Raw genomic sequence first — 57,671 nt, 5'->3', positions numbered from 1 at the left:
CGGTTGGCGCAAACCGAAAGGCTCGCCACTCTGGGTGAACTGATGGCCGGGGTCGCGCATGAAGTGAGAAACCCGCTGACCGCAATCCGTGGCTACGTCCAGATCATCCGCCAGCAAACCTCCCTGCCGGAACATCAGGAGTATTTATCTGTTGTGCTTAACGAAATTGATTCCATCAATAAAGTTATTCAACAGCTGTTAGATTTTTCACGTCCGCGACAAAGCCAGTGGCAGCAGATTCAGCTCAATGCGTTGATTGAAGAGACGCTAATCCTGGTGCAAACCGCCGGCCTTCAGGCACGGATTGGTTTTACCACGGAATTAGATCCTAGCCTGCCGCCGATCGTCGCCGATCGCGAACTCCTCAAGCAGGTGATCCTCAACATTTTAATCAATGCAGTACAGGCGATCGCTGCGCGAGGCGAAATTCGCATTCGCACCTGGCAATACTCGGCCTCACAACAGGCCGTGATGATTGAAGATAATGGCAATGGTATCGATCTCGCCATTCAGAAGAAAATATTCGATCCCTTTTTTACGACGAAAGCATCAGGCACTGGTCTTGGACTGGCGCTGAGCCAGCGCATTATCAATGCGCATCAGGGGGATATCCACGTAACCAGCCAGCCTGGCTGTGGGGCGATATTCACTCTGATTTTACCTCTTAACCCGCTGGGAAATCCGTCAGAATGAAAACGACATACCGTATTCTCATCGTTGATGATGAAGAAAATGTTCGCCGTATGCTTGCCACCGCATTTTCCCTGCAAGGGCATGAAACGCATTGCGCCAGCGACGGGAAAGCCGCGCTGAGCCTGTTTAGCGAAACACAGCCAGACGTCGTGCTGATGGATATTCGTATGCCGGAGATGGACGGCATCGACGCGCTGAAAGTGATGCGCGCCCAGCAACCCCGTATCCCCGTCATTCTGATGACCGCGTATGCCGAAGTCGAAACCGCCGTAGAAGCGCTACGTAGCGGCGCATTTGATTACGTGATTAAGCCCTTTGATCTCGACGAGCTTAGCATGGTGATTCAACGCGCATTGCAACTGCAGGAGATGAAACAGGAAATCCGCAATCTACACAAAGCGTTGAGCACCAGCTGGCAGTGGGGGCATATTCTGACCAACAGTCCGCGTATGATGGATATCTGTAAAGACACGGCGAAAATCGCCCTCTCACAGGCCAATGTCCTGATAAGCGGTGAAAGCGGCACAGGAAAAGAGCTGATCGCCCGCGCCATTCACTACAACAGCAAACGCGCCAATGGCCCATTTATCAAAGTTAACTGCGCGGCTCTGCCGGAGTCGCTGCTGGAAAGCGAGCTATTTGGTCACGAAAAAGGCGCTTTTACCGGGGCACAGACGTTGCGTCAGGGGTTATTCGAGCGCGCTCATCAGGGAACGCTGTTGCTTGATGAAATTGGTGAGATGCCGCTGGTGTTACAAGCCAAACTGCTGCGTATTTTGCAGGAGAGAGAGTTTGAACGCATCGGCGGGCACCAGACCATTCGCGTTGATATTCGTATCGTCGCCGCTACCAACCGCTGCCTGCAAACCATGGTGAAGGAAGGAACGTTTCGCGAAGACCTGTTTTACCGGCTCAACGTTATCCATTTAACTTTGCCTCCCTTGCGCGAGCGTCGTGAAGACATTGCCTTACTCGCCAACCACTTTTTACAAAAATTCAGCGCTGAAAATCAGCGCGATATTATCGAGATCGACCCGACGGCAATGTCGATGCTCGCCGCCTGGTCCTGGCCGGGTAACATTCGTGAACTGTCAAACGTCATCGAACGTGCCGTCATTATGAATACTGGCGCGATAATTTTTGCCGACGATCTCCCCGACGCTTTCCGCAACCCGGTGAGCGCCACGACAGAGACAAAACCGACTCACTCCGGGGAGCGCAATCTGAAAGAAGAGATTAAGCGTGAGGAAAAACGCATTATCCTCGAAGTCCTCGACAGTCAGGACGGCAACCGCACCCGCACGGCGTTGATGCTGGGGATTAGCCGACGCGCCCTGATGTATAAATTACAAGAGTACGGCATCGACCCTTCGGGTTCCTGATACGCAAATTTGCTATGCAGAATTTTGCACACTGCGCAAAATTCTGCATAGCCCCTCGCTTTACCTCCCCGTTAGAAATATAGAAATACATTAATAAATTCAAGCGATTAAAGATTAATACGTCTTTTAAAGCATCCTGGCATTCTGCTTGCACTTCCCTGAGCGTACCCAAAATGGAGTATGCAAAAGGGAAACATAATGAAAACAAAACTGATTACCTTACAAGACGCTACAGGCTTCTTTCGTGACGGCATGACCATCATGGTCGGTGGTTTTATGGGGGTAGGCACACCGCCTCGCCTGGTTGAAGCCCTGCTGGAATCCGGCGTCAGAGATCTGACGCTGATTGCTAACGATACTGCATTTGTCGATACCGGTATCGGGCCACTGATCGTCAATGGACGGGTGAGCAAAGTCATTGCCTCGCACATTGGCACCAACCCGGAAACCGGTCGTCGCATGATTGCCGGCGAGATGGACGTACAGTTGGTTCCGCAAGGTACCCTGATCGAGCAAATTCGCTGCGGCGGCGCGGGTCTTGGTGGTTTTCTGACGCCTACCGGCGTTGGCACCATCGTGGAAGATGGTAAGCAGACCATCACGCTCGAGGGCAAAACCTGGTTGCTTGAACGCCCATTGCGCGCCGATTTAGCGCTTATTCGCGCCCATCGCTCTGACATGCTTGGAAACCTCACCTACCAGCTCAGCGCCCGAAACTTTAACCCTCTGATTGCTCTCGCCGCTGACATCACGCTGGTTGAACCGGATGAAATGGTTGAAACAGGCGAGCTGCAGCCTGACCAGATTGTTACCCCCGGCGCCGTTATCGACCATATCGTCATTCCACAGGAGAGCTAATCATGGATGCTAAACAACGTATTGCGCGCCGGGTGGCGCAAGAGCTTCGCGATGGCGATATCGTCAACTTAGGTATTGGCCTGCCAACCATGGTAGCCAACTACTTGCCTGCAGATATTCACATTACGCTGCAATCTGAGAATGGTTTTCTGGGACTGGGCCCGGTGACCACCGCGCATCCTGACCTGGTAAACGCGGGCGGCCAACCGTGCGGTATTTTGCCAGGCGCGGCGATGTTTGATAGCGCCATGTCGTTCGCGTTGATTCGCGGCGGTCACGTTGATGCCTGTGTATTGGGTGGGTTACAGGTCGATGAGCAGGCAAACCTTGCCAACTGGGTGGTTCCCGGCAAGATGGTGCCCGGCATGGGGGGCGCTATGGATCTGGTGACCGGTGCACGGAAAGTCATTATTGCCATGGAGCATTGCGCGAAAGACGGCTCAGCAAAAATCCTGCGGCAATGCACCATGCCGCTCACCGCGCAGCATGCTGTGCACATGCTGGTCACTGAACTTGCCGTATTCCGCTTTATTGACGGCAAAATGTGGCTGACTGAAATTGTCGAAGGATGTGATATCGCCACGCTGCGTGAAAAAACCGAAGCGCAGTTTGCTATTGCCGACGATCTGCTCATCCTGCGAGGTGACGCATGATTGGCCGCATCGCTCGCTTTATGACACGGGTGGTCAGTCGCTGGCTGCCCGACCCGCTGATTTTTGCCATGTTGTTAACATTGCTGACCTTCGGTATCGCGCTATGGTTAACGCCACAGACGCCTATCAGCATGGTGAAATTCTGGGGTGACGGTTTCTGGAACCTGCTGGCGTTTGGTATGCAGATGGCGCTAATCATCGTGACCGGCCATGCGTTAGCCAGTTCCGGGCCGGTGAAAAGCCTGCTGCGTACGGCGGCATCCGCTGCCAAAACCCCCGCCCAGGGCGTAATGCTGGTCACTTTTTTTGGTTCGGTTGCCTGCGTTATCAACTGGGGATTCGGTCTGGTGGTTGGGGCGATGTTCGCCCGCGAAGTCGCTCGTCGGGTACCGGGTTCCGATTATCCGTTACTGATTGCCTGCGCCTACATCGGCTTCCTGACCTGGGGCGGTGGTTTTTCCGGCTCAATGCCTTTGTTGGCGGCAACGCCTGGCAACCCGGTCGAGCACATAGCGGGATTAATTCCCGTCGCGGATACCCTGTTCACCGGCTTCAATATCTTCATCACCGTGGCGCTGATTGTGGTAATGCCGTTCATCACGCGCATGATGACGCCAAAACCTGCAGATGTGGTGAGCATCGATCCGAAACTATTACTGGAAGAAGCTGATTTTCAGAAGAAGCTGCCGCCAGACGCGCCGCCGTCGGAAAAACTGGAAGAAAGCCGCATTCTGGCACTGATCATCGGTGCATTAGGTATTGCCTATCTGGGCATCTACTTTGCTGAGAAAGGTTTCAACATCACCATCAATACCGTCAACCTGATGTTTATGATTGCCGGTCTGCTGCTGCATAAAACACCGATGGCCTATATGCGCGCCGTCAGCGCTGCCGCACGTAGCACCGCCGGGATTCTGGTGCAATTCCCCTTCTACGCCGGTATTCAGTTGATGATGGAGCACTCCGGTCTCGGTGGGCTTATTACCGAATTTTTCATTAACGTCGCCAACAAAGATACCTTCCCGCTGATGACCTTCTTCAGTTCAGCGCTGATTAACTTTGCCGTGCCGTCCGGCGGCGGCCATTGGGTTATTCAGGGACCGTTCGTCATGCCTGCGGCGCAGGCGCTGGGTGCCGATCTTGGCAAATCAGTGATGGCCATCGCCTACGGGGAGCAGTGGATGAACATGGCACAACCATTCTGGGCGCTACCGGCTCTGGCCATCGCCGGGCTGGGCGTGCGCGACATTATGGGGTACTGCATCACCGCCCTGCTCTTCTCCGGCGTCATTTTTGTTATTGGATTGACCCTGTTCTGACGGCAACAACTTCTTAAAAGGAACTGAAAAATGAAAAACTGTGTCATCGTCAGCGCGGCACGTACCGCAATCGGCAGTTTTAACGGCGCACTGGCAACAACGGGTGCCGTCGAGCTTGGAGCCACCGTCATTAGAGCCGCCCTTGAGCGTGCTCACCTTGACCCTCAACGCGTGGACGAGGTGATTATGGGCAACGTGTTGCAGTCAGGACTCGGACAAAATCCGGCGCGTCAGGCATTGTTAAAAAGCGGCCTGTCCGACACCGTTTGCGGCTTTACCGTCAACAAAGTGTGCGGCTCGGGCCTGAAAAGCGTAGCGCTTGCTGCCCTCGCAATTAAGGCAGGACAAGCTCAGGCGATCGTGGCGGGAGGGATGGAAAACATGAGCCAGGCCCCCTACCTGTTAGACGCAAAGGCCCGCTGGGGATATCGTCTTGGTGATGGGCAATTGTCAGACGTTATTCTGCGCGACGGCCTGATCTGCGCCGAGCATGGGTACCACATGGGGATCACCGCAGAAAATGTCGCCAAAGAGTACGGCATCAGCCGCGAAATGCAGGATGAACTGGCACTGCAGTCACAACGTAAAGCCGTGGCTGCCATCACATCCGGCGCATTCGAGGCTGAAATCGTGCCCGTCAGCGTGTCGTCCCGTAAAAAAACCATCATCTTTGAGCGCGACGAGTTCCCCAAAGCTGACTCAACGGCGGAAGGGCTCGCCGCCTTACGCCCGGCCTTTGATAAAACAGGAACCGTCACCGCAGGCAACGCTTCGGGGATCAACGACGGTGCGGCGGCATTAGTGGTAATGGAAGAGTCTGCGGCACTGGCGGCAGGGCTGAAACCGCTGGCGCGGATCAAAGCCTGGGCCAGCGGCGGCGTGGCACCGGCGATGATGGGGATGGGGCCGGTTCCAGCCACGCAAAAAGCGCTACAGCTGAGCGGGCTGCAGCTGTCCGATATCGATCTTATCGAAGCCAACGAGGCATTTGCCGCGCAGTTTCTTGCCGTCGGCAAAACGCTGGGGTTCGATCCGCAAAAGGTTAACGTCAACGGCGGGGCCATTGCGCTGGGGCATCCTATTGGCGCCAGCGGCGCACGAATTCTGGTTACGCTGCTGCATGCGCTACAGGCACGCGATCAAACGCTTGGGCTTGCCACGCTGTGCATTGGCGGCGGTCAGGGAATCGCAATGATTGTGGAACGCATGAATTAAAAAAAGGGCCGGATTTCTCCGGCCCTTTTCATAACATCTCAATTACTCGTCAGCGTCATCCGCTGCATCATCATCGGTTTCTGCTTCAGGCGCGATATCCTCGTCGCCCTCAGCGGCACTTCCGTCGATGGAGTCGAGTTCTTCATCATCAACCGGCTCAGCAACGCGTTGCAGACCCACGACGTTTTCATCTTCCGCAGTACGGATGAGGATCACACCCTGGGTGTTACGCCCTACTACGCTGATTTCCGACACGCGAGTACGCACCAGCGTACCTGCATCGGTGATCATCATGATCTGGTCGGTATCTTCAACCTGTACCGCGCCAACAACAGAGCCGTTGCGCTCGGTCACTTTGATGGAGATAACGCCCTGAGTCGCACGAGACTTGGTCGGATACTCTTCTGCCGCGGTACGCTTACCGTAGCCGTTTTGCGTCACGGTCAGGATAGCGCCTTCGCCGCGCGGAATAATCAGAGAAACGACTTTGTCTTCGCCTGCCAGCTTGATACCGCGTACGCCGGTCGCGGTACGACCCATCGCACGAACGGCATCTTCTTTAAAGCGCACTACTTTACCCGCGGCAGAGAACAGCATGACTTCGTCACTACCGGACGTCAGGTCAACGCCAATCAGCTCGTCGCCTTCGTTCAGGTTAACCGCAATGATACCGGCGGAACGCGGACGGCTGAACTCGGTCAGCGCGGTTTTCTTCACGGTACCGCTGGCGGTCGCCATAAAGACGTTCACACCTTCTTCGTACTCGCGTACCGGCAGAATAGCGGTGATACGTTCGTTCGCTTCCAATGGCAGCAGGTTGACGATTGGACGTCCACGCGCGCCACGGCTGGCTTCCGGCAACTGATAAACCTTCATCCAGTACAAACGACCACGGCTGGAGAAGCAGAGGATCGTGTCATGGGTGTTGGCCACCAGCAGGCGGTCAATAAAGTCTTCTTCTTTAATACGTGCTGCTGATTTGCCTTTACCGCCACGACGCTGTGCTTCGTAATCGGTTAACGGCTGATATTTCACGTAGCCCTGATGAGACAAGGTCACGACAACATCTTCCTGGCTAATCAGATCTTCGATATTGATGTCAGCGCTGTTGGCGGTGATTTCGGTACGACGTTCGTCGCCGAACTGCTCGCGAATCAGCTCCATCTCTTCACGGATAACTTCCATCAGACGATCTGCGCTGCCCAGAATATGCAGCAGTTCAGCGATCTGCTCCAGCAGCTCTTTGTATTCGTCGAGCAGTTTTTCATGCTCAAGGCCGGTCAGTTTCTGCAAACGCAGATCCAGGATCGCCTGGGCCTGCTGTTCAGTCAGGTAGTACTGACCGTCACGCACGCCAAATTCCGGCTCCAGCCATTCAGGACGCGCGGCGTCATCACCGGCACGTTCCAGCATGGCGGACACGTTACCCAGCTCCCACGAACGCGCAACCAACGCAGCTTTCGCTTCTGCCGGGGTCGGCGCGCGGCGGATCAGTTCAATGATTGGGTCAATGTTCGCCAGCGCAATCGCCAACGCTTCAAGGATATGCGCACGGTCGCGGGCTTTACGCAGTTCAAAGATAGTACGGCGCGTTACGACTTCACGACGGTGACGTACAAACGCGGCAATAATATCTTTCAGGTTCATGATCTTCGGCTGACCATGGTGCAGCGCAACCATGTTGATACCGAAAGAAACCTGCAGTTGGGTCTGGGAATAAAGGTTGTTCAGAACCACTTCCCCGACCGCATCGCGTTTCACTTCAATCACGATGCGCATACCGTCTTTATCAGACTCGTCACGCAGCGCGCTGATGCCTTCAACGCGTTTGTCTTTTACCAGCTCGGCGATTTTCTCGATCAGGCGCGCTTTGTTCACCTGATATGGAATTTCATGGACGATGATGGTTTCACGGCCGGTTTTGGCGTCGGCTTCGACTTCCGCGCGGGCGCGAATGTACACTTTGCCGCGACCGGTACGGTAGGCTTCTTCGATACCACGACGACCGTTAATGATCGCGGCGGTCGGGAAGTCCGGACCCGGAATATGCTCCATCAGCCCTTCAATGCTGATGTCTTCATCGTCAATGTATGCCAGACAGCCGTTGATCACTTCCGTCAGGTTGTGCGGCGGAATGTTGGTTGCCATACCTACCGCGATACCGGACGAACCGTTCACCAGCAGGTTAGGAATTTTGGTCGGCATGACGTCAGGAATTTGTTCGGTGCCGTCGTAGTTATCGACGAAATCAACCGTTTCTTTTTCCAGGTCAGCCATCAGCTCATGGGCGATTTTCGACATACGGATTTCCGTATAACGCATCGCCGCTGCGGAGTCGCCATCGACAGAACCAAAGTTACCCTGACCATCTACCAGCATGTAACGCAAGGAGAATGGCTGCGCCATACGAACAATGGTGTCGTAAACGGCGATATCACCATGAGGGTGGTATTTACCGATTACGTCACCAACGACACGGGCAGATTTTTTATAGGCTTTATTCCAGTCGTTGCCCAATACGTTCATGGCGTAAAGTACGCGACGGTGAACCGGTTTCAGGCCATCTCGGACGTCTGGCAGCGCACGGCCAACAATGACCGACATCGCATAATCCAGATATGAGCTCTTCAGCTCTTCCTCAATGTTGACCGGTGTAATTTCTCTCGCAAGGTCGCTCATCTAACCGCTATCCCTCTACTGTATCCCGGATTCAAAGGTCGCAAATTATAACACATTCGCACAGATTCAGGTAAATGGATTCCCCCTGACAGAGGCTTTATTCATCCCGTCAGGCTGATATACTCATTTGCATCGCAAATTTAGGAGTAGAAGCCCCAATGAATGCCGAAAAACCCCCGGTAAGTCACAACGTTGACCATGAAGAAATTGCCAAGTTTGAAGCAGTCGCGTCACGCTGGTGGGACCTTGAGGGGGAATTTAAGCCACTGCACCGCATTAACCCGCTGCGTCTGGGCTACATCACGGAGCGCTCAGGCGGCCTGTTTGGTAAAAAGGTACTCGACGTCGGCTGCGGCGGCGGCATTCTGGCGGAAAGTATGGCGCGCGAAGGCGCAACCGTCACGGGCCTGGATATGGGCTTTGAACCGTTACAGGTAGCAAAACTGCATGCGCTGGAGAGCGGTATCCAGGTCGAGTACGTCCAGGAAACCGTCGAAGAGCACGCGGAAAAACATGCGCACCAGTATGACGTGGTGACCTGTATGGAAATGCTGGAGCACGTGCCGGACCCGCAGTCGGTGGTCAGCGCCTGCGCCAGGCTGGTCAAACCGGGCGGCGAAGTGTTTTTCTCCACGCTTAACCGCAACGGCAAATCCTGGCTGATGGCCGTGGTCGGAGCGGAATATATTTTGCGCATGGTGCCGAAAGGCACGCATGATGTGAAAAAATTTATTAAGCCTGCAGAGTTATTACAGTGGGTAGATCAGACCGTGCTGAAAGAGCGTCATATGACCGGCCTGCACTACAACCCGATCACCAACAGCTTTAAACTCGGTCCGGGCGTAGATGTGAACTATATGGTCCATACCACTGCCAGCGTTGATTAACCGCTTCCTGTAGGCCGGATAAGGCGTCCAACGCTGCTATTCGGCATGCTGACAGGAACAGGGCCTGATGGCGCTTCGCTTATCAGGCCTACAATTCCTGTGCCAGATCATAAGAACTTTCTTCGCCTTAGATGAAGAAATCAGCACTCGATCAAATTTTCTATTTTTTTTCTCAATTATTGACATCCCCGCCAGGCCTTATAAGACGCGCACTTAGCGATTCTTACCCTTTTGCAACCTCAATTTAACGTCAAAATCAACTCTTGTGCTGAAAAGAATCCCTACTAGAATACTCACCATATAGCGTCTATTTTATCAAACAACCCCTACATATAGTATTTATCCACAGACTTAGTCACAACATGACTCTGTGGATAATATGGGGGATATTTTTTCTTTCACGGACAGGTAAAAAACCACATGAATCAGAGTCTGCTGGTGACAAAGCGTGATGGTAGTACAGAGCGCATCAATCTCGACAAAATCCACCGAGTTCTGGATTGGGCGGCAGAAGGACTGAATAACGTATCGATTTCTCAGGTCGAGCTGCGCTCTCATATTCAGTTTTATGACGGTATCAAAACGTCCGATATCCATGAGACGATCATCAAAGCAGCCGCCGACCTGATCTCCCGCGAGGCACCGGATTATCAGTACCTGGCTGCCCGCCTGGCCATTTTCCACCTGCGTAAAAAAGCCTACGGCGAGTTTGAACCGCCTGCACTTTACGACCATGTCGTGAAAATGGTTGAAATGGGCAAATACGACAATCATCTGCTGGAAGACTACACGGAAGAAGAGTTCAAGCAGATGGACTCGTTCATCGTACACGACCGTGATATGACCTTCTCCTATGCTGCGGTGAAGCAGTTAGAAGGTAAATATCTGGTGCAAAACCGTGTCACCGGTGAGATTTATGAAAGCGCGCAGTTCCTCTACATTCTGGTAGCGGCCTGCCTGTTCTCTAACTATCCACGTGAAACGCGTCTGCAATATGTAAAACGTTTCTACGATGCCGTTTCAACGTTCAAAATTTCTCTGCCGACGCCAATTATGTCCGGCGTGCGTACCCCAACCCGTCAGTTCAGCTCCTGCGTACTGATCGAGTGCGGCGACAGCCTGGATTCCATCAACGCCACCTCCAGCGCTATCGTGAAATACGTTTCTCAGCGCGCCGGTATCGGTATCAACGCCGGCCGCATCCGTGCGCTGGGTAGCCCGATTCGTGGCGGTGAAGCGTTCCACACTGGCTGTATTCCGTTCTACAAGCACTTCCAGACCGCGGTGAAATCCTGCTCGCAAGGCGGCGTGCGCGGCGGTGCGGCCACCCTGTTCTACCCGATGTGGCATCTGGAAGTCGAAAGCCTGCTGGTGCTGAAAAACAACCGCGGCGTTGAAGGCAACCGCGTGCGTCATATGGACTACGGCGTGCAGATCAACAAGCTGATGTATACCCGTCTGCTGAAAGGCGGCGACATCACCCTGTTCAGCCCGTCCGACGTCCCGGGCCTGTATGATGCGTTCTTCGCCGACCAGGACGAGTTCGAACGTCTGTACACCCAATATGAAAACGACGACAGCATCCGTAAACAGCGCGTGAAAGCGGTTGAACTTTTCTCCCTGATGATGCAGGAACGTGCCTCTACAGGCCGTATCTACATTCAGAACGTTGACCACTGCAACACCCACAGCCCGTTTGATCCGGTTGTTGCGCCGGTGCGCCAGTCCAACCTGTGTCTGGAAATCGCCCTGCCGACCAAACCACTGACCGACGTGAACGACGAAAACGGCGAAATTGCGCTGTGTACGCTATCCGCATTTAACCTGGGTGCTATCAACAGTCTGGACGAGCTGGAAGAGCTGGCCGTACTGGCGGTACGCGCGCTGGATGCGCTGCTGGATTATCAGGATTACCCAATCCCGGCCGCCAAACGCGGCGCAATGGGCCGTCGTACGCTGGGTATTGGCGTCATCAACTACGCCTACTGGCTGGCGAAAAACGGTAAGCGTTATTCTGACGGTAGCGCCAATAACCTGACCCACCAAACCTTCGAAGCCATTCAGTATTACCTGCTGAAAGCCTCTAACGAGCTGGCAAAAGAGCAAGGCGCGTGCCCGTGGTTTAACGAAACCACTTACTCCCAGGGTATTTTGCCGATCGATACCTATAAAAAAGACCTTGATGCTATCTCTGACGAGCCGCTGCATCTGGACTGGGAGCAGCTTCGCGAGTCCATCAAGACTCACGGCCTGCGTAACTCCACGCTCTCTGCGCTGATGCCGTCGGAAACCTCTTCGCAGATCTCTAATGCGACCAACGGTATTGAACCACCGCGCGGCTACGTGAGCATCAAAGCGTCTAAAGATGGGATTCTGCGTCAGGTCGTGCCGGACTACGAACACTTGCACGACGCCTACGAACTGCTGTGGGAAATGCCGAGCAACGACGGTTATCTGCAACTGGTAGGTATCATGCAGAAGTTTATCGATCAGTCGATTTCCGCCAACACCAACTATGATCCGACGCGTTTCCCATCAGGAAAAGTGCCGATGCAGCAGTTGCTGAAAGACCTGCTCACCGCCTACAAATTTGGCGTCAAAACGCTGTATTATCAGAACACCCGCGATGGCGCGGAAGATACTCAGGACGATCTGGTACCGTCCATTCAGGACGATGGCTGCGAAAGCGGCGCATGTAAGATCTGATGAATATTGCCGGGTGGCGCTACGCTTACCCGGCCTACGATTGCACGGTTTGTAGGCCGGATAAGGTGTTTGTACCACATCCGGCGCTCATCCCACAAAGGATTCACATTAATGGCATACACCACTTTTTCACAGACGAAAAATGATCAGCTTCTGGAACCGATGTTCTTCGGCCAGCCGGTGAACGTCGCCCGCTACGATCAGCAAAAATATGACATCTTCGAAAAACTGATCGAAAAGCAGCTCTCTTTCTTCTGGCGTCCGGAAGAGGTCGATGTTTCCCGCGATCGCATCGACTTCCAGGCGCTGCCGGAGCATGAAAAGCATATCTTCATCAGCAACCTGAAGTATCAGACGCTGCTGGACTCCATTCAGGGACGTAGCCCGAACGTCGCGCTGCTGCCGTTAATCTCGATTCCTGAACTGGAAACCTGGGTCGAAACGTGGGCGTTTTCTGAAACGATCCACTCGCGTTCTTACACCCATATCATCCGTAACATCGTCAACGATCCGGCGGTGGTGTTTGACGATATCGTCACCAACGAGCAGATCCAGAAGCGCGCGGAAGGCATTTCCAGCTACTATGACGAATTGATCGAGATGACCAGCTATTGGCATCTTCTCGGTGAAGGCACCCATAGCGTTAATGGCAAAACGGTTGTCGTGAACCTGCGTGAGCTGAAGAAAAAGCTGTACCTGTGCCTGATGAGCGTGAACGCGCTGGAAGCCATTCGCTTCTACGTCAGCTTCGCCTGCTCCTTCGCCTTCGCCGAACGTGAACTGATGGAAGGCAACGCGAAAATTATTCGTCTGATCGCCCGCGACGAAGCCCTGCATCTGACCGGTACGCAGCACATGCTGAACCTGCTGCGCAGCGGTGTAGACGACCCAGAGATGGCGGAAATCGCAGAAGAGTGTAAGCAAGAGTGCTACGACCTGTTCGTGCAGGCCGCGCTGCAAGAGAAAGAGTGGGCGGACTATCTGTTCCGTGACGGTTCGATGATCGGCCTGAACAAAGATATTCTGTGCCAGTACGTTGAGTACATCACCAACATTCGTATGCAGGCTGTTGGGCTGGATCTGCCGTTCCAGACGCGTTCTAACCCGATCCCATGGATCAACACCTGGCTGGTGTCCGATAACGTACAGGTTGCGCCGCAGGAAGTGGAAGTCAGCTCCTATCTGGTCGGCCAGATCGACTCCGAGGTTGATACCGACGATCTGAGTAACTTCCAGCTCTGATGGGCCGCGTTACTCTGCGCATCTCTGGCACACAGCTGCTGTGCCAGGATGAACACCCCTCCCTGCTTGCCGCACTCGAATCGCACAATGTTGAAGTCGAATACCAGTGTCGTGAGGGTTACTGTGGTTCCTGCCGTACCCGCCTGGTGGCGGGACAGGTGGACTGGATCGCCGAGCCTCTGGCCTTTATTCAGCCGGGCGAAATATTGCCCTGCTGTTGCCGGGCAAAAGGCGATATTGAAATCGAGCTGTAACGGTTAGTGCACTTCGTGTGCGCTAACTAACGGCATCGCCCCGCGGCGCTTCATCTGCGCAATGTACAGCGCCCCGGCTAAAACCACCAGCAGCGCCCCTACCAGATAAATCGCCCGATAGCCCACGCCCTCGACCATCATCCCCATAATGAACGCGCCGATCGCCATTCCCGCATCCATCGCATTGAAGAAAAGCGAATTGGCGATGCCAATTTTATGCGGCTCCACCGAGCTAATAATTTGTGTCTGGAATACCGGCGTGACTGAGCCGTAACCAATGCCGATTAATCCCCCGGCAATAATCATCATGATACTGCCGTTGGTGTAGCCAAGCGCCACCAGTCCGATGGTAAAGGCCAGCAAACACGGATATACCACGTATTTCGGCCCCTTTTTATCACAAATATTGCCGGTAAAGGTTCGACAGATCATCAGACAAATGGCGTAGCACAACAGGAAATTACTGGCGGCGGCCATCAGATCCAACTCGCGCGCATACAGCGCAAGAAAAGCAGAAACACCCGCATAGGAGAAAGTCATGAAAAACGTCACCATCGCGAAAGGCAGCGCGGCGCGATCAAACATTGCCGCAAATCCCAGCTTCGGTTTTGAGCCGTCGGCATGACGGATGACCGGCGGTACGGCGACGATCAATGACAGGATAATACCCAGTACGGCAACCGCGCTACACAGCCAGAATGCGGTGGTAAAAGCTTCCCAGCGTGCCATATTCAGCCCTACCCACGGCCCCACAACCATTGCCAGCCCCATGGCCAACGAGAAAAAACTGATGCCCTCCCCACGTCGGGAGGCCGGTATCAGCCGCGCGGAAATCGTTCCTTTTACCGTGGTAATGACGCCAAACGTCACTCCATGAAGCACCCGAATAAACAGCAGCGATTCAATTGAGTGGCAAACAGGATACAGCGCAGTGACAACCAAAAAGGCCAGAGAAGAGAGCACCAGAATCGTTTTATTCGAATATTTCCCCACCCATTGCCCGGCGAACGGACGCACAACAATTGCGGCGCCTAAAAAGAAGGTGACCAATAAGCCGGCTTTATCTGGCGTGGCGTGCAGGCGATCCGAAATATAGATCGGTAATAACGTGAGCAGGACATAAAACACAAAGAATATAATGAAGCTAATTATCGTGATTGCCCAAAAATCTTTCGTCCACAGTTTTTCTTTCATATTCGACAGCCTGTCCAGACGGCGCACGCAGGCAACGCTCAGCTCAACTGAGCAACGGAGAGGTGCGTCAAAATGTGATTTATACGGTAGACCGCAAGTGTAAACAGATTCATCATATTAGAGAAATTAATCGTTTTAATATTGTTAATTAGAGGGAACTAATGACATTAACCCAGATCCACGCCCTGCTTACCGTGCTTGAATGCGGCGGTTTTACCGAAGCCAGTAAGCGGCTGTATATGACCCAATCCGCTGTAAGCCAGGCCATTTCGGCGCTTGAAGAAGAGTTGGGAGTCGAATGTCTTATCCGCGAGCGCCGTAAAGACATTCAGCTCACCCCGGTTGGAAGGCGGATCGTTCCGCACCTGCGCATGATCGTTGCAGAAACCAACGCGGTGAAAGAGATTGCCGAGCAGGAGCGAAAAAACCCAGCCCGAACCCTGCGCATCGGCTGCTTTCCCAGCGCCTGCGCCTGCATTTTACCGGGCATTATCCACCACTTCGAGCAGCATCATCCGCACATCAAAATCATTCCCTTCGAAGAGAACAGCACGGCGATCGTTGATTCCCTGCGCAGTGGGGACATTGATGCCGGATTTGTGCATTTTCCGGTGAGCGGCATGTACTGCGTACCGGTCTATCGCGATAAATTTACCGTTGTGGTTCCCGAAAGCCATCCTCTGGCAGCCCATACCGCGGTTACGGTTGAACAACTGGTGGGAGAACCGCTGATTATCAGTAAAGGTCGCTATGAATTAAGCATCATGACGCTATTTAAAGAGAAAGGTATCGAGCCGGTTATTAAATACGAATTTAACCATCCGGATACCGCGATGAGTTTTATTCGTCAGGGGCTGGGTATTGCGTTATTACCGGAGTTAACGCTGAAAGCCGTTGGCGGGGAGATACGCTCGGTGGCGCTGGAGCCGACGTTCTATCGACAGATATCGTTACTGGCAAAAGAGCCGCCGGTGGACGGCAGCCCTTTATTTCTCCTGCAGGCTTGTATGGAAACGTTGACAGCAGACGGCCTTATCTAACAGTTTATAACGTTATCCAATAAGGCCTGTGACCGGAGGTGCATCACAGGCCTTGTGCCATTACTCTTTATTCAGGAATTTGACTGCTTTGTCGGGGAAGTCGGTGAACAACCCGTCAACGCCCGCCTTGTTATACAGAATGTCATACAGCTGGTTTACGTCAGTAGTGTAATCCGGTAGCTGATCGGCACGAACAGTATAAGGATGCACCACCATCTTGTTCTGATGCGCGTCCTGAACCATGCCAGTTAACGAGATATTGCCTTTTTTCGACTTCTCATCAACCAGCATGTGGTAGTCCGGCCCAATGCCGTCCGCATACTGCGCCACCTGCTTCATGGCACCCGGTTTAAACATCCAGTCATAGTTGTAATTAACCCAACTACCGTCCGGCTTTTTCTCCTGGGTTTCATTCCAGTCAGTGTACGCAATCAACTGCACCAGATTGAGATCCATCCCCATCTTTGGTTCCAGTTCATTTTTAATGCGCTTTAACTCCGCGACATCAAAACACTGTAGGTAAACCTTGTCTTTTTTGCTGGTATACCCATACTTTTTCAGCACTTCCAGCGTTTTCGCTGCGATGTCTTTCCCTTCCTGGTGATGGAACCACGGCGCCTTCATTTCCGGGTAAATGCCGATGTTTTTACCGGTTGAATGATTCAGTCCCTGAACGAACTCAATCTCTTCTTCGAAAGTGTGCACGCGGAAATCAGATTTACCCATCGGGAAGCGCCCAGGGTAAGTCTGTACCTTTTTGCCATTCTCGATATCAAAGCCTTCGGTAAATTTCAGCGATTTGATCTCGTCCAGCGTAAAGTCGATGGCGTAATAACGTCCATCTTTACGCGCACGATTCGGAAAACGCTCAGCGACATCGGTGACGCGGTCCAGATAGTGGTCATGCAGGACGACCAGATGGTCATCCTTGGTCATTACCAAATCCTGCTCCAGATAATCCGCGCCCTGAGCATAGGCCATCGCTTTCGCGGGCAGCGTATGCTCCGGTAAATAACCGCTTGCCCCACGATGCGCAATCACGATTTTATCGGCGGCGACCGCCGCACTGCTAACGACCATACCAGCCAGCATCAGCGCCACGCTGAGACTTTTCAATGTGGTTTTCATTAATTAGCCCCCGTTACGTTTCAGCTGTACTTCTTCATGGTGACGTTTTTCACCAATCATGACGACCACCAGCAGAATGACCGCCAGCACGCTACCGCCAATCATCACCATAAAGCCGCCGTCCCAACCGAAGAAGTCAACGGTGTAGCCGACAATGGCGCTCGCCGCCACAGAACCGCCGAGATAACCGAACAGTCCGGTAAAGCCTGCCGCCGTGCCCGCCGCTTTTTTCGGCGCCAGTTCCAGCGCGTGCAGACCGATCAACATGACCGGGCCGTAGATCAGGAAGCCGATGATAATCATACAAGCCATATCAACGTTCGGGTTACCTGCCGGGTTCATCCAGTAAACGATGGTCGCGATAGTCACCAGCGTCATAAAGAACACGCCGGTCGCGCCACGGTTGCCACGGAAGACTTTATCCGACATCCAACCACACAGCAGCGTGCCCGGAATACCCGCGTATTCATACAGGAAGTAGGCCCAGGATGATTTATCGAGTGCGAAATGCTTCACTTCTTTCAGGTAGGTTGGTGACCAGTCCAGGATGCCGTAGCGCAGCAGATAAACGAACACGTTGGCGATAGCGATGTACCACAACAGTTTGTTTGGCAGTACGTACTGCATGAAGATCTGCTTGGCGGTCAGCTCTTCTTCAGCTTTCTCGTTGTAATCGTCCGGGTAGTCGTTCTTATACTCTTCGATAGGCGGCAGACCGCAGGACTGCGGCGTATCTCGCATCATCGCAAAGGCGAACAGCGCAACCACAATCGCACCGAAAGCAGGCATATACAGCGCCGCTTTCCAGTCATTGAACCAGGCCATACCGAGCAGGAACAGCAGAGGAGGCAGACCGCCGCCCACGTTGTGCGCGCAGTTCCAGACGGAAACAATGCCGCCACGTTCTTTCTGCGACCACCAGTGCACCATGGTACGGCCACACGGCGGCCACCCCATCCCCTGGAACCATCCGCAGAGGAACAGCAGCACAAACATAATCGCAATGCTCGATGTCGCCCACGGCACAAAGCCCATAAACAACATCACTGCGGCAGCCAGAATCAAACCTGCTGGCAGGAAAACGCGCGGATTCGAGCGATCCGAAACGGACCCCATGATGAATTTCGAAAATCCGTAAGCGATGGAGATACCGGACAAGGCAAAACCCAGATCGCCGCGAGAGAAACCCTGCTCAACCAGATATGGCATCGCCAGGGCAAAGTTCTTACGTACCAGATAGTACGCGGCATAACCAAAGAAAATCCCCAGGAAAATCTGCCAACGCAATCGACGATATGTCGGGTCGATCTCCGTAGCAGGCAAACGCGCCTTATGTGGCGCTGGTTTAAAAATACTCAACATAGCGTAGCCTCCGTGGCCGTCTTTCATTCGAAGTAAACACTGCAGTTCGTCATTACTACCCTACCGCTTCCAGTGTGGCCGCGATGTTAAGGAAAGATACCTAACAAAAATGTGAAACGCAGCACAAATTGTTACAGATTTATGACAAATGTTCATAAAGGCGCACGAAATCACGTTTCATTTTCGAATAATGAGCGATTATGCGCGAAATCAAACAATCCATGTTTTTTATGTGGCTAAATGATAAAAAACGAACTGTGAGGAAAAACAATGAAAACTCGCGACTCGCAAACAAGTGACGTGATTATCATTGGTGGAGGAGCAACAGGTGCAGGGATCGCACGCGACTGTGCGCTGCGCGGGTTGCGCGTCATCTTAGTGGAACGCCACGATATCGCCACGGGCGCGACCGGACGTAACCATGGCCTGCTGCACAGCGGTGCGCGCTACGCCGTCACCGACGCTGAATCTGCCCGTGAGTGCATCAGCGAAAACCAGATTCTGAAACGTATCGCCCGTCATTGCGTTGAGCCGACGGACGGTCTGTTTATTACCCTGCCGGAGGATGAGCTCTCCTTCCAGGCTACCTTCATTCGCGCCTGTGAAGAGGCCGGTATTCGCGCAGAAGCGATTGACCCTCAGCAGGCGCGCATTATCGAACCCTCCGTCAACCCACAGCTGATTGGCGCGGTCAAAGTGCCGGACGGTACGGTCGATCCCTTCCGCTTAACCGCCGCCAACATGCTGGATGCGCGTGAGCATGGCGCGGTTATCTTAACGGCCCATGAAGTGACGGGGCTGATTCGCGAAGGGACAACGGTTTGCGGCGTTAACGTGCGCAATCATCTGACGGGTGAGATGCAGTCCCTGCATGCGCCGGTGGTGGTGAATGCCGCCGGGATCTGGGGCCAGCGCATTGCCGAATATGCCGATCTGAGTATCCGGATGTTCCCGGCCAAAGGATCGCTGCTGATTATGGATCATCGCATAAACCAGCATGTCATTAACCGCTGCCGTAAACCCTCTGACGCCGATATTCTGGTGCCTGGCGATACCATTTCGCTCATTGGTACCACCTCGCAGCACATTGATTACGACGATATCGACAGCAACCGCGTCACCGCAGAAGAGGTCGATATTCTGCTGCGCGAAGGTGAGAAACTGGCGCCGATTATGGCGAAAACACGCATTTTACGCGCCTACTCCGGTGTGCGACCGCTGGTCGCCAGCGACGACGCTCCAAGCGGTCGTAACGTCAGCCGCGGTATTGTGCTGTTCGATCACGCTGAACGTGACGGACTGGATGGGTTTATCACCATTACTGGCGGCAAACTGATGACCTACCGTCTGATGGCGGAATGGGCCACCGATGCCGTTTGCCGTAAGCTGGGCAATTCTCAACCTTGCACCACCGCAGACACCGCGCTGCCCGGCTCGCAGGAATCCACCGAGCACACGCTGAAACGCGTAATTTCGTTGCCCGCGCCGTTGCGCGGTTCGGCGGTCTACCGTCACGGAGATCGCACCCCGGCGTGGCTTAGCGAAGGTCGTCAGCACCGTAGCCTGGTCTGTGAATGTGAAGCGGTCACCGCGGGCGAAGTGCAATACGCCGTCGAGAATTTAACCGTCAACAGTCTGCTGGATTTACGTCGCCGTACCCGCGTTGGTATGGGGACCTGCCAGGGCGAATTGTGCGCCTGCCGCGCCGCAGGTTTGCTGCAACGTTTTAATGTCACCACCGCTGCGCAATCTATTACCCAGCTTTCCGATTTCCTCAACGAGCGCTGGAAAGGCGTGCAGCCTATCGCCTGGGGCGACGCGCTGCGCGAAAGCGAATTCACGCGCTGGGTCTATCAGGGATTGTGCGGTCTGGAAAAGGAGCACCAGGATGAAATTTGATACCGTCATTATCGGCGGCGGCCTGGCAGGACTGCTGTGCGGCCTGCAACTGCAAAAAAGCGGGTTGCGCTGTACGATTGTCACGCGCGGCCAAAGCGCCTTGCATTTTTCCTCCGGCTCACTGGATTTGCTCAGCAACTTGCCCGATGGTCAACCGGTGATGGAGATAGAAGCCGGTCTGAATGCGCTGCGTACTCAGGCGCCCACGCATCCGTATAGCATCATCGGAACACAGAACGTCCTGGATCTTGCCCACCAGGCGCAGGATCTGCTGGAAGAATGCGGAACGCATTTGCAGGGCAAAGTACGCCAGTCACATCAACGCGTAACCCCGTTGGGAACCCTGCGCTCAACCTGGTTAAGTTCCCCAGAAGTTCCGGTGTGGCCACTGTCCGCACAGCGTATCTGCGTTGTCGGTATCAGCGGTTTACTGGATTTTCAGGCGCATCTCGCCGCGGCCTCGCTGCGCCAGCGCAATCTCAGCGTCGAGACGGCGGAAATCGATCTGCCTGAACTGGATGTCCTGCGTGATAACCCAACCGAGTTTCGCGCTGTCAATATTGCGCGCCTGCTGGACAACGAAGATAAATGGTCGCTGCTCTATGATGCTTTACTGCCACTGGCAAAAACCTGCGACATGATTATTATGCCAGCCTGTTTCGGCCTGGCGGATGAGCGCCTTTGGCACTGGCTTAACGAGCGCCTTCCCTGCTCGTTGACGCTGTTACCGACTCTACCGCCTTCTGTACTGGGTATGCGTCTGCACAACAAATTACAGCGCCAGTTTGTGCGCCAGGGCGGTGTCTGGATGCCGGGTGATGAAGTGAAGAAAATCACCTGTCAGGATGGCGTCGTCAATGAAGTCTGGACCCGTAACCATGCCGATATCCCGTTGCGTCCGCGCTTCGCCGTGCTCGCCAGCGGCAGCTTTTTCAGCAGCGGTCTGGTCGCCACGCGCGAGGCCATTCACGAACCGATCCTCGGACTGGATGTACAGCAAACCGCCACCCGCGCCGAGTGGTATCAGCGTGATGTCTTCGATCCGCAACCGTGGCAACAGTTTGGCGTTACAACCGATGCCACTTTGCGCCCGTCGCTGGCGGGGAAAACGGTAGAGAACATGTATGCCATCGGTTCTGTTCTCGGTGGTTTTGACCCTATTGCCGAGGGTTGCGGAGGCGGCGTATGCGCAGTCAGCGCCTTACACGCCGCACATGACATTGCGAAACGTGCAGGAGGACAGCAATGAGCGACACACGTTTTGAAAGTTGTATCAAGTGCACGGTGTGCACCACCGCCTGCCCGGTAAGCCGCGTCAATCCGGGCTACCCTGGCCCAAAACAGGCCGGACCGGACGGCGAGCGTCTGCGTCTGAAAGATGGCGCGTTATACGACGATGCGCTGAAATACTGCATCAACTGTAAGCGCTGCGAAGTGGCATGTCCGTCAGATGTGAAAATTGGCGATATCATCCAGCGTGCGCGCGCCAAATATGACACTACGCGTCCATCGCTGCGTAATTTTGTTTTAAGCCATACGGATTTAATGGGAAGTGTATCCACCCCGTTCGCGCCGATAGTGAATACCGCCACCTCGCTGAAACCGGTACGCCAGTTGCTGGACTACGCGCTGAAAATCGACCATCGCCGTACGCTGCCGAAATACTCCTTTGGTACGTTCCGCCGCTGGTATCGCAGCGTTGCCGCACAGCAGGCGCAGTATCCGGAGCAGGTCGCCTTTTTCCACGGCTGTTTTGTTAATTACAACCATCCGCAACTCGGTAAAGACCTGATCAAAGTCCTGAACGCCATGGGAACCGGCGTACAGCTGCTGAGCAAAGAGAAATGCTGCGGCGTACCGCTGATCGCCAACGGCTTTACCGATAAAGCGCGCAAACAGGCGGTCAGCAACGTGGCCTCGCTCAGGGAAGCAATTGACGGGAAAGGTATTCCGGTGATCGCCACCTCATCAACCTGTACCTTTGCACTCCGCGATGAGTACCCGGAAGTGCTGGACGTCGATAACACTGGCCTGCGCGAACATATTGAACTGGCGACCCGCTGGCTGTGGCGCAAGCTGGATGAAGGCAAAACGTTGCCGCTGAAGACGCTACCGCTGAAAGTGGTCTATCACACGCCTTGCCATATGGAGAAAATGGGCTGGACGCTCTACACGCTGGAGCTGCTGCGCCAAATTCCGGGACTGGAGCTGACGGTGTTAGATTCTCAGTGTTGCGGAATCGCCGGAACATACGGCTTTAAAAAGGAAAACTACCCGACGTCACAATCGATTGGCGCACCGTTATTCCGCCAGATAGAAGAAAGCGGTGCCGATATCGTTGTCACCGACTGTGAAACCTGTAAATGGCAGATAGAGATGTCTACAAGCCTTCGCTGTGAACATCCGATCACCCTGCTTGCCAAAGCATTGGGTTAACTCTGTTGCCCGGTGGCGTTTGTTACCGGGCATTTTTGCGTACTCTGTTCCGCCTATCTGAATACGTTGCAATCGGGCGTATTTATCTCTGATTCACTCACGCAAATAGCCAAATCCCCCAATGCAGCTCTGATTAAAAGTGAGTACCGTCATGCCATCTTCTCCTTCAGGTGACGGACTACCATGGATGAATCAACCACCGCTACACCGCATGATGCCGTTTTTAAGAAGATAATGTCTTACCCTGAGATGGCTCGGGATTTTCTGGATATTCACCTTCCTCCAGCATTACGTGAAATATGCGATTTGCAAACGCTGAAGCTGGAGCCCGGCAGTTTTATCGAACAGGATCTCCGCGCGTTCTATTCCGACGTATTGTGGTCGTTAAAAACCCGCGAAGGCCAGGGTTATATTTATTGTGTTATTGAACATCAGAGTACAGCGGTACAGCATATGGCATTTCGCCTGATGCGTTATGCCATTGCTGCGATGCAGCATCATCTTGATGCTGGAAATAAAACGCTGCCACTGGTCGTTCCCATGTTGTTTTATCACGGCCAGCAAAGTCCCTACCCCTGGTCACTCAACTGGCTGGATGAATTTGACTGTCCGCAGCTGGCGCGACAACTGTATTCAGAGGCTTTCCCGCTGGTGGACATCACCGTAATACCGGACGATGAGATTGCGCAGCATCGGCGCGTCGCGTTGCTTGAATTAATGCAAAAACATATTCGCGATCGTGATTTGATGGGGCTGGTGGACCGTCTGGTCTCGCTTTTAGTTACAAGCACCGCTAATGACAGCCAGCTGCAAACGCTATTAAATTACCTGCTACGATACGGCAATGTTTCTCACGTCAGCGCATTTATCCATGAGGTTGCCGAACGTTCCCCCCATCACAAGGAGAGGTTGATGACGATCGCAGAGAGGCTAAGACAAGAAGGCCACCACCATGGCCTACAAGAAGGGATACAGCAAGGATTAGAACAAGGATTAGAACAGGGAGTGCAGAAAGGTACGCAAGAAGAAGCCTTACGTATCGCTCGCATGATGCTGGAAAATGGAATTGATCATAATTTGGTTCAGTTAATTACCGGGCTATTGCCTGGCGATGTTACAGAGTGAGTCAGGTTGGGAAGGTTTGTAGCCTTCCCAATCAATGTTTAAATCGTCAGCGATTCAACCACTTCTATCCAGCCGTGTTCGCTGGCGATATCCTGGCCGTTTAGCCAACGACGCAGCATATTCAGCGCCATCATCGCGCAAACTTCCTGACGAATCGGCAAACTGTAGCGATTAGCGCTAAGCCTTACGCGCAAGGCATGTGTCCCATCCGGTGTTGCCAGCGCAAAGTTAATATGTTCGCTTTCGAATGCCGATACTGCCAGCGCCAGCCCGGCATAATGTTTGGCGCGTCGCTCGGTAATCCAGTGCGCCGTTTGCGCCAGCGTTTCTTCCTGAGACGGAACCACTTCACTCGCTAGCAGAGGAGCATTAGCGCGAGAGAGCTGGAGTGCAACTAAGCCACCGGTGAACTGTTCGCTCAGCGTCAGACTGTATTGTCGCTCCTGCAACGTGCGGGCGATTTGCGCCGGCAAACCTTCCGTACCTTCGAATATCATATTCTGCCCGGCAACCCGCTTCACTTCAGGCCACAGCGCCAGCATGGCGTCTCGTTGGGAATCAGGCCCGGTCAGCTTCAGCTCAATAATCGGCATCGACGAGCGGTAACCCATTGTCACTCCCGGCGGCAAAGGCAGCGGATCCAGACTCTGCGCCAGATCGCTTTCGGAACGGCCAAAGGTGGTTAATCGCAGGCAGAGAGGTGGTTGAGGCAGAGAAAAACGCTCACGCAAACGCGGCAGAATCTCATGCTCAACCATGACTTTAAATTCCGATGGCACGCCAGGCGTAAAGAACATCAGGCAGCGGTTTAGCTTCACGGCGAACCCGCACGCGGTGCCGACAGGATTATTGATAAATTCAGCGCTGGCAGGAAGCTCAGCCTGTTTGCGGTTGCTCGGCGCCATCACGCGGCCACGGTCGCGGAAATAACGCTCCATCTCGGCCAGCCAGGCTTCATGCAATACCAGCCCCTCGCCTTTTGCCGTTGCCGCCGCCTGCGCGCTTAAATCATCGCTGGTTGGCCCCAGACCGCCATTAACGATCAACACATCGGCGTGTTCGCTACGCTCACGTAGAATAGCAACCAAATCGTCAAGATTGTCCCCTACCGTATTGCGGCGGGTTAACGGTAATCCCTGATTAAAGAAAAAATCAGCCAGCCAGGCGGCATTGGTGTCGACGATTTGTCCGTGCAACACTTCATCCCCGGTGGATAGCATCTCCACGTTTAACATCGTGTTCTCCTGCTTTTATTATGAAAACACTATAGCGCATGGAGGGGGGAAGGCGCGACTAAACGCCGCGCCAGAAATGTCAGAAGCTGGCGTTAACCCCAACGTACGGACCATCAGCAATCGCGTTATCGCGGTTACCATCTTTACCCGCCAGGTTCAGGTAGCGATAACCGGCTTCAATGCTCAGCGGGCGCATAATTGTCAGACGCGCACCGGCATTGGCTTCTTCATAGCTGTCGATACCGCTGGAAAGCGAATCAGGAGAGTAATAGTACTCGCCAAACAGGCGGAAACTATCGCCAATCGGCCACTGCAAACCGCCACCAACTGCCGCCGCGTAGCCTTCATCACCATCATTAGGATTAGTATAAATACCTTTCCCTCCGACGGTTGCCAGCAACGGACCAAGTGGAATATTCAGACCCAGTCCCAGACCGGCTGCATCGCCGTCGTCATCGTTATGCATCCAGTTACCGCTGACCGCCAGTCCGGTAGATTCAGTCCCCATACCAAACCCAAGGTTGGTGTAATCTTCGCCCGCCTGGCCACTAATGCTAATTGCGCTCGCCGACGCGGAAACAAACAGCATTCCGGCAAAACCCAACATTAAACTTTTTTTCATTTTCTATCCTTTCCAGCAAGAATCAAAACATAGCCCCAAAACCGAGGAATTGTACTGCCAGATGACAAGGAATCAATGAGCTAAAAAAGCGATGCAATGGCATATTGTAACCAAATACTACTTACAAGTTTGAGTTAAGGTTAAATTCCAGGGCTATTTGCAGAATCGACATAGCAGGCCCCCGTTTTCAACAAACATCCCCTTCTCCCCTGATAAAGCAGGGTTAAACGTCACGGAAGCGTTTTTTCTGCCGCCAGCAAAAGGTAAGATGGGTACACAATGGAATTCTCAGCATCCCCCTACAAGGACCCAACCTATGCGCCAAAGAACGATTGTTTGTCCATTAATTCAAAATAATGGCTGTTATTTACTGTGCAAAATGGCTGATGACCGTGGCGTTTTCCCCGGCCAGTGGGCGCTTTCTGGCGGCGGTGTTGAAGCGGGCGAACGCATTGAAGAGGCTTTGCGTCGGGAAGTAAGGGAAGAACTGGGCGAACAGCTCGTGTTGTCAGAAATTACCCCCTGGACCTTCAGTGATGATATTCGCACCAAAACCTATGCCGATGGCAGCCAGGAAGAGATTTACATGATTTACCTCATCTTTGATTGTGTCGCGGCGAATCGTGAAGTGAACATTAACGAAGAGTTTCAGGCATTCGCCTGGGTTAAACCGGAAGATCTCGGCACGTACGACTTAAATGTCACCACGCGTAAGACGTTAACCCTGAAAGGATTACTGTAAATTATCATTCTAATAGCGGCATAAAATACCTTCCTGAATTGCGGCATTGCATTGACCTGGCTACAGCAACCAGCAATGCCGTTTACGCCACGCCATTTCTGTAAAATTCATTTAATTTCAAAATAATAAATTAAAAACACCGTTATTTTCCTTTATATCTCGAACCTTAAACTCTTAAGGATAAATTAACCTTCAGTCATTAACCTTTGAAGCCTGATAAATAATTAACGACGCGCCTGTTTATCGCGAAAAATAAAACGTCGGTGCGTTAAATGGCTTGAAGGAATAATGATGTCTGACTTTTTGCCTTTCTCTCGCCCGGCGATGGGAGCTGAAGAACTTGCCGCAGTGAAGGTGGTTCTGGACTCGGGATGGATAACCACCGGCCCGCAAAATCAGCAGTTGGAACAAGCCTTCTGCCAGCTCACGGGAAATCAGCATGCCGTCGCCGTCTGCTCCGCCACAGCTGGAATGCACATCACGCTAATGGCGCTGGGCATCGGTGCGGGCGATGAGGTCATCACGCCATCGATGACGTGGGTTTCTACCCTCAATATGATTGTCCTGCTGGGTGCGACGCCGGTCATGGTCGACGTTGATCGTGATACGCTCATGGTCACGCCAGAGCAGATTGAAGCGGCCATCACACCACGAACCAAAGCGATTGTTCCGGTACATTACGCAGGCGCCCCGGCCGATCTTGACGCGATTTATGCCATTGGCGAGCGCTATGGCATTCCGATCATCGAAGATGCGGCGCACGCCGTAGGGACGTTATATAAGAATCGTCATGTCGGCGCGCACGGCACCGCTATTTTCTCGTTTCACGCCATCAAAAATATTACCTGTGCGGAAGGTGGGCTGATTGTTACCGACGACGGCCAGCTTGCCCAGCGGCTTCGCAGTCTGAAGTTTCACGGCCTGGGCGTTGATGCTTTTGATCGACAAACCTACGGCCGCGCGCCGCAGGCTGAAGTGTTGGCGCCAGGATACAAATACAACCTCACGGATATCAATGCCGCCATCGCGCTGGTCCAGCTGAATAAACTGGAGCAACTGAACTCACGCCGTGCACAAATTGCCCGGGAGTATCAACAGGCGCTGGCCGATACGCCATTTCAACCGTTGAGCCTGCCCCAGTGGTCTCACGTTCATGCCTGGCATCTGTTTATCATTCGTGTTGACGAAGCGCGCTGTGGCCTGAACAGAGATGCCTTAATGGAAGCGCTGAAGGCCAGAAATATCGGCACCGGTCTGCATTTTCGTGCGGCCCATACGCAAAAATATTATCGCGAACGCTTCACCACGCTTTCGCTGCCCAATACAGAGTGGAATAGCGCACGCATCTGCTCGCTGCCGTTGTTCCCCGATATGACCGCCACTGACACCCAGCGAGTTATTACGGCACTTCGCGAGATTGCAGGACAATAACCATGTTTGAAGCAACACCGATCAAAAAAGTCTCGGTGGTCATTCCCGTTTTTAATGAACAGGAAAGCCTGCCAGAGCTAATCAGACGTACCAGCGCCGCCTGCGAAAAATTGGGCAAAGAGTATGAAATCTTGCTGATCGATGACGGCAGCAGCGACCATTCCGCGCAACTGATGATGGACGCGTCTCAGGCGCCGAACAGCCATATTGTTTCTATTCTGCTGAACCGCAATTACGGCCAGCACTCGGCGATTATGGCCGGTTTCAGCCATGTCAGCGGTGACTTGATCATCACGCTGGATGCCGATTTACAAAACCCGCCGGAGGAGATCCCCCGACTGGTCGCCACCGCAGATGAAGGCTTCGATGTGATCGGAACGGTACGCCAGAACCGACAGGACAGTGTATTTCGTAAGACCGCTTCGCGCATGATCAACCACCTGATTCAGCGTACTACCGGTAAAGCAATGGGCGACTACGGCTGCATGCTACGCGCCTATCGTCGCCATATTGTCGATGCCATGCTGCATTGTCAGGAGCGCAGCACCTTTATTCCGATTCTGGCCAACATTTTTGCCCGTCGCGCCACGGAGATCCCGGTACACCATGCAGAGCGTGAATTTGGTGATTCTAAATACAGCTTCATGCGTCTGATCAACCTGATGTATGACCTGGTGACCTGTCTGACCACCACGCCGTTACGTATGTTGAGCCTGCTCGGCAGCGTGATTGCCGCCACGGGCTTTACGTTGTCCGTTCTGCTTGTTGTGTTGCGCCTGACGCTCGGCCCGCAGTGGGCCGCGGAAGGGGTATTCATGCTGTTTGCCGTCCTGTTTACCTTTATCGGCGCACAGTTCATCGGCATGGGTTTACTCGGCGAATATATCGGTCGCATCTATAACGATGTCCGCGCCCGCCCCCGCTATTTTGTTCAACACGTTATCCGCCCACAAACCACGCAGTCAACCGAGGAAAACCGCGCATGAAAGCCGTCGTATTTGCCTATCACGATATGGGATGTCAGGGTGTCCAGGCCTTGTTAGATGCAGGTTATGAAATAGCCGCAATTTTTACCCACACCGACAACCCGGGTGAAAAAGCGTTTTTTGGCTCTGTTTCCCGCCTCGCCGCCAGCGCCGGTATTCCGGTTTACGCCCCGGACGAGGTTAATCATCCTTTGTGGATCGAGCGCATTAGCCAACTGGCACCCGATGTTATCTTCTCGTTCTACTATCGCCATTTACTGAGTGAGGAGATCCTCAGTCTTGCGCCTAAGGGAGCATTTAATCTGCACGGCTCGCTGCTGCCGAAATACCGCGGCCGCGCGCCGCTGAACTGGGTATTGGTCAATGGCGAAACCGAAACCGGCGTCACGCTTCATCGCATGATCAAACGCGCGGATGCGGGCGCTATTATCGCCCAGCAGTCTGTCGCTATCTCTCCGGATGATGTGGCGTTAACGCTGCACCATAAATTGTGCCAGGCTGCGCGTCACCTGCTGGAACAGGCGCTGCCCGCGATTAAAACGGGGGATTACGCAGAACGCCCTCAACAGGAAGCAGAGGCTACCTGTTTTGGCCGCCGCACACCGGAAGATAGCTTCCTTGACTGGAACAAACCCGCCGCGGAGCTGCATAACCAGGTCCGCGCCGTCAGCGATCCGTGGCCGGGCGCATTTAGCTATGTCGGCACGCAAAAGTTCACCGTCTGGTCATCGCGTGTTTGCACAAATAACCTTGCAGCCCAACCGGGCACCGTCATCTCCGTGTCGCCTTTGCTGATCGCCTGTGTCGATGGCGCACTGGAGATCATTACCGGGCAAGCTGGCGATGGTATTGCAATGCAGGGCTCACAGCTGGCGCAGGTTCTGGGCCTCGTACCCGGTTCTCGTCTGAACAGCCAGTCAGTTACCACCAGCAAACGTCGTACTCGCGTGCTGATCCTCGGCGTTAATGGCTTCATTGGTAACCATCTGACCGAGCGCCTGCTGCAAGAAGACAATTACGAAGTATATGGACTCGATATTGGTAGCGACGCCATTGGGCGTTTCCTGCAACATCCGCGTTTCCATTTCGTTGAAGGCGACATCAGTATTCACTCCGAATGGATTGAATATCATGTAAAAAAATGCGACGTCGTATTGCCGCTGGTCGCGATCGCCACGCCAATCGAATATACCCGTAACCCACTGCGCGTGTTTGAGCTTGATTTTGAAGAGAACCTGAAAATCATTCGCTACTGCGTGAAGTACCGTAAGCGCATCATTTTCCCGTCAACATCCGAAGTTTACGGCATGTGTACCGATAAAGTCTTCGATGAGGACAGCTCGAATCTGATCGTCGGTCCGGTGAATAAACCGCGTTGGATCTACTCCGTTTCCAAACAGTTGCTGGACCGCGTGATCTGGGCATACGGCGAAAAAGAGGGATTGCGCTTCACCCTGTTCCGTCCGTTTAACTGGATGGGACCGCGTCTGGACAGTCTGAATGCCGCGCGAATCGGCAGCTCACGCGCCATTACCCAATTGATTCTCAATCTGGTGGAAGGCTCACCGATTAAGCTGATTGAAGGCGGCAAGCAAAAACGCTGCTTTACCGACATTCGCGATGGTATCGAAGCCCTGTACCGCATTATTGAAAATGAAGGCGGACGTTGTGACGGCGAGATTATCAATATCGGTAACCCGGAGAACGAAGCGAGTATTCAGGAACTGGCAGAAATGCTGCTTTCCTGCTTTGAAAAACATCCATTACGTCAGCATTTTCCGCCGTTTGCCGGTTTCCGCGACGTCGAAAGCAGCACCTACTATGGTAAAGGTTATCAGGACGTTGAGCATCGTAAGCCCAATATTCGCAACGCAAAACGTTGCCTGAACTGGGAACCCACCATTGAGATGCAGGAAACGGTAGAAGAGACGCTGGACTTCTTCTTACGCAGTGTGGATATCACGGAACACACATCATGACCAAAGTTGGCTTGCGCATTGATGTCGACACGTTCAGGGGGACGCGCGAAGGCGTGCCCCGCCTGCTGGAGACATTGAACCGACATAACGTTCGGGCAAGTTTTTTCTTTAGCGTGGGACCTGACAACATGGGACGCCATCTCTGGCGTCTTGTGAAGCCACAATTTCTGTGGAAGATGCTGCGCTCAAACGCAGCATCGCTCTACGGATGGGATATTTTGCTGGCGGGTACAGCATGGCCGGGAAAAGAGATCGGCCAGGCCAATGCGGCAATGATTGCGCAAACCGCCCTGCTTCATGAAACCGGTTTGCATGCCTGGGATCACCATGCCTGGCAGGCGCGAAGCGGAAACTGGAATGACAAAGAACTGATTGACGATATTTCACGCGGCATTACCGCCCTTGAAGCTATCATCAATCAGTCCGTTACCTGCTCCGCCGTTGCCGGATGGCGTGCCGACGACCGCGTCGTCCATGCCAAAGAAACGTTCCATCTGCGCTATAACAGCGACTGTCGGGGAACGTCGTTATTCCGTCCTGTGCTGGCATCCGGGAAAACAGGTACGCCGCAAATTCCTGTCACATTACCCACATGGGATGAAGTGGTGGGTCAGGAGGTCCAGGCTGTGGACTTTAACGCTTATATTCTCTCCCACATCCGGATGAGCAGAGGGACGCCGGTGTACACCATTCATGCAGAAGTGGAAGGTATCGCCTTTCAGCAGAATTTTGACGAGCTGCTCACTCGCGCTGCCGACATGGGCATTACGTTTTGCCCGCTCGGGGATCTGCTACCGGACGATATCAGTACGCTGCCAACAGGGCGGATCGTGCGTGGGAAAATTCCCGGCAGAGAGGGATGGCTCGGCTGTCAGCAACCCGTGGATATGACACAATGAAATCGGTACGTAACGCCCTGGCATTTATCGCTTTTATCGCGCTGTATTTTATTTTACCTATTAATAGTCGTCTGCTGTGGCAGCCTGATGAAACGCGCTATGCCGAAATCAGCCGGGAGATGCTGACCTCTGGCGACTGGATCGTTCCGCACTTTTTAGGGCTGCGTTATTTTGAAAAACCGATTGCCGGATACTGGTTGAACAGCATCGGACAATGGCTGTTTGGCGCCAATAATTTTGGCGTCAGAGCGGGCGCTATTTTTGCCACCTTGCTGACTGCGCTACTGGTAGCCTGGCTTACTATGCGAATATGGCAGGATAAGCGTACCGCAGTACTCTCTTCAGTCATCTTTTTAACCTTTTTTTCGGTCTATAGCATCGGTACCTACGCGGTACTTGATCCTATGATCGCACTCTGGCTCATGGCGGGCATGTGCTGCTTTTGGGAGGGGATGCAGGCCACGACCAGAACACGCAAAATCATCGCCTTTCTGCTGTTAGGGCTAACCTGCGGCATGGGCGTGATGACCAAGGGTTTCCTGGCGCTTGCCGTTCCTGTGCTCAGCGTACTGCCGTGGGTTTTCGTGCAAAAACGCTGGAAAGACCTGATCATCTACGGCCTGTTGGCAGTCGTCGGCTGCGTCGTGATTGTGCTGCCGTGGGGAGTTGCGATTGCTCAGCGTGAGCCGGACTTCTGGCATTATTTCTTTTGGGTCGAACACATTCAACGCTTCGCCCAGGATGATGCCCAACATAAAGCCCCTGTCTGGTACTACATTCCCGTGCTTTTGGCTGGCGCGTTACCGTGGCTCGGGCTGCTTCCCGGCGCGCTGCGCACAGGCTGGCGGGAACGCGATGTTTCGCGCAGCACACTATACCTGCTAAGCTGGATTATCATGCCGATCCTGTTTTTCAGCATCGCAAAAGGAAAACTGCCGACCTATATTCTTTCCTGCTTTGCGCCGTTGGCGATATTAACGGCGCGGTTCGGCCTGCAGGCCGCGCAAAAAGGTTCAGCCGCGCTGCGTGTGAATGGCTGGATCAACGTTCTGTTTGGTGTGGCGGGCATTATCGCCACGTTTATTGTTTCCACGCTGGGACCGTTGAAAACGCCTGTCTGGTCGCATATCGAAACCTATAAGGTTTTTTGCGCATGGGGTATTTTTCTCACCTGGACGCTCTTTGGCTGGTATACGTTAAATAACCGCGAGAAGAACTGGCAATTTGCCGCGTTTTGCCCATTAGGACTGGCACTGTTGTTTGGCTTCTCCATTCCTGATCGGGTCATGGAATCTAAACAACCACAGTTTTTTGTCGAGATGACCAAAGAGTCGCTGGAATCCAGCCGCTATATTCTCACCGACAGCGTTGGCGTCGCTGCGGGGCTGGCCTGGAGCCTGAAGCGTGACGACATCATGCTATACGGACAAACAGGCGAGTTGAAATACGGCCTCAACTATCCGGATGCCCACGGGCGCTTTGTCAGTCGGACGGACTTTGTCGACTGGTTAGCCCAACACCGTCAGCAAGGAAATATTACCCTCGTGCTCTCGATTGATAAGAATGAAGATATTAATCAACTAGCCATTCCTCCCGCTGATTATATCGATAATCAGGGGCGACTGGTCCTGATTCAGTATCGACCGAAATGATCTGGATAGTCTTAATTTCCGCCAGCCTGCTCAGCGTATGCGGACAGTTATGCCAGAAGCAGGCAACCCGTCCGGTACCATCAGGCAGGCGAAAACGCCATATTACGCAATGGATTGGGCTGGCCCTGGCAAGCCTCGGCCTGGCTATGCTGCTGTGGCTGGTGGTGTTGCAGAATATCCCTGTTGGCATCGCCTATCCCATGCTGAGCCTGAATTTTGTCTGGGTGACGCTGGCCGCCTGGAAAATCTGGCGCGAACCGGTCGCAACGCGCCACTGGCTGGGTGTGGGGCTGATAATCGCCGGCATATTCATTCTTGGGAGCGCGGTGTAATGGGCATTTTTTGGGGATTATGTAGCGTTATTATCACCTCGGCCGCCCAACTGAGTCTCGGCTTTGCGATGGATAATCTGCCGCCGATGCTGCAACCGTTGAAATTTCTATCCGCCGTATTCGCCCTCAACGCTGGCGCATTTGCTCTTTTTAGTGGGCTGGCGGGATATTTACTGTCGGTAATTTGCTGGCATAAGGCCCTGCATCAGCTCGCCCTGAGCAAGGCTTATGCCCTGCTCAGCCTGAGCTATGTTCTGGTTTGGATCGCATCCATGATTCTGCCCGGCTGGCAGGGCACATTTTCAGTGAAAGCGCTGGCTGGGGTACTGTGCATCATGGCGGGTTTAATGGCGATTTTTCTGCCTGCTGACCAGCATCGGCGCTGAGCTCATTTATCTGCCGACAGTCGTACCAGGCGCTCCCATTCGTCACATATGTACTGTCTGGCATCGATTATTTTAATCACGCGAGATGCATCACGATTAACACAATACTGGGCGTCTTTCAGCGGTGAAAGGAGATCGCCGGGCTTAACCCGTTCGGAAGATTGCGCCTCAGCAAGCATCTTAAGTGAACCACCGCTATCGCAAAGTACGATATAGAGCCTCCCTGCTTTCTTGTGACAGCAAGACTTCTTCACATGCCATTCCATAGCGCACCTTTTGTTAATGAATTTCACATCAGGTTACACTTTTGCTGATAAACAAAACGACAATAGCGACGGAATGGCAAAAATGAGAAATGTAATTAATGTTTTCTTAATGTTAATGATGAAGCACTTACCCAATCCGCCAACGCGCGACGAGAGATTTTAATCCCTCCGGCTTTGAGCTCGGGCGGCAACGTCAGCCAACAAACCGGTTGCTGAAAACGGGCCAGCTTATCCTGAACCCACTCCGCAAGATTGGCATCGCCAGCATCGGTGTCATACTCGACGACCGCCACCGGACGATGACCAAACTCTTTATCTTCTAACGGGACAATAAAGGCCTGCAGAACCTGCGGATGCGCTGCAATCACGCGTTCCACTTCCTCTGGCTGTATGCCTTCCCCGCCGCTAAAAAACAGATTGTCCATGCGACCGATAATGGTTAATTTGCCGTCCTTTAACACCCCACGATCGCGGGTGGCAAACCAGCCTTCCGCGTTAACCAGAGGGGTAAGCTGCCCGTTGCGCCAGTAGCCTTGCGCCATGCTGGCCGCACGCAGCCAGACTTCGTCATCCACGATTCTGACTTCTCTGCCCGCTAAGGCTGAACCGACATCTGCCAGACCATCCGCTTCTTTCGCACAGACGGTGGAAGCGAATTCCGTCAGTCCATAACCGCACCAGCAGCGAATCCCCTGATCGCGCGCCTGCTCCGTCAACTCAACAGGAATAGCCGCGCCGCCCAGCAGCACCGCTTTGAGCGTGATCGGTGTTTTATTGACCAACAAGCGCCACAACTGAGTAGGGACCAGCGAGGCATGGGTGCAGCCGACCAGCATTTGTCCCAGCGGCTGCTTGTCGCGCACGGTCATTCGCGCTCCGGCAAACAACCAGCGCCATAAAATACCCTGGCCGGAGACATGAAACAGCGGCAGTGAAAGCAGCCAGTCATCTTCAGCACCAAACGGCATTAATGACAGCACCCCCTGCGCACTTGCCAGATGCGCCTGACAGGTGTGAACCGCCGCTTTCGGCAATCCGGTGGAACCTGAGGTTAACGTCATTGTGCTCAAGCGCTGAGGCAACCACGCGGCGGCATGTGCGCCAGGTAGCACCTGCATCTGCAACGGATTCAGCCCCGGGAACGCGGTAGCCGCCTCCAGATCCAACGCAAAACGTAGCGTTAAGTCCGGAACCAGCGCGTCAAGCAACGACTGTGGCAACTGCGGGTTCACAGGTAAAACCCGCGCCCCACATTGCAGCAGCGCGAGCCAGGCCAGTAAGGCTCGCGGATGATTCCATGCGCGGAGCAGGACGCCATCGCCCTCTTCCACGCCCTGAGCGGCAAACCCGCAGGCCAGATGATCGACGCGCGTGCAAAGCTCACTCCAGCTTAATACTTCATCGTTGAGGCGCAGGGCTGGCGCCTGCGCACGAACCTGTCGCCAGTCGCGCCAGGGCCAGTCAGTGCCCGCTAAGCTCGCGCTAGCAGGCGTTTCCCATGAGGTCATAGCAGGCGTTCCAGCGCATCAACGGCAATACACGGCAACGCGCTACCCGGCCAGGCGCGTACCTGCTGGCACTGCATCAGACTCAGCGTGTCCAGACCCGGAATGGTCTGCGGCGTCAGCCAGGCGGCAATTCTCGCCAGTTGGGTTAAGCCAAGACTCGACTCAATAGATGAACTGATAACGGCGGTGAGACCAAGCGCATGCGCTGCCGCAACCTGTTCACGCACTTTGTCGAGACTACCGGTCAGCGTCGGTTTGATAACCACAGCCTTGACACCCTCTTCGGCTTCAAAGGTGAAATCCGCTTCGCGCAGACTTTCGTCCCAGGCGATAGCGATGCCGGTTTCACGCGCGAATGCGCGTGAGTCATCGCGCGTTTTACATGGTTCTTCAAGGAAGGCAATGCGTCCACGATACTCTGGATTGACGTATTTCGCGAACTGTTGGGCTTTCAACGGCGTCCAGGCACGGTTGGCGTCAAGTCGCAGATGCAGCTCCGGAATCGCCTCCAGCAGCAGATTGGCTACCATCCCGTCGCGAACCGCTTCATACAGCCCAACCTTGGTCTTGGCGACTTTTTCGCCCGGCATATCCGCCAGTTGCAGCACCAGATCGTCAGGATCGCCCGTACACAGAGGCGCAGCACGATAGTCTGCAGCCTCCGGCAAAGCGTCTGCCAGTTCGGCCAGCGCACAGCTTGCGCCAAAAGCGACAGAAGGCAGTTGTGGTAAAGAAGCATCCCCTTGCAGCCAGCCTTTCACCCAGGCCAGCAGCTCGGTTTGCGCCTCTTCCCAGCTTTCCTGACTGAAGCCTGGCAGCGGGGAGATCTCTCCCCACCCTTCACGCTCGCCGTCACGCAGACAAACATACAACCCATCACGCGTTTTTAACCGCCTGTCGCGCAGAATCACCCCCGCGTCCATGGGGATCTGCCAGCGGTATACCTGCGCGCTACGCATTACGGATTCCGTTTGAATTTGCTGAAGTCAGGCTGACGTTTCTGGTTAAAGGCGTTACGGCCTTCCTGACCTTCTTCCGTCATGTAGAACAGCATGGTGGCGTTACCGGCCAGCTCTTGCAGGCCTGCCTGCCCATCGCAGTCGGCGTTCAGCGCCGCTTTCAGGCAACGCAGCGCCATCGGGCTGTTTTGCAGCATCTCACGGCACCAGCGTACGGTCTCTTTCTCCAGATCCGCCAGCGGAACCACGGTGTTGACCAGGCCCATATCCAGCGCCTGTTGCGCATCGTACTGACGGCACAGGAACCAGATCTCACGCGCTTTTTTCTGACCAACGATACGGGCCATATAAGAGGCACCCCAACCGCCGTCGAAGGAACCCACTTTCGGGCCAGTCTGACCAAAGATGGCGTTTTCTGCCGCAATGGTCAGGTCACACATCATATGCAGTACATGGCCGCCGCCAATGGAGTACCCTGCCACCATCGCCACGACCGGTTTCGGGCAGGTACGAATCTGACGCTGGAAGTCCAGCACGTTCAGGTGATGCACACCGGAGTCATCCTGATATCCGCCGTAGTCGCCACGCACTTTCTGATCGCCACCTGAGCAGAACGCTTTGTCACCCGCACCGGTCAGAATGATCACGCCGATGTTGTCGTCATAGCGGGCATCCGCCAGCGCCTGGATCATCTCTTTTACGGTAACAGGACGGAAAGCATTGCGTACCTGCGGACGATTAATGGTGATTTTGGCGATACCGTCGGTGGATTTCTCGTAGAGAATGTCGGTATAGCCTGCAGAGCAATCGTGCCATTCTACCAGTGCGTAAAGCATTGTTTCATCAGGATAGATCATAAAATGTCCTATAGTCAGCGACGCAGAATCTGAGCCAGACAGTCCACCACGCCAGCGGGGTTGTCCCGATGCGCGTTGTGTCCGGCATTACGAATCACATGGTTTGGTACTGACATTTCCGTCGCCAGCGCGCGGAATTTATCGTCACGTTCACCACATAAATAATAAAACGGAAATGTGCGCGCAGTGAGTCGCGCACGTAAATCAGGTTGTACGGCAAGCGAGGTGGCCTCCAGCATCGCCGCCAGCGTATGCCCATTATTCTGGCTACGCAGATCGACCAGCGTCTCTCTTTGCGCCGCATTCAGCGAGGAAAATACCGGCTGTTGATACCAGTCATTAAATACCTCACGCAGCGGTTCAGCGCGAAAACGCGCGGCCCAGCGGCCATCTGAAAGGCGACGTTGAACGCGCGCCTCCTCGCTTTGCAAACCAGGATGTCCACCTTCAACGACCAGACCGCAAAGTCCGGGCATCTCCTGACAGGCCGCCATCATCGCGACTCTGCCGCCAAGAGAGTAGCCCACCAGCCAGTAGCTAAGTATGTTGTAACTAAGCAAGGTGCTACGCAATAACGCACAAACATCATTGAACCCGCTCACCTTGATGTCGGCGGAACCGCCGTGTCCCGGCAGGTCGATATACAGCCGCGAATAATCCTGAAACGCTTCGCCGACCGTCTGCCATTCCCGACAGTCGCCGGAGAACCCGTGCAGGAAAACCAGCCAGGGTGATCCACTCTGGCTAACGGTCGCCTGGGCGTGCAGGATCATAGATGGCTTACCTGCGCCAGCAGTTGCTGCAGGGTTTGCGCCCCGTCAGTTTCGTTCACCACCAGCTCAATAACCGTTGCCGCAGGAGTACGCCAGGCATTTGTCAACGCGCTCTCCAGTTGCTCCCAGTTTTCTGGGCGCTGATATTTGAGGTTAAACATGGCCGCGGCATGCTCAAAGTGCACGTTCTGCGGCATCAGATAGAACCGTTCACGTTCATTTGCCGGCGTCGGCAGCAGGGAAAATATCTGCCCACCGTTATTATTGACCACTATCAGGACAAACGGCGCGGAAACCTGACGTAATAACGCCAGCGCATTGAGGTCATACAGTGCAGATAAATCACCGACGATAGCCAACGTTGATTTTGCGCTGGCGCGCTGTACGCCCGCCGCCGTTGACAGCAGACCGTCAATGCCGCTCGCGCCGCGGTTGCTATAAACTGGAAAACCAGCCGGAAGCTGCGACAGCGCATCAATCAGGCGCACGACCAGACTGTTACCCACGAACAGTTGCCCTTGTTCGGGCAGATACTCGTGAATACGATGGGCTAATTGCGCTTCACCAAACACGTCGCGACGGGCTTCCACCGCCTGCCATGCCAGTTGCGCCAGGCGCGGGATTTCCACGCACCAGGGTTGGCGTTTTTCCGCCGGGTGTAGATCCAGCCAGTCACCCACCTTCGCCACCAGCCTGCGCCCACGATGATGCGCCGGATCGAGGCGACCTTCGATATTATCGACAATCCAGTATTCCTGCGGATCGCAGTTGGCCTGCCATTGCAGGAGTCGTTTTCCGGTCAGGCTACAGCCAAGCTGCACCACTATCTGCGCCTGCTGTAACTCAGTCACCGCCTTCGCATTCCCCAACCACAGGTCAGCACACGGCAGGGGTTGTCCTGTTTGCGACAAGACATCGCCAATCAGCGGCCAACCGAGCATCTGCGCCCATTGCGCAACTTTCTTGCCCTCTTCCGCGCTCATACGACCCGCGATGACTACGCCGCGCTTTTGTCGCCAGAAAAACCAGTCACGTTGTTTGTCGCTTTCCAGCCGACGCGCTTCACGTAGCCAGGGCTTGTCGTCCTGCCACCAGTCGCCGAGGCGTTGCTGCCAGGCAATACCCGTTTCGTCCATGTCGCCATACAGCGGTTCCGCAAAGGGGCAATTAATATGAACCGCCCCGCTATGCAGCGCGCCCAGGGCATTATCAATGGTGGACACCAGCCAGCTCGCCGGAATGTCCTGCGTCGGGCGCGGTAAAGAGAGCGTTTGCGACGGATGAGAAGCAAACATGCCGGCCTGACGAATCGCCTGATTAGCGCCACAGTCGATAAGTTCTGGCGGCCGGTCAGCCGTAAGTAAAATCAGTTTTTCACCGGTCAGGCCCGCTTCAATCAATGCGGGATACAGGTTCGCCACTGCCGTACCGGACGTGACAATCACGGCGACTGGCTGGCGACTCACTTTTGCCAGACCTAAAGCCAGATGCCCAAGACCACGCTCATCAAAATGGGTATGGTGGATAAAAGCAGGATTTTCCGCTGCTGCCAGCGTCAACGGTGTAGAACGAGAGCCAGGGGCAATGCAGATATGCCTGACGCCGTGGCGAGTGAGTGCTTCCAGTATGACCGCCGCCCAGCGTCGGTTAAATGCGCTTACTGACATGAGATTGTCCGGTATCAATATTGCGACACAGTATAGAGAATCGAATAAATGGATTTTTGATATGAATCGGAAATATACACGAAATCACTATCCTTCCATCTGTAATAAGGTACGTAACCCTGCCGCTTTATTGTCTATTTCTTGCCATTCTTGCTCAGGATCTGAACCACGCACGATCCCCGCGCCGGCATACAGGCGGACCACGTTGGCGTTAATTTTCGCCGAACGTAATGACACGCAGAATTCACTTTGGCGCAGAGAAAGATAACCCGCAGAACCGGCATACCACTCGCGCTCAAAGGGTTCATTTTGCCGGATGAATTCGCGCGCCAGCTCACGCGGAATGCCTGCAACTGCCGCCGTAGGCTGGAGTTGCATCAGGCAGAGCGTATCGTCGGCCTGATTCAGTTCCGTCCAGATACAACGGCGTAGATGCTGCACCTTGCGCAGTCTGAGCACCTGCGGGGGGAGCACATCAAGGGTTTGCGTACAGCCTTGCAGCCGCTGGCAAATATCCTCGACCACCAGCATATTCTCGCGCTGGTTTTTATCATCTTTCATCAACCAGTCGCCTAACTGCCAGGCGCGATGATCCTCGGCGTGATTGGCAACGGTTCCGGCCAGCGCTTCGGTGCGCAACGCCGTGTCGCGCCGCCGATACAAACGTTCAGGGGAAGAGCCAAGAAAAGCGGAGTCGGCAGAGAATGCCATAAAGAAATGGTAGCAGTTAAGGTTCAGGCGACGGCTGGAAGCCATTACCGCAGCGGCATTCACCGACTGTGAAAACTGTAAATCTGTCGCTCGCGCCAGCACAACTTTGTCGAGTTCTTCCCCATTAATGGTGTGCGTGGCAAGCTTTATCAGATCTATCCAACCGGCTTTATCAGGCCAGTGCTGTTCTCCCGCCAAACTCAAACGCAGCGCGGGCAATGGTTTAACATTGGCCAGCGTGGAAATAAATTCAACCGCGCGTGCGGCGTCTTCACGCAGCGAAACATCACTGTAAAGGTGTAACCGTAAGCTCGCCACTCCGGCGCAGCGTCGCCATTCCAGTCGCGGTAACAACAAATTGCCGTGCCGGGGCTCGAACGCATTGAGGCCCCAGATACGCAGGTCAGGTTGATTGTCGTGCTGACGTAAAAACTGCTGAGCGGATGCCAGCGAGGAAAACGTGGCGACAGCCCCCAGCACAGCGGCTTCTTCGTCGCCGTTACGCTGCTGCCAGTAAAACTGGGGCCAGACGGGTTGACTGGCCAGCCATCCTAAAGCGTCAAACGCATCGTTCAGAGGGAAAGGTATGTCGTAAATACGAATTCCAGGTGCTGCCGGTATCTCTTGCGACAAATGACGCATCAGACCTTCCAGCGCAGTAGTGATTGATTGCACGCGGACCTCTCCCTGTTAAAAACCTCTCATTATACGGGGTACTGAACAGAAAAAGCAGTACCCCGAGTTAGGGAGTACGAACAAATGCGATGACGGAGCGGAATTTATCGCCGCGCTAACAATAATCCCATCACTAAACCGACCGTGGCGCCAACGCCAATTCCGCGCCAGGGTTTTTCATGCACATAGTCATCCGCCCGGCAAACGGCCTTTTTCGCGCGGAAATAATAATTGTCAGAAGCATGGCTGACGCGATTTCTCACCTCTTCTAACGCCCGCTCCGCCCGCGCTTTTAACTCAAGATATTTTTGATCGGCCGGATCGCCGGAAGAACGCAACACCTCTTCCAGCGTTTCGCTCAAGAGTTCCAGATCATCATCGATACGTGATTCATAAGATTGAAAAGACATTGTATTCTCCCTTTCTATTGACGTATCCGCTAACTATAGACAACCTGGACCGTTTGCGCCTGTTTAAGCCTGATGTGCCTCTCGCGCCATTCCGATGTGTGGAATCCCGTCTTCGTCATAAATATCCGTCACCGGCATAAAACCAAAGCGCGCATAAAACGGTTGCAGATGCGCCTGCGCGCCCAGATACAGCGCCTTGTGCGGCCAGTGTTGCGCACAGGACGCCAGCGTCTGGGTCATCAACTGTTGCCCCAGTTTTGCGCCGCGTAGCGCTTCGCTGACTATCACCCGGCCAATGACCACCGGCTCCAGATCGTCATCGCTTTTCAGAATCCTCGCATACGCCACCAGCTCATCATTGTGCCAGCCCAGAATGTGCCGATTTTCGCCAACCAGATCGTCGCCATCTACATCCTGATATGGACACTGTTGTTCAACAACAAACACCGCGCAGCGAAGCTGAAGAATGGCATACAGTTCTTGTGTACTCAGCTTTGCATGGTGGAGATCTTGCCAGTGAATCATTGTCTGCCCCTTTGTTGTGATAACCTGAACACCCTGCCTTAGCGATGGCGAAAAGTGTAACGCAAAGATGGAATTACTATTTTTAGGCACGTCAGCGGGAGTTCCTACCCGCTCACGCAATGTAACGGCAATTTTACTCAATCTGCAACACCCGACTCAGCCGGGGCTGTGGCTTTTCGATTGTGGCGAAGGAACACAGCATCAAATGCTCGCCACACCGTTCAATCCGGGAAAACTCGACCGTATCTTTATCAGCCACCTGCATGGCGACCACCTGTTTGGTTTACCTGGATTGCTGTGTAGTCGTTCGATGGCCGGGAACGTCAAGCCACTGACACTTTACGGCCCAAAAGGATTACGGGAATTTACCGAAACCGCTTTGCGTCTGAGCGGTTCATGGACTGACTATCCTCTGGATATTGTGGAAATCACCGCGGGTGAAATCGTCGATGACGGCCTGCGTAAGGTAACGGCATATCCACTGGAACATCCGCTGGAATGCTATGGTTTTCGCATTGAAGAACACGACAAACCAGGTGCGCTAAACGCCAGTGCGCTGAAGGCGGCTGGTGTTAAATCCGGTCCGTGGTTCCAGGAGCTGAAAGCCGGGAAAACCATCGTCCTGGAAGATGGTCGCGTAATTAACGGTGCCGACTTTCTTGCCCCGGCCACCAGGGGAAAATCCGTGGCGATTTTCGGCGATACAGGCCCTTGCGCAAGTGCCTTCGAACTGGCAAATGGCGTGGATGTGATGGTGCATGAAACTACACTGGACGCGTCAATGGAGGAGAAGGCCAATAGCCGTGGACACAGTTCAACCCGACAAGCCGCGCAACTGGCGCTTAAAGCGGGTGTCGGACGCTTGATCATGACCCACGTTAGCTCACGCTACGATGAAAAAGGCTGTCAGCGATTACTCGAAGAGTGCAGAACGCTATTCCCGGCAACAGAACTGGCTCACGATTTCGCCATTTTCACCGTTTAACGCTCTATTTTTTCGCCTCAGTGCCGATAACAGAGAAAAGGCTGGCTTTCACACTGAGGACAGGATGAACAATTTCCAGAAAGATATTGATGACAGGACCAATCTAACCCTGTCTAACCGTTTTGAACTGCTGCTGTTTCGCCTCGGCAAATCCATCGAGGAGCAGAAATCAGAGCTGTTTGGCATCAACGTATTCAAACTGCGTGAAATCGTGCCGATGCCGACGTTTACGCGTCCGGCGGGAATGAAAGCTCCACTGTTAGGTATGGTGAACATTCGCGATCAAGTGATCCCGGTGATTGACCTGCCGGCGGTGGCGGGCTGTAAACCAGAGACCGGGCTCAACATCCTGCTCATTACGGAATACGCCCGCAGCGTACAGGCGTTTGCGGTGGAGTCAGTGGAAAACATTATGCGTCTGGACTGGCAACAGGTACATACCGCCGAGAAAGCCGTCAACGGTCGCTACATCACCAGTATCGCCTGCCTGGATGACGACAAAGAGACCAACAACCTGGCGCTGGTACTCGATGTTGAACAAATTCTTTACGACATCGTACCGTCCAATCACGATTTACGCGCGACAGACCTGAAAACCAGTAAATTCAACATCACGCCGGGTGCGGTGGCGATTGTGGCAGAAGATTCGAAAGTCGCGCGCGCGATGCTGGAGAAAGGGCTTAACGCCATGGAAATCCCGCATCAGATGCATGTGACAGGTAAGGATGCGTGGGAAAAAATCCAGCAGCTTTCCGCAGAAGCGCAGGCGGAAGGCAAGCCAATCACTGAGAAGATAGCCCTGGTGCTCACCGACCTGGAAATGCCGGAGATGGACGGTTTTACGCTTACCCGTAAAATCAAGACCGATGAACGCCTGAAGAAAATCCCGGTCGTTATCCACTCCTCGCTTTCCGGTAGCGCCAATGAAGATCACGTTCGCCGGGTTAAAGCTGATGGTTATGTGGCAAAATTTGAGGTCAATGAGCTCTCTTCTGTGATTCAGGAAGTCATGGAGCGCGCAGCGAAAGACATTAGCGGTCCACTGGTGAGCCGTCAGCTTTCAGCCTGACGCCCAACCAGCCCCCCTTACTCTGCGGTTCTCCAACGAGTAAGGGAGTCGTTCCCCCACAAAAAAATCTCTTTACCATACCCTCCCTTTAATTATCATTAAAAATTGCCGCTTTTAGATATCAGCCGTTGAGTCAAAAAATAGCCTCAACAATTATCCTACATGATTTTCACATTTCTAAGCAGGCAGTGACGTGGATAAACACCGTTTCATAAAAGATCTCCAAAAACATGCAAAATCCCTGGCCAAATACAAACTTAATTTAGACATCGACAATATCAAGAATACTTTAATCGCAGGCCAGCAACATATAGAGGAGAATGAACAATCTGTCACCTTAATCAATAACCTCATACCGCTCACGACAAGAGATATCACTGAAAAAGACGTAGACATTATTCTTCCTATAATTTCAGAATACTGGATGACGCTCCTGCGCTCCGCGCAATATAAGATTTTCTTTTATGGCACCCATAGTCATTATCTCAGTTTTAGTACCATTATCGCGGATTGTTTTCAGTCACAACTTGTACATCTGGACATCACCGCAGACGTTGAACACTGTATCCAGTCCATCAATCATCCGTCACCCGATAATGCAACTAAAATTCTCATCTATGATGATGAAGGAAGCCATATTTTAAGAAGAAAATTCGACTGCGCGAATGTCTTCTCTTACATCTACTATAGTCCTCTACGTGTGACTTGTGGGACTAACAAAAAATATGCCATGTATCTGGAACATGAATACAAAAAATATAATACACAGATTATTGATAATGTCGTTACCGGGTCGTCATATGCCTGGTGGGGTGTACCAACGCAATTGGCTACCTGTACAGCCAATATGTCCGTTAAAAGTGGTGATACTGCCTTTGCCCTGGCTATCACTGAACATCTGTCTCAGAGTGGCAAGTTAAAAAACCATATTCATATCACGAGTTTTTTTGATTTACACCATGAATTGGCCAGAAGTAAAGGCAGCTTTAACAGTGGCGTATTTAAGGAGCTTAAATTTTTCGCCAAAAAAAATAATATCCCATACATTCAATATGATGAAGAAATTTTCACCAGCAATCATGATGAGATATATCAACCAGCGTCAATTAGCAGTAGCATTGAAAAAAACCTGTTAAGTTTATTTATATCCGAAGCAAAGTTGATAGCCGCAATAACAGACATTGTTAACCATAAATATCTCAACTTTGACTTTCATATGTTAATTGATGAGCAAAGAAATGAAAGTTCAATGTGCGAAGAAGAAATGGACAAACTCAGCATACAGCGCGGCAGCAATCACTCCAAACTTTTTCGTCATAAGGAATCATTGAGTTCGAATTCTCGTAATATTGAGAAAATGGTCCACAATGCTGAGAAGAATAAATACGCTATGTATATAGTATTTCCCCCTCAGCCACAGAAATATATAGAAAACATTAATAAAGAAATGGTCAATGAGGCTTTTTCATTTTACCAACAAATCACATTAAATAAGGAAAATATTGTACTTATCGATATGAGTGGTGACCCGGACTTTACTCGTCACGACTTTCAGGATGGCGACCACTTAAACTTTAATGGTGCGATTAAATTTATACAGAAACTTCAGGCCTATGGCATCACAATATAGATAAAAAAAGAGTCTGGACATTGCCCAGACTCTTTTTTGTTTACAGCATGATGTATTACATCAGCGGTGCCGCTAACTGCACAATGCTGATCAGCGGTTGCGGCCAGATACCCAGCACCAGCACCAACAGAGCAGAAATCAGCACCACGATCCCACCCGCGCTGTACTGCCAGTTAGACGGCGCATCGCGGTTCAGTTGTTGCGGCGCGCTCAGGTACAAGCTCACGGCAACACGCAGGTAGTAGTACAAACCAATCGCGGAACCGACCACCACGGCAGCAACCAGCCACCACAGGTTAGCCTGCACACCGACCGCCAGCACGTAGAACTTACCGATAAAGCCCAGCGTCATCGGGATACCCGCCAGAGACAGCATCATTACCGTCATCACTGCCGCGAGGATCGGGCGATGCCAGAACAGACCACGGTAGGAGAACAGAGAATCTGCATCCGGGCCACGGTACGGGCTGGACATCAGGCTGACCACACCGAACGCGCCGAGGCTGCTGAACAGGTAACCGGCCAGGTAAACGCCAACCGCTTCCATCGACATCTCGCCGCTCTGCAGGGCAATCAACGCCACCAGCAGATAGCCGAGGTGAGAGATGGAGGAGTAACCGAGCAGACGCTTGATGTTGGTCTGGCTCAGCGCCATCAGGTTACCGAAGATGATGGAAGCAAAGGCGATCACGCCCAGCACGGTACGTACCGCTTCGCTGTCGCCAACCGGCGCATACAGGAACAGACGCATCACTACGCCGAAGATAGCGATTTTGCTCGCCGTCGCCAGGAAGGTGGAAACCGGAGCCGGAGCGCCCTGGTATACGTCTGGCGTCCACAGGTGGAACGGAACCAGCGAGAGTTTAAAGCCGAGGCCAACAATCATCAGACCGAAGCCCGCCAGCAGCAGCGGTTCGTGCAGCATGCCGTCGCCAAGGCTCTTACCGAGCGCTACAAACGACAGGTTGCCAGACTGCGCGTACACCAGCGCCATACCGAACAGCAGGAAGGAAGACGCTGCGGCAGACAGAATGGTGTATTTGATACTGGCTTCCAGAGAACGTTTCTGACGGAACGCATAGCCAACCAGACCAAACAGCGGCAGAGAAATCAGTTCGATACCGAGGAACAGCGCCGCCAGATGGTTAGCATTTGCCAGCAGAATACCGCCGAGTGCAGCAATCAGCACCAGCAGGTAGAACTCTTCCCGGTTGTCGTCGTAACCTTCCAGCCACGGGTAAGCAAAGGTACAGGTGGCAAGACTTGCCAGCAGCACCAGCCCGGTATAGAGCATGGCGAAACCGTCAACCCGCATCAGCGGGGTGACGTCCATGGCGCCCGCCTGGCCAACAAACCAGAGCGAAACCAACGCGGCGTTAAGCCCAATGACCGACAGCGTGGCATTGAGGAAGTGATTGCGTCGCCACGCAATGGAGAGCATCACAACCACCACCGTCAAGCCGACGATCAGCAGCGGTAGCAGCGCAATCAGGTGTTGTGGAGTTATTGTCATGGCGATTTACGGCCTTGTAGTAGTAACGGAATTAACAAACCACTGCTGGATGTTGCTCATCGCAGAATGCGAGGTATCCAGAATCGGCTGCGGATAGAAGCCAAGCAGTACCAGAAGCACGACCAGCAACAGGATGATAAACAGCTCACGCAGCGACATCCCTGGCAGTTCTACACTGGCAATCTGGCTCTTCGCCTTACCAAAGTAAGCGCGATGCAGCATCGCCAGCGAGTATACAGAGGCAAACACCAGACCAAAGGTCGAGATCACGGTAATAACCGGAACCACCTGGTAGCTGCCGAACAGAATCATAAATTCGCCAACGAAGTTACCTGTACCCGGCATACCCAGCGTACAGACTGCGAAGAACATGGACAGCGCAGGCAACCATTTCATTTTGCCCCACAAACCACCCATCATGCGCATGTCACGCGTGTGCAGACGTTCGTACAGCTGACCACACAGGATGAACAGACCGGCTGCGGACAGACCGTGCGCAATCATCTGAATTACCGCGCCCTGGTAGGCCAGTTGACTGCCGGTGTAGATAGCAATCAGCACGAAGCCCATGTGGGATACGGAGGTATAGGCAATCAGACGTTTGATGTCGTACTGATTAAAGGCCATCCACGCGCCGTAGAAGATACCAATTACGCCAAGCCACATGGCGATAGGCGCAAACTCCGCCGACGCGTTCGGGAACAGCGGCAGAGAGAAACGCAGCAGACCGTAGGCTGCGGTTTTCAGCAAGATCCCCGCCAGGTCAACGGAACCTGCGGTCGGAGCCTGGGAGTGCGCGTCCGGCAACCAGCCATGCAGCGGAACCACTGGCATTTTCACCGCAAAGGCGATGAAGAAGCCCAGCATCAGCAGGTATTCCACGCCATGAGACATCGGGGTATTCAGCAGCTCTTCATAGTTGAAGGTCCACACGCCGGTCGCTTTGTAGTGCACAAACACCAGCGCCAGGATGGCAATCAACATCACCAGACCACTCGCCTGGGTATAAATGAAGAACTTGGTCGCCGCCGTGATACGCGTTTTCCCGTCAGAGGCTTTATGCCCCCACAGCGCGATCAGGAAGTACATCGGCACCAGCATCATTTCCCAGAAGAAGAAGAACAGGAACATGTCGATGGCCAGGAACACGCCGATCACGCCGCCTAAGATCCACATCAGGTTCAGGTGGAAGAAGCCCTGGTATTTTTCGATTTCATTCCAGGAGCAAAGGACCGCCAGAACGCCGAGCAGACCGGTCAGCACTACCATCAGCAGCGACAAGCCGTCGATTGCTAAATGGATAGAGATGCCAAAACGTGGGATCCACGGCAGGACAAACTCAGACTGCCACTGCGGAATACCCGCAGATTGCGTCAGTGAATAGCCGCCCTGCAACCACAGTTGCAGGCCAAGCGCCAGCGTCAGTCCCATGGTAATCAGCGCGATCCAGCGCGGCACCTTCACGCCAAAGCGTTCGGTCTGCCAGCACAGGAAGCCACCGATGAAAGGGATTAATATCAACCAAGGTAATAACATGGTGATCTTTGTTCCTTGTTTAAGTCCCGTTCAGGCTATCTCACTCGTCATAGCGAACCCCGGCTGTGCTCGCAACCCTCACGTACTTCAGTACGCTCCGGTTGCTGTGCGCAGGCGGTGTCCACTCTGACTTCGCCGATAACGCCTGTCCTTTTGGACCTGATTTTCAACGAATTTTAAAAATTCTCTTTGGGTTTGTTGTGTCGGGCACAATACCAACCCTCAAACTCAACGCAGTACCATCAACAGTGCCAGCACAACGACGGCGCCAATGCTCATCGATGCCACATACCAGCGCAGATAACCGTTCTCGCTTAACAGCAGGCCTTTACCTGCAAAGCGGGAAAGGACAGCCGGAATGTTCATCATTGAGTTCAGCGGGTCGCGTTTCAGCAGCCAGGCAATGCCCAGGAACGGCTTAACGAATACTTTGTCGTACAACCAGTCAAAGCCCCAGGCGTTATACCACCAGGTACCCAGCAGACGGCCCGGCGCACTGTTGGCAATCGACGTCACAAGCGTACGTTTACCCAGCCACAGCCATGCTGCGATCAGGATGCCCGCAATCGCGACGATACCAGAGGTAATTTCCAGCGTCATGACGCGACCATGCTCAAGTTCGGTCGTTGCAGGCAGCACTCCCTGCAGCGGCGGTACGATCAGCGCGCCAACAAAGGTGGACAGGATCATCAGCACAATCAGCGGCAGATGATGGGTAATCCCCTTCCCGGCGTGAGCGTGAATTTGTTCTTTACCGTGGAATACGATGAAAATCATTCGGAAGGTGTACAGCGAGGTCATAAACGCACCGACCAGTCCTGCAACCATCAGATTGATATGACCGTTCGCCATCGCACCGGCCAGAATCTCATCCTTACTGAAGAAGCCTGCGGTAATCAGCGGCAGAGCCGACAGCGCCGCGCCGCCCACCAGGAAGCAGAGATACACCAGCGGAATAGATTTACGCAGGCCGCCCATCTTGAAGATGTTCTGTTCGTGATGACAGGCCAGGATAACCGAGCCGGACGCCAGGAACAGCAGCGCTTTAAAGAAGGCGTGAGTCATTAAGTGGAAAATCGCCGCATCCCATGCCTGAACGCCGAGCGCGAGGAACATGTAGCCAATCTGGCTCATGGTGGAGTAAGCGAGAACGCGTTTGATGTCGGTCTGTACCAGCGCGGCAAAACCTGCCAGCACCAGCGTGATCGCACCGATAATCCCCACCAGATGCAGGATTTCCGGGGTCATCAGGAACAGACCATGGGTACGTGCAATCAGGTAGACACCAGCGGTAACCATCGTCGCGGCGTGGATCAGCGCGGAGACAGGCGTCGGGCCGGCCATCGCGTCAGCAAGCCAGGTCTGCAACGGCAGCTGTGCGGATTTACCTACCGCACCACCCAGCAGCATCAGGGTCGCCCACATCAGCATGTTGTTGCCGTCGGCAAAGTGCGCAGGCGCCAGTTCAACCATTTCGCGGAAGTTCAGCGTGCCCAGCTCGTTGTAGAGGATGAACAGCGCGAAGGCGAGGAACACGTCACCGACACGGGTCACCACGAAGGCTTTCATTGCCGCAGCGCCATTCTTCGGATCGCTGTAGTAGAAGCCGATCAGCAGATAGGAACACAGGCCCACGCCTTCCCAACCGAGATACATCAGCAGCAGGTTATCCGCCAGTACCAGAACCACCATGCTGGCGATAAACAGGTTAGTGTAAGCGAAGAAACGAGAGTAGCCCTCTTCTCCACGCATATACCAGGAGGCGAACATGTGGATCAGGAAACCGACGCCGGTCACCACGCTGAGCATAGTCAGCGACAGACCATCCAGCACCAGGTTAAAGCCGATGTTGAAGTCACCGACAGACATCCACGTCCACAGCGGCTGACTGTAGGCTTGTTGACCATTAGCAAAGAAGTCAACGCCAACAAACGCCGTCACCAGCGCAGCCAGGCCAATAGAGCCAACGCCCACGGTAGCGGACAGATTTTCTGACCAACGACCGCGAGAGAATGCCAGTAATACGAAGCCAATAAATGGCAGAATAATGGTTAAGGCAAGCATGTTCATCCACGCATCTCACTTACTGAATCGATGTTCAGGTTCTGGCGACGGCGATGAAGTTGCAGCAACAGCGCAAGTCCAATGCTCGCTTCCGCAGCCGCGAGGCTGATGGCGAGAATGTACATCACCTGACCATCGGTCTGGCCCCAGTAGCTTCCGGCGACCACAAAGGCCAGCGCGGAGGCGTTAATCATGATTTCCAGCCCAATCAGCATAAACAGCAGATTGCGGCGGATAACCAGACCGGTTAAGCCCAGCACGAATAAGACAGCCGCGAGGATCAGTCCATGTTGTAAGGGGATCATGCGTGCTCCTCCGTTTTTCTTTTCGCACGGTCATCGGTGCGATTGCTCAGTACTTCACCTGAACGCTCTTCGCGACCCACGTGGAAGGCCACAACCAGGCCCGCCAGCAGCAGCATCGAAGCCAGTTCGACCGCCAGTACATACGGTCCGAACAGGGAAATACCGACCGCTTTCGCGCTAATTGGCGTACCGTCGATGCCCTGATCGTTAACGCCAAGAATGGCGTACACAATCACCACCAGCATGATGGCCGACAGAATCGCCGGACCAATCCACACCTGCGGTTTCAGCCATTGGCGTTCCTGTTCAATTTCAGAACCACCGAGGTTGAGCATCATTACCACGAACACGAACAGCACCATGATGGCGCCCGCGTAGACGATAATTTCCAGCGCACCGGCGAAGTAAGCGCCTAACGAGAAGAACACCCCGGAAATCGCCAGCAGCGAAATAATCAGATACAGCAGTGCGTGTACCGGATTGGTGTGGGTGATCACCCGCAAGGTTGCGAGAATGGCTATCAGGCCACAGATATAAAAAGCGAACTCCATTGCCCCTCTCCTTACGGTAACAGGCTCTTGACGTCGATAGGCTTGGCTTCGTTCTCTGCTTCGCCCTTATCTTTGCCGTCGATTGCCATACCTGCCATCCGGTAGAAGTTATATTCCGGGTATTTGCCCGGACCGGAGATCAGCAGATCCTCTTTCTCGTAAACCAGGTCCTGGCGCTTGTACTCACCCAGCTCGAAATCTGGAGTCAGCTGAATAGCCGTTGTCGGACAGGCTTCTTCGCACAGACCGCAGAAAATGCAGCGTGAGAAGTTAATGCGGAAAAACTCCGGATACCAGCGGCCGTCTTTGGTCTCTGCTTTTTGCAGAGAGATACAGCCTACCGGACATGCTACCGCGCACAGGTTACAGGCAACGCAGCGCTCTTCACCGTCCGGGTCGCGGGTCAAAACGATACGACCACGAAAACGGGGCGGGAGATAGACCGGCTCTTCCGGGTACATCTGCGTTTCGCGTTTCGCGAACGCATGCAGGCCGATCATCCAGATACTGCGTACCTGGGTGCCGAAACCTACGAACAATTCTTTTAAGGTCATGGTCTTTGTGTCCCTTATTGCGCCTGCCACAGAATGACAGCCGCCGTTACCAACAAGTTGACGAGCGTCAGCGGCAGACAGACTTTCCAGCCGAAGGACATTACCTGGTCATAACGAGGACGCGGTAACGACGCACGAATCAAAATGAACATCATCATGAAGAACGCGGTTTTCAGCGCGAACCAGACGAATGGCGGTAAGAACGGGCCATGCCAGCCACCGAAGAACAGGGTAACCATCAGTGCAGAAATGGTGACGATACCGATGTACTCGCCCACGAAGAACAGACCGAATTTCATACCGGAATATTCAATGTGGTAACCGTCGGCCAGTTCCTGTTCGGCTTCTGGCTGGTCAAACGGGTGACGGTGACATACCGCCACGCCCGCGATGGCAAAGGTGACAAAACCAAAGAACTGCGGAATAACGTTCCAGATATCAGCCTGGTTATTGACAATGTCGGTCATGTTGAATGAACCGGCTTGCGCCACCACGCCCATCAGGGACAGTCCGAGGAACACTTCGTAGCTCAGCGTCTGCGCAGAAGCACGCATCGCCCCCAGCAGCGAGTATTTGTTGTTGCTCGACCAACCAGCGAACAGTACCGCGTATACCGCGAGACCTGCCATCATCAGGAAGAACAGGATGCCGATGTTCAGGTCAGCAACGACCCAGTTTGGGCTCACCGGCACGATGGCGAAAGCCAGCAGCAGCGAGGTAAAGGCGATCATCGGCGCCAGGGTAAAGATGACGCGATCCGAAAATTTCGGGATCCAGTCTTCTTTAAAGAACATCTTGATCATGTCCGCAACCAGCTGGAGCGAACCGCCCCAGCCAACACGGTTCGGCCCGTAACGGTTCTGGAACAGACCCAGCAGACGACGTTCGCCAAAGCTCATGAATGCCCCGCAGGTGACCACCACCAGCAGAATCACCACCGCTTTGAGAATGCTCAGCAGGATCTCAATCAGATCGGGTGTAATCCAACTCATTGTTGTGCCTCCTGCAGATCCTCAAGACGCGCACCTGCCAGAACCGGCGCGATGCCAGGCATACCCATCGGTAAACCAACCTGCCCTGCCGTTAATCCTTCAGCGATTTCAACCGGCAGCGTGACCGTATTGCCATCGTAGCTGAAAGAAACACGGGTACCGGCATTAACACCCAACTTCGCGGCGTCTGCCGGGTTAAGTTTGATGTACGGCTGCGGCATACGTGTCTGGAAGACCGGCGCACGCTGGGACAATTCGTCGCTACCAAACAGATGGTAGTACGGCGCGATACGCCACTGACCATCCTGAGCTTCGAAGCTCGCCGGAACGGTAGTGAAGTAATCCATACCGCCCGCAGAGGCTTCAATCAGACGCACGCCCGGATCGCCATGACGCAGTTTACCGCCCACTTCATCCTGGAACTTGTTCCACGCCTGTGGGGAGTTCCAGCCCGGAGCCCAGGCAAACGGAATTTGTGAACGCGGCGCAGACGGCTGGTTGTTCCCTTCCATCGAGAAGGCGAACATGGTGTCTTTATCCTGCGGCTGACGAGGTTCATGGACGCTGATGTTAGCCCGCATCGCGGTACGACCGCTGTAGCGGTGCGGCTCACGCGCCAGTTTCTGTCCACGGATACGGAAGCTTGCATCCGGCGCGGCATCTTTGATCCCAGCCAATTGCGGCAGCTTCTCAACAACCGCGTCGATAACATGGTCGAGCTGCGTCCAGTCCACTTCACGGCTCTGCACGGTGCTGTGCAGCGAGTGCAGCCAGCGCCAGCTTTCCAGCATCACGGTGTTGCTGTCGTAGTAGGCAGGGTCATAGACCTGGAAGAAGCGCTGCGCGCGGCCTTCGTTGTTAATCACCGTCCCATCGCTTTCGGCAAAGCTCGCGGCGGAAAGCACCAGATGGGCGTTTTCCATAATTGCTGTACGCTGATGGTCAACAACCAGTACCAGCGGCGCTTTCGCCAGCGCGGCATTAACACGCGTTGCTGAAGCATGGCGATGCAGGTCATTTTCCAGCACCACAACGGCGTCAGCACGACCTGTTTCCAGCTCGGTCAGCGCATCGTCAAGAGAACCACCGCCAATCATACCCAGGCCCATGCTGTTAACAGAGCGCGCAATCATGGTAATGCCGACGTCAGCGCCACGACCTTTCAGCGCCTTCGCCACGTTGGCAGCAGCCTGAATTACTTCGGCGCTACCGGCGTTGGTGCCGGAAATAATCAGTGGTTTCTTCGCTCCGGCTAATGCCTGAACGATCACGTCAATTTTGTTCTGCAGGTCACGATCGATACCGTCAACCGCCGGGGCGTTGTTATCCAGCGCGTGGGCGATAGCGAAACCTAAACGCGCCTGATCTTCAACCGGCGCACGGTAGGTCCATGCAGCGATATCATCCAGACGGGTATTATCGACGTTAGTCACAAACAGCGGGTGCTTAGCGCGCTGACCGATGTTAAGGATTGCCGCAATCTGCCAGTCGGCCACTTTCTGCGCCGCCGCCATTTCGCGTGCTTTACCTTTCACCGCCTGACGCACCGCCAGCGCAACGCGCGCGCCGGTCTGGGTGACGTCTTCGCCCAGCACCAGAACCGCATCGTAAGACTCGATTTCACGCAGCGCCGGGGTATGAATACCGCCGTCACGCAGCACGCTCAGCGCCAGTTGCAGACGTTCCTGCTCACCCTGGGCGATACCGGTATAGAAGTTATCCGCGCCGACCAGTTCGCGCAGCGCGAAGTTGCTTTCAACGCTGGCACGCGGGGAGCCGATACCAATCACTTTCTTCGACTGGCGCAGAATATCTGCCGCGCCCTGCATCGCCTGTTCGGCGTTGAGCGTGATCAGATCATCGCCACGACGCTGTACCGGCTGACGCGGACGGTCTTTCAGGTTCACGTAACCATAGCCAAAACGACCACGGTCGCAGAGGAAGTAGTGGTTAACGGTACCGTTGTAGCGGTTTTCGATACGACGCAATTCACCGTAGCGCTCGCCCGGGCTGGTGTTACAGCCAATGGAACACTGCTGGCAGATGCTCGGCGCAAACTGCATGTCCCACTTACGGTTGTAGCGCTCGGAGTGCGTTTTATCGGTGAACACGCCGGTCGGGCAAATCTCGACCAGGTTACCGGAGAATTCGCTTTCCAGCGTACCGTCTTCCGGGCGACCGAAGTAGACGTTGTCATGCGCGCCATACACGCCCAGATCCGCGCCATCGGCGTAATCTTTGTAGTAACGTACGCAGCGATAGCAGGCGATACAGCGGTTCATTTCGTGAGAGATGAACGGCCCCAGATCCTGGTTGCGGTGCGTACGCTTCGTGAAGCGATAGCGACGGAAGCTATGACCGGTCATGACGGTCATATCCTGCAGGTGGCAGTTACCGCCCTCTTCGCAGACCGGACAGTCGTGCGGGTGGTTGGTCATCAACCACTCAACAACGCTTTCGCGGAACTGTTTCGCTTCTTCGTCATCAATAGAAATAAAGGTGCCTTCGGTGGCTGGTGTCATACAAGACATCACCAGGCGACCACGCGTATCTTCCGCGTTTTGATATTGCTTCACCGCACACTGGCGGCAAGCACCGACGCTGCCCAGCGCCGGGTGCCAGCAAAAGTACGGAATATCAAGGCCGAGAGACAGACAAGCTTCCAGCAGGTTGTCCGCTCCGTTGACCTCATATTCTTTGCCGTCTACATGAATCGTAGCCATAGTCAGCATGCTTCCAGTTGGCTTAGTCAGGGACTAAGCGTTAATCGAATTACTTATCGCGATGCAGGGGTAACCTGCAATTACCAGCGCTCTTTCAGCAGGTTCGGCTGAATACCACCAATAGCGTGGGTATTGCTGAAGGTCTGCTTGATGCCAGCTTCGAATTCTTCGCGGAAATATTTAATGGCGCTCTGTAGCGGCTCCACCGCTCCCGGTGCGTGTGCACAGAAGGTTTTACCCGGGCCGAGGAAACGACACAGTTGCTCAAGTGTCTCGATATCCCCAGGCTGGCCTTCGCCACGCTCCAGCGCACGCAGAATTTTTACGCTCCACGGCAGACCGTCACGGCACGGCGTACACCAGCCGCAGGACTCGCGGGCGAAGAACTCTTCGAGGTTACGCACCAGCGGTACCATGCCAATCTCGTGGTCAACGGCCATTGCCAGCGCAGTACCCAGACGGCTGCCTGCTTTACCGATGCTTTCGAACTCCATCGGCAGGTCAAGATGCGCCTCGGTCAGGAAGTCGGTTCCCGCGCCGCCCGGCTGCCAGGCCTTGAATTTCAGGCCATCACGCATACCGCCAGCGTAGTCTTCGAGGATCTCACGCGCGGTGGTGCCAAACGGCAGTTCCCACAGGCCAGGGTTCTTCACACGACCGGAGAAGCCCATCAGCTTGGTGCCCGCATCTTTGCTCTTCGAGATGTTCTGATACCACTCCACGCCATTGGCGAGGATGGCCGGTACGTTACACAGGGTTTCGACGTTGTTAACGCAGGTCGGCTTACCCCATGCGCCAGAGCTTGCCGGGAACGGCGGCTTGGAACGCGGGTTAGCGCGACGACCTTCGAGGGAGTTGATCAGCGCGGTTTCTTCACCGCAGATGTAACGCCCTGCCCCGGTATGGACAAACAGTTCGAAGTCGAAACCGGTGCCCATGATGTTTTTGCCAAGCAGACCGGCTTCGGTTGCTTCGGCAATCGCGCGGCGCAGATGCACAGCCGCCTCGATATATTCACCGCGCAGGAAGATGTAACCACGGTACGCTTTCAGCGCAAACGCG

At 53.9% G+C, this 57,671-nt stretch carries 50 protein-coding genes (2 of these 50 running past the window's edge); 26 read left to right on the top strand and 24 right to left on the bottom strand.

The window, feature by feature from the left end; genetic code table 11:
* The 6 genes from atoS to M4I31_RS07825 form a co-directional block, all read left to right on the top strand.
* Positions 1–693, top strand: the 3' end of a protein-coding gene (gene atoS / locus M4I31_RS07850) for a two-component system sensor histidine kinase AtoS (RefSeq protein ID WP_085047842.1). The gene continues 1,146 nt to the left of window position 1, outside the view; the window shows 693 of its 1,839 coding nt (coding positions 1,147–1,839); the start codon falls outside the window, past its left edge; it ends in the stop codon at positions 691–693.
* Positions 690–2,075, top strand: coding sequence for an acetoacetate metabolism transcriptional regulator AtoC (atoC, locus tag M4I31_RS07845; protein WP_085047841.1), 1,386 nt, complete (start codon positions 690–692; stop codon positions 2,073–2,075). Before atoS ends, atoC begins: the two co-directional genes overlap by 4 nt.
* 198 nt (positions 2,076–2,273) lie before the next feature.
* A complete protein-coding gene (atoD, locus tag M4I31_RS07840) occupies positions 2,274–2,933 on the top strand; it encodes an acetate CoA-transferase subunit alpha (RefSeq protein WP_069323408.1) in 660 nt (219 codons plus the stop codon).
* A gap of 2 nt (positions 2,934–2,935) precedes the next feature.
* Entirely contained in the window at positions 2,936–3,586 is a 651-nt protein-coding gene (locus tag M4I31_RS07835; protein ID WP_038642222.1) for a 3-oxoacid CoA-transferase subunit B, read from the top strand.
* Positions 3,583–4,905 (top strand): TIGR00366 family protein, encoded by a 1,323-nt coding sequence (locus M4I31_RS07830; protein WP_085047840.1) that lies wholly within the window; start codon positions 3,583–3,585, stop codon positions 4,903–4,905. Before M4I31_RS07835 ends, M4I31_RS07830 begins: the two co-directional genes overlap by 4 nt.
* A gap of 30 nt (positions 4,906–4,935) precedes the next feature.
* Positions 4,936–6,120, top strand: a complete 1,185-nt coding sequence (locus M4I31_RS07825) for an acetyl-CoA C-acetyltransferase (RefSeq protein ID WP_085047839.1) — start codon at positions 4,936–4,938, stop codon at positions 6,118–6,120.
* Positions 6,121–6,162: 42 nt separating this feature from the next.
* Here the strand turns inward: M4I31_RS07825 and gyrA are convergent, their stop codons facing one another.
* On the bottom strand, positions 6,163–8,799 hold the full coding sequence (gene gyrA / locus M4I31_RS07820) for a DNA topoisomerase (ATP-hydrolyzing) subunit A (RefSeq protein ID WP_069323406.1): 2,637 nt from the start codon (positions 8,797–8,799) through the stop codon (positions 6,163–6,165).
* A gap of 158 nt (positions 8,800–8,957) precedes the next feature.
* Between gyrA and ubiG the strand changes: the two genes are divergently transcribed.
* From ubiG to yfaE, 4 genes are all read left to right on the top strand, one after another.
* Entirely contained in the window at positions 8,958–9,686 is a 729-nt protein-coding gene (gene ubiG / locus M4I31_RS07815) for a bifunctional 2-polyprenyl-6-hydroxyphenol methylase/3-demethylubiquinol 3-O-methyltransferase UbiG (protein WP_038642230.1), read from the top strand.
* 420 nt (positions 9,687–10,106) lie between these two features.
* Positions 10,107–12,392, top strand: coding sequence for a class 1a ribonucleoside-diphosphate reductase subunit alpha (gene nrdA, locus M4I31_RS07810; RefSeq protein ID WP_085047838.1), 2,286 nt, complete (start codon positions 10,107–10,109; stop codon positions 12,390–12,392).
* A 111-nt stretch (positions 12,393–12,503) separates the two neighbouring features.
* Positions 12,504–13,634, top strand: coding sequence for a class Ia ribonucleoside-diphosphate reductase subunit beta (nrdB, locus tag M4I31_RS07805; protein ID WP_038642234.1), 1,131 nt, complete (start codon positions 12,504–12,506; stop codon positions 13,632–13,634).
* Positions 13,634–13,888 (top strand): ferredoxin-like diferric-tyrosyl radical cofactor maintenance protein YfaE, encoded by a 255-nt coding sequence (gene yfaE, locus M4I31_RS07800; protein ID WP_038642236.1) that lies wholly within the window; start codon positions 13,634–13,636, stop codon positions 13,886–13,888. The genes nrdB and yfaE overlap by 1 nt, the downstream gene beginning before the upstream one ends.
* Before the next feature lie 3 nt (positions 13,889–13,891).
* Here the strand turns inward: yfaE and M4I31_RS07795 are convergent, their stop codons facing one another.
* Positions 13,892–15,082, bottom strand: coding sequence for an MFS transporter (locus tag M4I31_RS07795; RefSeq protein WP_038642238.1), 1,191 nt, complete (start codon positions 15,080–15,082; stop codon positions 13,892–13,894).
* A gap of 161 nt (positions 15,083–15,243) precedes the next feature.
* On the opposite strand from M4I31_RS07795, the gene M4I31_RS07790 reads away from it, so the two are divergent.
* Positions 15,244–16,122 carry a LysR family transcriptional regulator gene (locus M4I31_RS07790; protein ID WP_085047836.1) on the top strand — a complete coding sequence of 293 codons (879 nt, stop codon included), beginning with the start codon at positions 15,244–15,246 and terminating at the stop codon, positions 16,120–16,122.
* 60 nt (positions 16,123–16,182) lie between these two features.
* On the opposite strand, the gene glpQ is transcribed toward M4I31_RS07790, so the two are convergent.
* Complete coding sequence (gene glpQ, locus M4I31_RS07785) at positions 16,183–17,250, bottom strand: glycerophosphodiester phosphodiesterase (RefSeq protein WP_085047835.1); 1,068 nt, start codon at positions 17,248–17,250, stop codon at positions 16,183–16,185.
* Between the two features lie 3 nt (positions 17,251–17,253).
* A complete protein-coding gene (gene glpT, locus M4I31_RS07780) occupies positions 17,254–18,612 on the bottom strand; it encodes a glycerol-3-phosphate transporter (RefSeq protein ID WP_038642244.1) in 1,359 nt (452 codons plus the stop codon).
* 270 nt (positions 18,613–18,882) lie between these two features.
* Between glpT and glpA the strand changes: the two genes are divergently transcribed.
* The 4 genes from glpA to M4I31_RS07760 all read left to right on the top strand — a co-directional run bounded on the left by glpA (position 18,883) and on the right by M4I31_RS07760 (position 24,072).
* The gene (gene glpA / locus M4I31_RS07775) at positions 18,883–20,511 is read left to right on the top strand and encodes an anaerobic glycerol-3-phosphate dehydrogenase subunit A (protein WP_085047834.1); all 1,629 of its coding nucleotides are present in this window, start codon (positions 18,883–18,885) and stop codon (positions 20,509–20,511) included.
* Positions 20,501–21,760, top strand: coding sequence for a glycerol-3-phosphate dehydrogenase subunit GlpB (glpB, locus tag M4I31_RS07770; RefSeq protein WP_085047833.1), 1,260 nt, complete (start codon positions 20,501–20,503; stop codon positions 21,758–21,760). The genes glpA and glpB overlap by 11 nt, the downstream gene beginning before the upstream one ends.
* Positions 21,757–22,947, top strand: coding sequence for an anaerobic glycerol-3-phosphate dehydrogenase subunit GlpC (gene glpC, locus M4I31_RS07765; protein WP_038642250.1), 1,191 nt, complete (start codon positions 21,757–21,759; stop codon positions 22,945–22,947). Before glpB ends, glpC begins: the two co-directional genes overlap by 4 nt.
* A gap of 183 nt (positions 22,948–23,130) precedes the next feature.
* Entirely contained in the window at positions 23,131–24,072 is a 942-nt protein-coding gene (locus tag M4I31_RS07760; protein WP_085047832.1) for an Rpn family recombination-promoting nuclease/putative transposase, read from the top strand.
* A gap of 38 nt (positions 24,073–24,110) precedes the next feature.
* On the opposite strand, the gene M4I31_RS07755 is transcribed toward M4I31_RS07760, so the two are convergent.
* Positions 24,111–25,307: a nicotinamide mononucleotide deamidase-related protein YfaY gene (locus M4I31_RS07755; protein ID WP_085047831.1), complete on the bottom strand. Its 1,197-nt coding sequence runs from the start codon at positions 25,305–25,307 to the stop codon at positions 24,111–24,113.
* A 79-nt stretch (positions 25,308–25,386) separates the two neighbouring features.
* Positions 25,387–25,929 (bottom strand): YfaZ family outer membrane protein, encoded by a 543-nt coding sequence (locus tag M4I31_RS07750; protein WP_038642254.1) that lies wholly within the window; start codon positions 25,927–25,929, stop codon positions 25,387–25,389.
* Between the two features lie 316 nt (positions 25,930–26,245).
* On the opposite strand from M4I31_RS07750, the gene nudI reads away from it, so the two are divergent.
* The 8 genes from nudI (at position 26,246) to arnF (ending at position 34,336) form a co-directional block, all read left to right on the top strand.
* The gene (gene nudI, locus M4I31_RS07745; protein WP_085047830.1) at positions 26,246–26,671 is read left to right on the top strand and encodes a nucleoside triphosphatase NudI; all 426 of its coding nucleotides are present in this window, start codon (positions 26,246–26,248) and stop codon (positions 26,669–26,671) included.
* A 291-nt stretch (positions 26,672–26,962) separates the two neighbouring features.
* Positions 26,963–28,102 (top strand): UDP-4-amino-4-deoxy-L-arabinose aminotransferase, encoded by a 1,140-nt coding sequence (gene arnB, locus M4I31_RS07740; RefSeq protein ID WP_085047829.1) that lies wholly within the window; start codon positions 26,963–26,965, stop codon positions 28,100–28,102.
* 2 nt (positions 28,103–28,104) lie between these two features.
* Complete coding sequence (arnC, locus tag M4I31_RS07735) at positions 28,105–29,088, top strand: undecaprenyl-phosphate 4-deoxy-4-formamido-L-arabinose transferase (RefSeq protein WP_085047828.1); 984 nt, start codon at positions 28,105–28,107, stop codon at positions 29,086–29,088.
* Positions 29,085–31,067: a bifunctional UDP-4-amino-4-deoxy-L-arabinose formyltransferase/UDP-glucuronic acid oxidase ArnA gene (gene arnA / locus M4I31_RS07730; protein ID WP_085047827.1), complete on the top strand. Its 1,983-nt coding sequence runs from the start codon at positions 29,085–29,087 to the stop codon at positions 31,065–31,067. The genes arnC and arnA overlap by 4 nt, the downstream gene beginning before the upstream one ends.
* Positions 31,064–31,966 carry a 4-deoxy-4-formamido-L-arabinose-phosphoundecaprenol deformylase gene (arnD, locus tag M4I31_RS07725; protein ID WP_085047826.1) on the top strand — a complete coding sequence of 301 codons (903 nt, stop codon included), beginning with the start codon at positions 31,064–31,066 and terminating at the stop codon, positions 31,964–31,966. Before arnA ends, arnD begins: the two co-directional genes overlap by 4 nt.
* Complete coding sequence (arnT, locus tag M4I31_RS07720) at positions 31,963–33,618, top strand: lipid IV(A) 4-amino-4-deoxy-L-arabinosyltransferase (protein WP_085047825.1); 1,656 nt, start codon at positions 31,963–31,965, stop codon at positions 33,616–33,618. The genes arnD and arnT overlap by 4 nt, the downstream gene beginning before the upstream one ends.
* A complete protein-coding gene (arnE, locus tag M4I31_RS07715; RefSeq protein WP_085047824.1) occupies positions 33,615–33,950 on the top strand; it encodes a 4-amino-4-deoxy-L-arabinose-phosphoundecaprenol flippase subunit ArnE in 336 nt (111 codons plus the stop codon). Before arnT ends, arnE begins: the two co-directional genes overlap by 4 nt.
* Positions 33,950–34,336, top strand: a complete 387-nt coding sequence (gene arnF / locus M4I31_RS07710; protein ID WP_085047823.1) for a 4-amino-4-deoxy-L-arabinose-phosphoundecaprenol flippase subunit ArnF — start codon at positions 33,950–33,952, stop codon at positions 34,334–34,336. The genes arnE and arnF overlap by 1 nt, the downstream gene beginning before the upstream one ends.
* 2 nt (positions 34,337–34,338) lie before the next feature.
* On the opposite strand, the gene pmrD is transcribed toward arnF, so the two are convergent.
* The 9 genes from pmrD to M4I31_RS07665 form a co-directional block, all read right to left on the bottom strand.
* On the bottom strand, positions 34,339–34,602 hold the full coding sequence (gene pmrD, locus M4I31_RS07705; RefSeq protein WP_085047822.1) for a signal transduction protein PmrD: 264 nt from the start codon (positions 34,600–34,602) through the stop codon (positions 34,339–34,341).
* 95 nt (positions 34,603–34,697) lie between these two features.
* Entirely contained in the window at positions 34,698–36,110 is a 1,413-nt protein-coding gene (gene menE, locus M4I31_RS07700) for an o-succinylbenzoate--CoA ligase (RefSeq protein ID WP_085047821.1), read from the bottom strand.
* A complete protein-coding gene (menC, locus tag M4I31_RS07695) occupies positions 36,107–37,069 on the bottom strand; it encodes an o-succinylbenzoate synthase (RefSeq protein WP_085047820.1) in 963 nt (320 codons plus the stop codon). Before menC ends, menE begins: the two co-directional genes overlap by 4 nt.
* The gene (menB, locus tag M4I31_RS07690; protein WP_085047819.1) at positions 37,069–37,926 is read right to left on the bottom strand and encodes a 1,4-dihydroxy-2-naphthoyl-CoA synthase; all 858 of its coding nucleotides are present in this window, start codon (positions 37,924–37,926) and stop codon (positions 37,069–37,071) included. The genes menC and menB overlap by 1 nt, the downstream gene beginning before the upstream one ends.
* A 14-nt stretch (positions 37,927–37,940) precedes the next feature.
* Positions 37,941–38,699 (bottom strand): 2-succinyl-6-hydroxy-2,4-cyclohexadiene-1-carboxylate synthase, encoded by a 759-nt coding sequence (gene menH, locus M4I31_RS07685; RefSeq protein WP_085047818.1) that lies wholly within the window; start codon positions 38,697–38,699, stop codon positions 37,941–37,943.
* Positions 38,696–40,366: a 2-succinyl-5-enolpyruvyl-6-hydroxy-3-cyclohexene-1-carboxylic-acid synthase gene (menD, locus tag M4I31_RS07680; RefSeq protein WP_085047817.1), complete on the bottom strand. Its 1,671-nt coding sequence runs from the start codon at positions 40,364–40,366 to the stop codon at positions 38,696–38,698. The genes menH and menD overlap by 4 nt, the downstream gene beginning before the upstream one ends.
* Before the next feature lie 87 nt (positions 40,367–40,453).
* Complete coding sequence (gene menF / locus M4I31_RS07675) at positions 40,454–41,752, bottom strand: isochorismate synthase MenF (protein ID WP_085047816.1); 1,299 nt, start codon at positions 41,750–41,752, stop codon at positions 40,454–40,456.
* Between the two features lie 104 nt (positions 41,753–41,856).
* On the bottom strand, positions 41,857–42,162 hold the full coding sequence (gene elaB, locus M4I31_RS07670) for a stress response protein ElaB (RefSeq protein WP_006683669.1): 306 nt from the start codon (positions 42,160–42,162) through the stop codon (positions 41,857–41,859).
* Between the two features lie 63 nt (positions 42,163–42,225).
* Positions 42,226–42,687, bottom strand: a complete 462-nt coding sequence (locus M4I31_RS07665; RefSeq protein ID WP_038642287.1) for a GNAT family N-acetyltransferase — start codon at positions 42,685–42,687, stop codon at positions 42,226–42,228.
* Positions 42,688–42,754: 67 nt separating this feature from the next.
* Here M4I31_RS07665 and rbn point away from each other — a divergent pair, with 67 nt between their 5' ends.
* The 3 genes from rbn (at position 42,755) to M4I31_RS07650 (ending at position 46,371) form a co-directional block, all read left to right on the top strand.
* Positions 42,755–43,672, top strand: a complete 918-nt coding sequence (rbn, locus tag M4I31_RS07660) for a ribonuclease BN (RefSeq protein ID WP_085047815.1) — start codon at positions 42,755–42,757, stop codon at positions 43,670–43,672.
* Between the two features lie 64 nt (positions 43,673–43,736).
* Positions 43,737–44,741, top strand: coding sequence for a chemotaxis protein (locus tag M4I31_RS07655; RefSeq protein ID WP_038642291.1), 1,005 nt, complete (start codon positions 43,737–43,739; stop codon positions 44,739–44,741).
* Between the two features lie 193 nt (positions 44,742–44,934).
* A complete protein-coding gene (locus tag M4I31_RS07650) occupies positions 44,935–46,371 on the top strand; it encodes a hypothetical protein (protein WP_085047814.1) in 1,437 nt (478 codons plus the stop codon).
* A gap of 55 nt (positions 46,372–46,426) precedes the next feature.
* Here the strand turns inward: M4I31_RS07650 and nuoN are convergent, their stop codons facing one another.
* The 9 genes from nuoN to nuoF all read right to left on the bottom strand — a co-directional run.
* A complete protein-coding gene (gene nuoN / locus M4I31_RS07645) occupies positions 46,427–47,884 on the bottom strand; it encodes an NADH-quinone oxidoreductase subunit NuoN (RefSeq protein ID WP_038642295.1) in 1,458 nt (485 codons plus the stop codon).
* A 6-nt stretch (positions 47,885–47,890) separates the two neighbouring features.
* Positions 47,891–49,420: an NADH-quinone oxidoreductase subunit M gene (gene nuoM, locus M4I31_RS07640; protein WP_003027692.1), complete on the bottom strand. Its 1,530-nt coding sequence runs from the start codon at positions 49,418–49,420 to the stop codon at positions 47,891–47,893.
* Positions 49,421–49,648: 228 nt separating this feature from the next.
* The gene (gene nuoL, locus M4I31_RS07635; protein WP_069323385.1) at positions 49,649–51,490 is read right to left on the bottom strand and encodes an NADH-quinone oxidoreductase subunit L; all 1,842 of its coding nucleotides are present in this window, start codon (positions 51,488–51,490) and stop codon (positions 49,649–49,651) included.
* On the bottom strand, positions 51,487–51,789 hold the full coding sequence (gene nuoK, locus M4I31_RS07630) for an NADH-quinone oxidoreductase subunit NuoK (RefSeq protein ID WP_006683663.1): 303 nt from the start codon (positions 51,787–51,789) through the stop codon (positions 51,487–51,489). The genes nuoL and nuoK overlap by 4 nt, the downstream gene beginning before the upstream one ends.
* A complete protein-coding gene (nuoJ, locus tag M4I31_RS07625; RefSeq protein WP_003028059.1) occupies positions 51,786–52,340 on the bottom strand; it encodes an NADH-quinone oxidoreductase subunit J in 555 nt (184 codons plus the stop codon). Before nuoJ ends, nuoK begins: the two co-directional genes overlap by 4 nt.
* An 11-nt stretch (positions 52,341–52,351) precedes the next feature.
* Positions 52,352–52,894, bottom strand: a complete 543-nt coding sequence (gene nuoI / locus M4I31_RS07620) for an NADH-quinone oxidoreductase subunit NuoI (RefSeq protein ID WP_003028062.1) — start codon at positions 52,892–52,894, stop codon at positions 52,352–52,354.
* 14 nt (positions 52,895–52,908) lie between these two features.
* On the bottom strand, positions 52,909–53,886 hold the full coding sequence (gene nuoH / locus M4I31_RS07615) for an NADH-quinone oxidoreductase subunit NuoH (protein WP_003028063.1): 978 nt from the start codon (positions 53,884–53,886) through the stop codon (positions 52,909–52,911).
* Entirely contained in the window at positions 53,883–56,609 is a 2,727-nt protein-coding gene (nuoG, locus tag M4I31_RS07610; RefSeq protein ID WP_085048253.1) for an NADH-quinone oxidoreductase subunit NuoG, read from the bottom strand. Before nuoG ends, nuoH begins: the two co-directional genes overlap by 4 nt.
* Positions 56,610–56,689: 80 nt before the next feature.
* Positions 56,690–57,671, bottom strand: the 3' portion of a protein-coding gene (gene nuoF, locus M4I31_RS07605; protein ID WP_003839356.1) for an NADH-quinone oxidoreductase subunit NuoF. 356 nt of this gene lie beyond the right edge of the window; only the last 982 of its 1,338 coding nucleotides appear in the window; its start codon lies beyond the right edge, outside the window; it ends in the stop codon at positions 56,690–56,692.

It is taken from the genome of Citrobacter sp. XT1-2-2 (genome assembly GCF_023516235.1).
In the GTDB taxonomy this organism is placed as follows: domain Bacteria; phylum Pseudomonadota; class Gammaproteobacteria; order Enterobacterales; family Enterobacteriaceae; genus Citrobacter; species Citrobacter werkmanii.
This window is presented reverse-complemented; position numbering and strand designations above follow the sequence as displayed.

What these genes read in the sequence shown, in the direction of transcription:
- arnT (WP_085047825.1), top strand. Translation starts at nt 31,963, where the DNA reads ATGAAATCGGTACGTAACGCCCTGGCATTTATCGCTTTTATCGCGCTG.
- nuoI (WP_003028062.1), bottom strand. Translation starts at nt 52,894, where the DNA reads ATGACCTTAAAAGAATTGTTCGTAGGTTTCGGCACCCAGGTACGCAGT.
- arnB (WP_085047829.1), top strand. Translation starts at nt 26,963, where the DNA reads ATGTCTGACTTTTTGCCTTTCTCTCGCCCGGCGATGGGAGCTGAAGAA.
- glpA (WP_085047834.1), top strand. Translation starts at nt 18,883, where the DNA reads ATGAAAACTCGCGACTCGCAAACAAGTGACGTGATTATCATTGGTGGA.
- nrdA (WP_085047838.1), top strand. Translation starts at nt 10,107, where the DNA reads ATGAATCAGAGTCTGCTGGTGACAAAGCGTGATGGTAGTACAGAGCGC.
- M4I31_RS07830 (WP_085047840.1), top strand. Translation starts at nt 3,583, where the DNA reads ATGATTGGCCGCATCGCTCGCTTTATGACACGGGTGGTCAGTCGCTGG.
- arnF (WP_085047823.1), top strand. Translation starts at nt 33,950, where the DNA reads ATGGGCATTTTTTGGGGATTATGTAGCGTTATTATCACCTCGGCCGCC.
- M4I31_RS07750 (WP_038642254.1), bottom strand. Translation starts at nt 25,929, where the DNA reads ATGAAAAAAAGTTTAATGTTGGGTTTTGCCGGAATGCTGTTTGTTTCC.
- arnA (WP_085047827.1), top strand. Translation starts at nt 29,085, where the DNA reads ATGAAAGCCGTCGTATTTGCCTATCACGATATGGGATGTCAGGGTGTC.
- M4I31_RS07790 (WP_085047836.1), top strand. Translation starts at nt 15,244, where the DNA reads ATGACATTAACCCAGATCCACGCCCTGCTTACCGTGCTTGAATGCGGC.
- arnD (WP_085047826.1), top strand. Translation starts at nt 31,064, where the DNA reads ATGACCAAAGTTGGCTTGCGCATTGATGTCGACACGTTCAGGGGGACG.
- M4I31_RS07665 (WP_038642287.1), bottom strand. Translation starts at nt 42,687, where the DNA reads ATGATTCACTGGCAAGATCTCCACCATGCAAAGCTGAGTACACAAGAA.
- menH (WP_085047818.1), bottom strand. Translation starts at nt 38,699, where the DNA reads ATGATCCTGCACGCCCAGGCGACCGTTAGCCAGAGTGGATCACCCTGG.
- M4I31_RS07825 (WP_085047839.1), top strand. Translation starts at nt 4,936, where the DNA reads ATGAAAAACTGTGTCATCGTCAGCGCGGCACGTACCGCAATCGGCAGT.
- nuoG (WP_085048253.1), bottom strand. Translation starts at nt 56,609, where the DNA reads ATGGCTACGATTCATGTAGACGGCAAAGAATATGAGGTCAACGGAGCG.
- menD (WP_085047817.1), bottom strand. Translation starts at nt 40,366, where the DNA reads ATGTCAGTAAGCGCATTTAACCGACGCTGGGCGGCGGTCATACTGGAA.
- M4I31_RS07795 (WP_038642238.1), bottom strand. Translation starts at nt 15,082, where the DNA reads ATGAAAGAAAAACTGTGGACGAAAGATTTTTGGGCAATCACGATAATT.
- yfaE (WP_038642236.1), top strand. Translation starts at nt 13,634, where the DNA reads ATGGGCCGCGTTACTCTGCGCATCTCTGGCACACAGCTGCTGTGCCAG.
- menE (WP_085047821.1), bottom strand. Translation starts at nt 36,110, where the DNA reads ATGACCTCATGGGAAACGCCTGCTAGCGCGAGCTTAGCGGGCACTGAC.
- M4I31_RS07755 (WP_085047831.1), bottom strand. Translation starts at nt 25,307, where the DNA reads ATGTTAAACGTGGAGATGCTATCCACCGGGGATGAAGTGTTGCACGGA.
- nuoH (WP_003028063.1), bottom strand. Translation starts at nt 53,886, where the DNA reads ATGAGTTGGATTACACCCGATCTGATTGAGATCCTGCTGAGCATTCTC.
- gyrA (WP_069323406.1), bottom strand. Translation starts at nt 8,799, where the DNA reads ATGAGCGACCTTGCGAGAGAAATTACACCGGTCAACATTGAGGAAGAG.
- nuoL (WP_069323385.1), bottom strand. Translation starts at nt 51,490, where the DNA reads ATGAACATGCTTGCCTTAACCATTATTCTGCCATTTATTGGCTTCGTA.
- glpT (WP_038642244.1), bottom strand. Translation starts at nt 18,612, where the DNA reads ATGTTGAGTATTTTTAAACCAGCGCCACATAAGGCGCGTTTGCCTGCT.
- glpQ (WP_085047835.1), bottom strand. Translation starts at nt 17,250, where the DNA reads ATGAAAACCACATTGAAAAGTCTCAGCGTGGCGCTGATGCTGGCTGGT.
- glpC (WP_038642250.1), top strand. Translation starts at nt 21,757, where the DNA reads ATGAGCGACACACGTTTTGAAAGTTGTATCAAGTGCACGGTGTGCACC.
- rbn (WP_085047815.1), top strand. Translation starts at nt 42,755, where the DNA reads ATGGAATTACTATTTTTAGGCACGTCAGCGGGAGTTCCTACCCGCTCA.
- elaB (WP_006683669.1), bottom strand. Translation starts at nt 42,162, where the DNA reads ATGTCTTTTCAATCTTATGAATCACGTATCGATGATGATCTGGAACTC.
- nudI (WP_085047830.1), top strand. Translation starts at nt 26,246, where the DNA reads ATGCGCCAAAGAACGATTGTTTGTCCATTAATTCAAAATAATGGCTGT.
- nuoJ (WP_003028059.1), bottom strand. Translation starts at nt 52,340, where the DNA reads ATGGAGTTCGCTTTTTATATCTGTGGCCTGATAGCCATTCTCGCAACC.
- arnE (WP_085047824.1), top strand. Translation starts at nt 33,615, where the DNA reads ATGATCTGGATAGTCTTAATTTCCGCCAGCCTGCTCAGCGTATGCGGA.
- nuoM (WP_003027692.1), bottom strand. Translation starts at nt 49,420, where the DNA reads ATGTTATTACCTTGGTTGATATTAATCCCTTTCATCGGTGGCTTCCTG.
- glpB (WP_085047833.1), top strand. Translation starts at nt 20,501, where the DNA reads ATGAAATTTGATACCGTCATTATCGGCGGCGGCCTGGCAGGACTGCTG.
- M4I31_RS07835 (WP_038642222.1), top strand. Translation starts at nt 2,936, where the DNA reads ATGGATGCTAAACAACGTATTGCGCGCCGGGTGGCGCAAGAGCTTCGC.
- menC (WP_085047820.1), bottom strand. Translation starts at nt 37,069, where the DNA reads ATGCGTAGCGCGCAGGTATACCGCTGGCAGATCCCCATGGACGCGGGG.
- nuoN (WP_038642295.1), bottom strand. Translation starts at nt 47,884, where the DNA reads ATGACAATAACTCCACAACACCTGATTGCGCTGCTACCGCTGCTGATC.
- ubiG (WP_038642230.1), top strand. Translation starts at nt 8,958, where the DNA reads ATGAATGCCGAAAAACCCCCGGTAAGTCACAACGTTGACCATGAAGAA.
- M4I31_RS07655 (WP_038642291.1), top strand. Translation starts at nt 43,737, where the DNA reads ATGAACAATTTCCAGAAAGATATTGATGACAGGACCAATCTAACCCTG.
- nuoK (WP_006683663.1), bottom strand. Translation starts at nt 51,789, where the DNA reads ATGATCCCCTTACAACATGGACTGATCCTCGCGGCTGTCTTATTCGTG.
- M4I31_RS07760 (WP_085047832.1), top strand. Translation starts at nt 23,131, where the DNA reads ATGGATGAATCAACCACCGCTACACCGCATGATGCCGTTTTTAAGAAG.
- atoD (WP_069323408.1), top strand. Translation starts at nt 2,274, where the DNA reads ATGAAAACAAAACTGATTACCTTACAAGACGCTACAGGCTTCTTTCGT.
- nrdB (WP_038642234.1), top strand. Translation starts at nt 12,504, where the DNA reads ATGGCATACACCACTTTTTCACAGACGAAAAATGATCAGCTTCTGGAA.
- atoC (WP_085047841.1), top strand. Translation starts at nt 690, where the DNA reads ATGAAAACGACATACCGTATTCTCATCGTTGATGATGAAGAAAATGTT.
- arnC (WP_085047828.1), top strand. Translation starts at nt 28,105, where the DNA reads ATGTTTGAAGCAACACCGATCAAAAAAGTCTCGGTGGTCATTCCCGTT.
- pmrD (WP_085047822.1), bottom strand. Translation starts at nt 34,602, where the DNA reads ATGGAATGGCATGTGAAGAAGTCTTGCTGTCACAAGAAAGCAGGGAGG.
- menB (WP_085047819.1), bottom strand. Translation starts at nt 37,926, where the DNA reads ATGATCTATCCTGATGAAACAATGCTTTACGCACTGGTAGAATGGCAC.